Below are 55,575 nucleotides of genomic sequence, written 5' to 3'. Positions count from 1 at the left end.
TTCAACCAGAACCTGTTGCCGACCGTGTGCGCCTTGCTCGAAGAGCGCCAATGGCTGGCACCGGATGCGTGGATCTACACTGAAAGCGAGACCGCGCCGTCTACCCTGGGCTTGCCGGGCGCCTGGCGCCTGCACCGGGAGCAGAAATCCGGTCGTGTGTATTACGCGCTGTGGCATCGATTGGTCGAAAGCGTCGCTTAAAATCTGTGGTGAGCAAGCCTGCTCACCACAGACAGTGAGTCAGCTCAAAACTGAGAGTGTCATGACACCGTCCTCCGACCAGTTCATCCCCGCCTTCGGCCTCGGCAACCCTCACCTGCAAACCCTGTGGGGGCCGCTGTGGCGGCCGACTACCCATATCGAACGCCAACGCGAACGCCTGTGGCTGGAAGACGGCGACTTTCTCGACCTCGACTGGCATGGCCCCCATGACGCGCAGGCGCCGTTGGTGCTGGTGCTGCACGGGCTGACCGGCTCATCCAATTCCCCCTATGTGGCCGGCCTGCAAAAAGTCCTCGGCGCCCAAGGCTGGGCCAGTGCGGCCTTGAACTGGCGCGGCTGCTCGGGCGAGCCCAACCTGCTGGCGCGCAGCTATCACTCAGGCGCCAGCGAAGACCTCGCCGCCGCGATTGCGCACCTGCGCGCCAAACGGCCGCTGGCGCCGCTGTATGCGGTGGGTTATTCGCTGGGTGGCAATGTGCTGCTTAAGCACCTGGGGGAAACCGGCGAGGCATCCGGGCTGCAAGGCGCGGCGGCGGTGTCGGTGCCGTTTCGCCTGGACCAGTGTGCGGACCGCATCGGGATAGGTTTCTCGCGGGTTTACCAAAAGCACTTCATGGGTGAAATGCTCGCGTATATCCGCGTCAAACAACGTCGTTTTTTGCAGGATGGCCGTGCGGACGGGCTGAAAACCCTGGAAGCGCTTGGCTCGCTGGAGAAGATGCGCACCTTCTGGGACTTCGACGGCCGGGTTACCGCGCCGCTGCATGGGTTCTTGAGTGCCGAGGACTATTACCGTCGCGCGTCGAGTCGCTACTACCTGGGCGCGATCCGCACGCCGACGCTGATTATCCAGGCGGCCGACGACCCGTTCGTATTCGCCCACAGCTTGCCCGAGGCCAGAGAACTGTCGGCGTGCACCGAGTTTGAGCTGACGGCCAAGGGCGGGCACGTGGGCTTCGTCGATGGCTCGCTGAAACGGCCCGGCTACTACCTGGAGCGGCGCATCCCACAATGGTTATTGGCACGACACGGTTAAACACCTGGGAGGGGCAAGCCCCTCCCACATTTGGACTGGGCTTACCGGGCCGGGAACTCAGTCACCCGTAGCGATTTTCCGCGTCGGATCGGTAATCCACTCGCTCCACGACCCCGCATACAACTTGCCCAACGGGTAACCCGCCAGGCTCAGGGCGAACAGGTTGTGGCAGGCCGTCACGCCCGAACCGCAATACGCCACCAGTTCCTCCGGCGAGCGCCCCTGCAACTGCGCGGCGAAGCGCTGCTTGAGTTGCTCGGCCGGGAGGAAACGCCCGTCACTGCCCAGGTTTTCGTTGAACGCCGCACATTGCGCACCGGGGATATGCCCGGCAATCGGATCAATGGGCTCAACTTCACCGCGAAAGCGCGGTTGGGCGCGGGCATCGATCAGGGTCAGGCCGGGTTGGCCCAGGCGTTTTTGCAGGTGTTCGGCATCCAGCAGCAGGTGATTGTCCGGCGCGCCATCGAAAGTCCCACGCTCGGTTACCGGCGCGTCCAGGCTCAACGGGAAACCCGCGGCATGCCAGGCCTTGAGGCCGCCGTCCAGGATAAACACACCGTCACGCTTGCCCAGCCAGGCCAGCAGCCACCAGGCACGAGCTGCATAGGCGCCAGGGCCGTCGTCATACAGCACGATATCGGTGTCAGCATGGATACCCCAGGCTCGCAATTGCTCGGCGAAGGTGGCCGCCGCCGGCAACGGGTGACGCCCGGTCACACCTTTGATCACCGACCCGCTGAGATGGCGCTCCAGGTCGGCATATTGCGCACCCTCGATATGCCCTTCGGCGTAGCTGCAACGCCCGTAATCCGGGTCTTCCAGGGCAAAACGGCAATCCAGGATCACCAGCCCCGCCGACGTCTGGCGCTCGGCCAATTGCTGGGGGCTGATCAGTTGGGCAAGCGGCATGACGGACTCCTGTGAACAGATTAGGGAAAGGTCCTACTTCACTTCTTCCAGTGCCTGGTTCAACGGCACGTAAAACTCTTTGAACAGTGCATCCACCGCTTCTTTTGCCTGGGGCGTGACAAAGCCCGCCTCCAACACCAGCACCTGATACACCCCGCGCTTGATGGCTTCGGCGCTCAGGTGGGCGGAGTTTTCATTGGTGGTGCACAGGAAACGCACCCAGGAGGTGAGGATGATCCAGGCATTGAGGGTCAGGGCTTCGGTTTGCACCGGGTCCATGTTCAGGATGCCCGCATCGACAAACCCCTGGTAGATGGCGCCGCCCTGGATCAGGCAACGCTGGGAAAAACGCCGATAGCCGGTGGCCAGCTCCGGGTCGCTCTCCAGCAGGTGTTCAAGGTCGCGGTGCAGAAAACGGTAGCGCCACATGCCGGCCAGTACGGCCTGGAGATAAAAGCGCTTGTCCTCCACGACCATTGCACGCCCCTGGGGCGGACGCAGGAAACTGTCCACCAACGCTTCATATTCGCGAAACAGCACGGAGATGATCGCTTGCTTGTTGGGGAAGTGGTAGTACAGGTTGCCCGGCGAAATTTCCATATGGGCGGCGATATGGTTGGTGCTGATACTGCGCTCGCCCTGCTGGTTAAAAAGCTCCAGGCTGGTTTGCACAATACGCTCGCTGGTCTTTACTCGTGGTGCCATAGGGGAATCAGCTTCTGTACACGTGATAGGGCATCTTACGGCCTATCCTTGCCAGGATAAATCTGCATGTTGCTGCAATGTCATTTGACAATTTAGAGCAATGACTCTAAAAATCCACGCAGACCAATAACAATCGGTGCTGCGCCATGTCTGCCAACGTTGCCTACCTGCAAGATGCCCAGGCGCTGGATCAACTCCAGGACCTGTTCGACGCCCAACGCCGCGCCTACGCCGCCCACCCGATGCCGCCAGCTGCACAGCGCCAACAGTGGCTGAAGGCCTTGCGGGATGTGCTCAGTGACGAGCGCCAGGCACTGATCCATGCGATCAGCCAGGATTTCAGCCAGCGCAGCGCCGACGAAACCCTGTTCGCCGAACTGATGCCCAGCCTGCATGGCATTCACTACGCCAGCAAACACCTAAAAGGCTGGATGAAACCTTCCCGCCGCGCTGTAGGCCTGGCCTTCCAACCTGCGTCAGCCAAAGTCATTTACCAACCCCTGGGCGTGGTCGGCGTGATCGTGCCGTGGAACTACCCGCTGTACCTGACCATCGGCCCACTGGTCGGTGCGTTGGCCGCAGGCAACCGGGTGATGCTCAAGCTCAGCGAATCCACGCCCGCTACCGGCGAACTGCTCAAGGCGTTACTGGCGAGGGTTTTCCCCGAGGACCTGGTGTGCGTGGTGCTCGGCGAGGCCGAGGTGGGCATGGCGTTTTCCAAGCTGCGCTTCGATCACCTGCTGTTTACCGGCGCGACCAGTATCGGCAAGCACGTGATGCGCGCCGCCGCCGAACACCTCACGCCGGTCACCCTGGAACTGGGCGGCAAGTCGCCGGCCATTGTCTCCGCCGACGTACCGCTCAAGGACGCTGCCGAACGCATCGCCTTCGGTAAAGCCTTGAACGCCGGGCAAACCTGCGTGGCCCCGGACTACGTGCTGGTGCCGGAGGACCGCGTGGAGGGTTTCGTCGAGGCCTACAGCAAGGCGGTTCGCGGGTTTTATCCGACGCTGGCCGACAACCCGGACTACACCGCCATCATCAATGAGCGTCAATTGGCCCGGCTCAATGCCTACCTCAAGGATGCCACCGACAAGGGCGCCACCCTGATCCCGCTGTACGACCAGGGCCAGGCACGACGCATGGCCCATAGCCTGCTGCTGAATGTCAGCGATGACATGACCGTGATGCAGGACGAAATCTTCGGCCCGGTGCTGCCGATCGTGCCTTATCGCGGCATCGACCAAGCCTTTGCCTACATCAACCAGCGCCCTCGCCCGCTGGCCCTGTATTACTTCGGCTACAACAAGCGCGAGCAGGACCGGGTCCTCCACGAGACCCATTCCGGCGGTGTCTGCCTGAACGACACCCTCCTGCACGTGGCCCAGGACGACATGCCCTTTGGCGGCATCGGCCCCTCGGGCATGGGCCACTACCACGGCCATGAAGGGTTCCTGACGTTCAGCAAGGCCAAGGGTGTGCTGGTGAAACAGCGCCTGAACGCGGCGAAATTGATCTACCCGCCCTACGGCAAATCGATCCAGAAACTGATCCAGAAGCTGTTTGTCCGCTGACACCGCCACCCACGGGATAACAATAACAATGAACCCTAGCCTCACGGATTCACCAGCGCTGTCGCGGCGCGGCGTCTTGAAAATCGGTCTGTGCGCCGGCGCCTTCCTGGCCACGGCCGGGCTGGGCGCCAGCCTCAGCGGCTGCTCCAGCAGCACCCCGGCCAGCGGCTTTGCCATGTTGCGCAGCAGTGACCTGCCGTTTCTGCGCGCGGTGATCCCGGTGCTGCTCGAAGGCGTGGCCAGCGCCCAGGATGTGGTCGCCGGGATTGAAGACACGTTGAAAAAACTCGACTACAGCCTGCAACACCTGTCGCCGGAGATGTTCAAGCTCACCCAACAGTTGTTCGATGTGCTCGGCATGGGTATTACACGCGGCCCGTTGACCGGCATCTGGGGCAGCTGGGAAAACGCCAGCGCGGAGCAGATCCGCAACTTCCTGCACCGCTGGGAAAACAGCGACCTGAACCTGCTGCGCATGGGCCAGGGCTCGCTGCTCAAGCTGGTGATCATGGCCTGGTACTTCCGGCCCTCCGCCTGGGCGCATTGCGGCTACCCCGGCCCGCCGAAGATCTGATTCGCATCCCTCACAATAAAAACAAGAGACGACCCTGATGCCCGTACCCGATCTGTTCCGCGACGGCCTGGCCCGCGGCTGGAAAACCCACAATGGCGCCGCCCTCGACAGCGACCTGACCCTGGAAGCCGACGTGGCCATCATCGGCAGCGGTGCCGGTGGCGGCACCACTGCCGAGATCCTCAGCGCCGCCGGCTACAAAGTGCTGCTGATCGAAGAAGGCCCGCTCAAGACCAGCAGCGACTTCAAGCTGCTGGAGGATGAGGCCTACGCCAGCCTGTATCAGGAAGGTATCGGCCGCATGAGCAAGGACGGCGCGATCACCATCCTGCAAGGCCGCGCGGTGGGCGGTACCACGCTGATCAACTGGACCTCCAGCTTCCGCACCCCGGACGCCACCCTCAGCCATTGGGCCAGCGAGTACGCGGTAAAAGGCCACAGCAGTGCAGAGATGGCACCGTGGTTCGAAAAGATGGAGCAGCGCCTGGGCATCGCGCCGTGGGCCATCCCCCCGAATGCCAACAATGATGTGATCCGCAAAGGCTGCGAAAAGCTCGGCTACAGCTGGCATGTGATCCCGCGCAACGTCCGTGGCTGCTTCAACCTGGGTTATTGCGGCATGGGCTGCCCGGTCAACGCCAAGCAGTCGATGCTGGTGACCACCATCCCGTCCACCCTGGAAAAAGGCGGCGAGCTGCTGTACCTGGCCCGCGCCGAGCAGCTCAAATACAGCGGCGACACCATCAGCAGCCTGGAATGCGTAGCGATGGACGCGCGCTGCGTGGCGCCTACCGGGCGCAAGATCACAGTGAAGGCCAAGCATTACGTGCTGTCGGGCGGCGGCATCAATAGCCCGGCGCTGCTGATGCGCTCGGATGCGCCCGACCCGCACTCGCGGCTGGGCAAGCGGACCTTTTTGCACTTGGTGAACTTCTCCGCCGCATTGTTCGACGAGGTGATAAACCCGTTCTACGGCGCGCCGCAGTCGATCTACTCCGACCATTTCCAGTGGCAGGACGGCACCACCGGCAAAATGTCCTACAAGCTTGAGGCGCCGCCCTTGCATCCAGCATTGGCCAGCACCTTGTTCGGCGGCTATGGCACGCAGAACGCCCTGGACATGGGCCAATTGCCGCATACCCACGCCATGCTCGCGCTGTTGCGTGACGGCTTTCACCCCGATAGCCAGGGCGGCAGCGTGGACTTACGCGGTGACGGTACGCCGGTGCTCGACTATCAGGTTTCGCCCTACGCCTGGGACGGCCTGCGCCGGGCCTTCCACAGCATGGCCGAAATCCAGTTCGCGGCGGGCGCCAAGTCGGTCAAGCCCATGCACCATGACGCACGGTTCGTGAACACCTTGGCCGAGGCACGCAGCGTCATTGAGGGTTTGAATCTGGAATTGCACCGGACAACCCTGGGCAGCGCCCATGTGATGGGCGGCTGTGCCATGGGCGAAGATCCCAAAAATGCGGTGGCTGACAGCCTCGGTCGCCATCACCAATTGCGCAACCTGTCGATCCACGACGGTTCGCTATTCCCCACCAGTATTGGGGCCAACCCGCAATTATCGGTGTACGGATTAACCGCTCAACTGGCGACAGCCTTGGCCGAACGTCTGAAAACAGCGTGAAAAAACACGCTATTCACGGTGTCTATACGGCTTTCTTATGCATAAGTTGACTTGGCCGACCGGGATGGCTGCGATACCATCCGGTTCCCCAACGGACTCCGCCAGGACGACGCGATGAACCGAGTGTTGTACCCAGGTACCTTCGACCCGATTACCAAAGGCCATGGCGATCTGGTCGAACGCGCCTCTCGTTTGTTCGACCATGTGATCATCGCAGTCGCGGCCAGCCCCAAGAAAAACCCGCTGTTTCCCCTGGAACAGCGCGTGGAGCTGGCGCGTGAGGTCACCAAGCACCTGCCTAACGTGGAAGTGGTGGGCTTTTCCACGTTGCTCGCGCATTTCGCCAAAGAGCAGAACGCCAATGTATTCCTGCGTGGCCTGCGCGCGGTGTCGGACTTCGAATACGAATTCCAGCTGGCCAACATGAACCGCCAACTGGCGCCGGACGTGGAAAGCCTGTTCCTCACGCCGTCGGAGCGTTATTCGTTCATTTCCTCGACGTTGGTGCGTGAAATTGCCGCTTTGGGCGGGGATATCACCAAGTTCGTGCATCCGGCCGTGGCTGATGCGCTGACGCTGCGATTCAAGAAGTAATGTGGTGAGCGGGCTTGCCCCGCGTTGGGCTGCGTAGCAGCCCTAATAAAGACTCGCGTCGCCTCAGGTGAATAACCGGTCGTCTGGTTTTGGGGCCGCTTCGCTGCCCAACGCGGGGCAAGCCCGCTCACCACAGCTCGCACTGCGGGCGCCAATGCGGCACAATTGCGCGCATTAGTTTTCAGATGCCTTGGCTGACAGCCCTGGCAGGAGTTTCCATGTCCCTGATCATCACCGACGATTGCATCAATTGCGACGTCTGCGAACCCGAGTGCCCGAACGCCGCCATCTCCCAGGGCGAAGAGATCTACGTGATCGACCCCAACCTGTGCACCCAGTGCGTCGGTCACTACGACGAGCCGCAGTGCCAGCAGGTGTGCCCGGTGGATTGCATTCCGCTGGATGAAGCCCATCCGGAGACGGAAGAACAGTTGATGGAGAAGTACCGGAAGATTACCGGTAAGGCTTGAGCTTCTTTAGTGCCTGGAAAGACCTCATCGGGGGCTTGCCCCCGATAGCGATATCAACCACTACACAGCAATCAGCTCTGGCACCTGGGGCAAAACACACTCGCCCGCTGCCCCAGCACCATATTGCGCAGCTCAGTCCCGCAGACCTTGCACGCCTCGCCACCGCGGCCGTAGACGAACAACTCCTGCTGGAAATACCCCGGCTGCCCATCGCCACCGATAAAGTCCCGCAACGTGGTGCCGCCACGCTCGATTGCCGCCGCCAGAATGCGCTTGATCTCGATCGCCAGCTTCAAATAACGCCCGCGTGAAATGCCGCCGGCCGCGCGACGCGGATCAATCCCCGCCGCAAACAACGCCTCAGTCGCATAGATATTGCCCACGCCCACCACCACCGCGTTGTCCATGATGAATGGCTTCACCGCCATCGACTTGCCGCGGGACAGCTGGAACAACCGCTCACCGTCAAACAGCTCGGTCAACGGCTCCGGCCCCAGGCGAATAAGCAGTTCATGGTTGTGCGGGTCCTGGCTCCAGAGCATCGCGCCGAAACGCCGAGGGTCGGTGTAGCGCAGGGCCAGGCCCGACTCCAGCTCGATGTCCACATGTTCATGCTTGGCCGCCGGCATGCCGACTTCGACCAGGCGCAAGTTGCCCGACATGCCCAGGTGGCTGATCAAGGTGCCCACTTCGGCATTGATCAACAGGTACTTGGCCCGCCGCTCCACCAACACGATGCGCTGGCCGGACAGGCGCACATCCAGATCTTCCGGGATCGGCCAGCGCAGGCGCCGCTCACGCACCACCACGCGGCTGACCCGCTGGCCTTCCAAGTGCGGCGCAATCCCACGCCGGGTGGTTTCGACTTCTGGTAACTCGGGCATGTGTACCTCGTGAAGGGGGAATCAGTGCGCGCCCAGTTCGCGGATCGACAACTTCATGCTTTCGAAGTCGTAGTCCGACAGGCCCACGTAGTCCAGCACCAAGTGGCCGATGGCATTCCACTCATGGTCCACCGACTGGTTGCCCAGCACGCGATAGGACGAGCAGATGTGCTCGGCCATCTTCAGGATCGCCAGCAGGTTTTTCAGCTGCGGATTGCGCGACGTCTCATCGCTGAAGATCGCCAGGGCATTGTGGTGGTTGGCGATGGCGTCGGTCACATGCTCCGGCAGGCGCCAGGATTTGGCGGTGTAGTAGCCGACCACCGCATGGTTGGTGTTGAACGCATTGTTTTCGGTGTCGACCACGCGGCAGTCGGGGCCGGCGTTGGCGTAGGCCTCTTCGAGCACCGTCATGTAGTTGGGGAAACGCTTGAGCATCAGCGGCACGCCGCAGTCGTGGAACAGCCCCAGGGCATAGGCCTCGTCCAACGCCTGGGCGCCGGTGCGCTTGGCCAGGGTGAGGCAGGTCATGGCCACGTCCTGGGCGGTGTCCCAGAAGCGGTTGAGGGTGACGATGGTGTCGTCGCTCATCTCGCCCCTGATCGACAGGGCGTTGATCAGGTTGATGATCGAGCGGCTGCCCAGCAGGTTCACCGCGCGCTGGATCGAGGCGATCTTGTTGCTCAGGCCGTAATAGGACGAGTTGACGATCTTCAGCAGCGCGCCGGACAGGCCCGGGTCCTGGGAGATCAACCGCGCGATCACTTCCAGGTCCGGGTCGGGCATGTACTGCTCCATCTGCAAATCCACCATGATTTGCGGCTGGGGCGGCACGCTGATGCCTTGGAGGGCCTGCTGGATCTGTTCGGCGGAAAGCTCTTGGGGCATAAGTACACACTCTGGGCTAGGTGGGGATTCTAACCCTTATCAACCCTCGGCTGACACCTCCCCGCACATCCGGCAGCCCGGCCATTTCCTACATAACAAGGTATACTCCCGCTCTTTTTTCCGGAGCGACGTCATGTCCCTGCCAAGCCTGCGTCTCAAAGCCAACGCCGACCGTCGTTTGCGCAACGGCCACCTGTGGGTCTACAGCAACGAAATCGACGTGGCCGCCACCCCTCTGCACGGCTTCCAGGCGGGCGACCAGGCCATCCTGGAAGCGGCCGGCGGCAAGACCCTGGGCATCGTGGCCATGAGCCCGAACAACCTGATCTGCGCACGCCTGCTGTCGCGCGATATCAAGTTGCCGCTGGACAAGTCGCTGCTGGTGCACCGCCTGAACGTCGCCCTGTCCCTGCGCGATCGCCTGTTCGACAAGCCGTTCTACCGCCTGGTCTACGGCGATTCCGACCTGTTGCCGGGCCTGGTGGTCGACCGTTTCGGCGACATCCTGGTGGTGCAGATCGCTTCGGCGACCATGGAAGCCCATAAAGACGACGTGATCGCCGCCCTGACCCAAGTGCTCAAGCCGAGCGGCATCCTGTTCAAGAACGACTCCGCCGCGCGCGACGCCGAAGGCCTCAACCGCTACGTCGAAACCGTGTTCGGCCTGGTGCCGGAGTGGGTCGCGCTGGAAGAAAACGGCGTGAAATTCGAAGCCCCGGTGATCCAGGGCCAGAAAACCGGCTGGTTCTACGACCACCGCATGAACCGCGCACGCCTGGCCCCGTACGCCAAAGGCAAGCGCGTGCTCGACCTGTACAGCTACATCGGCGGCTGGGGCGTGCAGGCTGCGGCCTTCGGCGCCAGTGAAGTGTTCTGCGTCGACGCCTCGGCCTTCGCCCTCGATGGCGTGGAGCGCAACGCCGCGCTGAATGGCGTTGCCGAGAAGATGACCTGCATCGAAGGCGACGTCTTCGAAGCCCTCAAGGAATTGAAAGCCAGCGAAGAGCGCTTCGACGTGATCGTCGCCGACCCACCGGCCTTCATCAAACGCAAGAAAGACATGAAGAACGGCGAAGGCGCCTACCGCCGCCTGAACGAGCAAGCCATGCGCCTGCTCAGCAAAGACGGCATCCTGGTCAGCGCCTCGTGCTCCATGCATCTGCCGGAAGATGACCTGCAGAACATCCTGCTGACCAGCGCCCGCCATCTGGACCGCAATATCCAGATGCTGGAACGTGGCGGGCAGGGCCCGGATCATCCGGTGCATCCGGCGATTGTCGAGACGCGGTATATCAAGAGCATTACGTGCCGGTTGTTGCCCAATAGCTAAGACGTGAACCCTCTGTAGGAGCGAGCTTGCTCGCGAAAAACGCATATACAACGCGGGCTACCTGATAGCGCTGCGTTATCGTTGACGTTCTTCGCGAGCAAGCTCGCTCCTACATTGCTACGGGAAGCCTCCCACAGTAGTTTTGATTGAATTCCACTTTTCGCAGACTAGTATCGGTTTCTGGTTTTACTCCGGAAAACAAAAACAATGTCTGGGCCCACCCTCTCCCGCTTCATCCTCATCACCTGCATCTCACTGATCAGCTTTTTCCCGATCAATATCCTGCTCCCGTCGTTCCCCGCCCTGTCCGCCCGGTTCGACACGCCCAGCGCAGACATCGCACTGTCCATCAGCCTGTTCACCCTGGTCTTTTCCATCTCCCAACTGCTCGCCGGTCCGCTTTCGGATAAATGGGGGCGCAAGGAAGTCCTGCTCGGCTGTATCACGCTGTCGATCCTCGGGGCGATAGGTTGCGCCATGGCGCCGGATTACCTGACCTTCCTGCTGTTTCGCACGGTCCAGGCCATGGGCTGCGGCTTCTTCGTACTGGGCCATGCGCTGGTGGAAGACCTGTTCGACGAACAGGACCGAGCCCGGGTGCGCCTCTATTACATGACCCTGAGCGGTTCGTTTGTCGCGCTGTCGCCGCTGATCGGCTCCTGGCTGCAAACCACCTTCGACTGGCAAGGGAGCTTCTATGGGTTTGCGCTGATGGCATCGGGCATGTTGATCCATGCGCTCTGTATCCTGCCGTCGAAGTCCTCCAGCCCGCACCGCGAACCGGTATCCATCATCGGCACACTCAAGGCCGTGGCGCGCAATCGGGACTTTCTGCGCTATTGGTGGATCGCCGCCCTGGTGTTTGCCTGCTACTTCGCCTTGATCAGCGTGACGCCGCTGATTTTCATGGATGCGCTGAAGCTGTCCGAATACCAATATGCGCTGGTGCTGATGGTGTACGGCGTGGCCTACCTGCTCGGCGGCGTTGCTGCCTCGTACCTGCAAAAACGCATGGCGCTGTCCCGGCAAATCAATATCGGTCTTGGACTATTGCTCGTCGCGGGTGTGTTGCTGACGTTGATCATTATTTTTGAAGCCATTACCACCTTGACTCTGCTGATCCCGATACTGATCAGCGCCCTGGCCGTCACCCTGGTTCGTCCGGCGGCGATTTCGGAGGCGATGCGGCTGTTCTCAAGGAGCGCGGGCACCGCTGCATCGGCCGGGAACAGCATCATGTTCCTCACGGCCGCCATCAGCAGTGCGGCCTTGGCACAAACCGGAACGCATCTGCTGCTGACCGTCGCGGTCAGCTTCATCGTGTTCAGCCTCTGGGGCTGGTTGGCTAATTTACGGGGCGGGCACTCACGCTTTCCCCTGTAGGAGCGAGCTTGCTCGCGAAAAACTCATACACGATGCGGGCTACCTGATAGCGCTGCGTTATCGTTGACGTTCTTCGCGAGCAAGCTCGCTCCTACAAGTGAAGGTGCGTCATATCCAGATAGCATCCCATAGCGGGTACTGACCAATGTGCTCGACCAAACCAGCACGCAAAGGATTCGCTACGATATAGCGGGCCATTGCTTTCAAGTCCTCCTCACGACGCAGTGCCCGATCGAAATAGCCTTTTTGCCAAAGCGTCCCGTAGGAACCCCTCGCACTGTTTATCGCGCGGGCACTTCGCGACTTGGTTATTCGCATCAACCTTGGCAAGTCGCCATTGTGCAGTTCGACCAGCCAATGAAAATGGTCAGGCATCACGACCCAGGCCAGCGAGGTAGCCTCACCGTCTTCCTGAGCTTTCCTGAATTCGCTGACGAGCAGGCGACCCGTGCGCCAGTCGTGAAAAATTGATTGTCGTTGGTAGGTAACAGCCGTGATCAGGTACACGCGGCCCGATTCTGAATAGCGCCCGATGCGTAGCCGATAGGCATTTTGCTGCGTGGACATTCCGTCGTCCTCTTCTGTGATTGGAAGAGAAACGGTAGGAGGCACAACATCCAAAGGCCTTCAAACAGTGGTTCTGAATATGTCTTGCCCGTGTAGTAGCGAGGGGGACGCCTACAGGAAGACGGTGTAGAATCGGCCCTATTCATCGCCAGTCATCCCCCGGCGGGTTTATGAGCTCAAGGCCAATGCGCACGGCGATCCCGTCACGTTTGCGGCAACTTCCGGACACCAGTGCCACTTTTCGGGTGTTCCAGACGTCAATAGAAGCTCACTCCCCTTTGATACCGATTAGCCGCCCGGAGTGCTCCAATGCCTGATTACCGCTCGAAAACATCCACCCACGGCCGCAACATGGCCGGCGCCCGCGCACTGTGGCGTGCCACGGGGATGAAAGATGACGACTTCAAGAAGCCGATCATCGCCATTGCCAACTCCTTTACACAGTTCGTACCGGGCCACGTGCACCTCAAGGACCTGGGCCAACTGGTCGCCCGCGAGATCGAGCGCGCCGGCGGTGTAGCCAAGGAATTCAACACCATCGCCGTGGACGACGGCATCGCCATGGGCCATGACGGCATGCTGTACTCGCTGCCGAGCCGCGAGATCATCGCCGACTCCGTGGAGTACATGGTCAACGCCCACTGCGCCGACGCCATCGTGTGCATCTCGAACTGCGACAAGATCACCCCCGGCATGCTGATGGCCGCCCTGCGCCTGAACATCCCGGTGATCTTCGTCTCCGGCGGCCCGATGGAAGCCGGCAAGACCAAACTCGCCTCCCATGGCCTGGACCTGGTCGACGCCATGGTCATCGCCGCCGATTCCAGCGCTTCTGACGAGAAGGTCGCGGAATACGAGCGCAGTGCCTGCCCGACCTGCGGGTCGTGCTCCGGCATGTTCACCGCCAACTCGATGAACTGCCTGGTCGAAGCCCTCGGCCTGGCATTACCGGGCAACGGTTCGACCCTGGCCACCCACAGCGACCGTGAGCAACTGTTCCTGCAGGCCGGCCGCACCATCGTCGAGCTGTGCAAGCGCTACTACGGCGAGAACGATGAGTCGGTGTTGCCGCGCAATATCGCCAACTTCAAGGCGTTCGAAAACGCCATGACCCTGGACATCGCCATGGGCGGTTCCACCAACACCATCCTGCACTTGCTGGCCGCGGCCCAGGAAGCCGAGATCGATTTCGACCTGCGCGACATCGACCGCCTGTCCCGCCATGTGCCGCAACTGTGCAAGGTCGCGCCGAACATCCAGAAGTACCACATGGAAGACGTGCACCGCGCCGGCGGGATCTTCTCGATCCTAGGCTCCCTGGCCCGTGGCGGCCTGCTGCACACCGACCTGCCGACCGTGCACAGCAAATCCCTGGCCGAAGGCATCGCCAAGTGGGACATCACCCTGACTGACGACGAAGCCGTGCACACCTTCTTCAAGGCTGGCCCGGCCGGTATCCCGACCCAGACCGCGTTCAGCCAGTCGACCCGTTGGGACACCCTGGACGCCGACCGTGAAAACGGCTGCATCCGCAGTGTCGAGCACGCCTACTCCAAGGAAGGCGGCCTGGCCGTGCTGTACGGCAACATCGCCCTTGACGGCTGCGTGGTGAAAACCGCCGGCGTGGATGAATCCATCCACGTCTTCGAAGGCCGCGCCAAGATCTACGAAAGCCAGGACAGCTCGGTACGCGGCATCCTCGCCGACGAAGTGAAAGAAGGCGACATCGTGATCATCCGCTACGAAGGCCCGAAAGGCGGCCCGGGTATGCAAGAGATGCTCTACCCGACGTCGTACCTGAAGTCCAAGGGCCTGGGCAAAGCCTGCGCCCTGCTGACCGACGGCCGTTTCTCCGGCGGCACCTCGGGCCTGTCCATCGGCCACGCGTCACCTGAAGCCGCTGCCGGCGGTGCGATTGGCCTGGTGCAGGATGGCGACAAGGTCCTGATCGACATTCCGAACCGCTCGATCAACCTGTTGATCAGCGATGAAGAGCTGGCAGCGCGCCGGGTCGAGCAGGACAAGAAAGGTTGGAAGCCGGTGGAGAAGCGTCCGCGCAAAGTCACTACTGCACTGAAAGCCTATGCCCTGTTGGCCACCAGCGCCGACAAAGGTGCTGTGCGTAACAAGGCGATGCTCGACGGCCTGTAAGCCTCGCGCATAAAAAAGCCCCGCCTGGTGCGGGGCATTTTTTTGCCTGTCCGTTCAACCGGTTTTTGCCTTTTACCCTGGGCGCGATAAAGTGCGCGCCAGAATTCTCATGGATGGTTCCCGCATGGACGCACGTTTGACCTTTCTATACCCGACCGCAGGGTGTGCTTCGTTACTGACCCTCATCCTGACCGGTTGCAGTACCCCTCCGACCTCTCAAGCACCTCAAGTGCATCCGGCCTTGGCACTGTTTAATGAGGCACTGACGCTACCGGCGATGGACCACTCCATCGTGCGCGAAGGTGATCGGATCACCTACATGGTCGAGTTGAAACAAAGCCCGGCAATTGTTCGGTTCGACGCATCGTGCACCCAAGGTCCAGGAAGAATGTCCTACCCGACTCGGACCAGTTTCAGACCATTTGCCAACTTGGATGGGACGGGCACCGATTTACCTGCCCCGCAAGCTCAGCAGTTGCAGCACAGTGCGCAACTGCAGAACGTCTGCAAAGCACGGCCCGCACCCGATTGGCGGGCGTTGACGGCAGCGGTTGATCAGGATTGGTTGCTTCTGGACCGCAATAGCCTGGAGCAAAACGGAGGGCTCTTGTACGTATGGGCCGCGCACCGTTATCAGCACTACCAGATCATCAAGAACTCGTTGTTGGTGGCGCAAAACCAAGAGCGACTGGCCCTTGATTGCACAAAGCAAACGATCACACGCCTGAGCCAATTCAATCTCGACGACGTTCGGCAGGTCGCCAACGGCAGTGTCCAGGTCCAGCTCGATCCAACGCCGCTGAAGCAGGCTTCTGCCGACCACCAAGAGGTATTCAAGGCTGCTTGCCAATCGCCCGCAGCGCTGGGCCGGCTGCCTGAGGCCAAGCCGCGCCAGCCACTGGCGCCGGTCATCAGCACACCGGTTGCCAACCCGGCAGTGTTAGCGGCCATCCGAGCCCTGGAACTGCCGGTGCCTCCAAGCAGCCTGGGCCGATTGGACTACGACTATGAGGCCGTGCTCTTCAACGGCGCGCGCATCGGTGATCAGACAAAACAGACGCTCATCAGTACTGATGCCGCGTCCGCTCAGACCCTCGTGCAAACCGAGGACTCCGCACTTGGGTTTTCTCTAGACTTGACGTTCAGAGGCCTGTTTGAGTTGGCAAGCCACAAGATCGACCGCAAAACCGCTGAGAAAAAGACAGAATCACGTGCCTTGGTGGCGTTGAGCTTTCAAGGCGACTGGCGCAACTTGCCCCTCGACAGCCACGTCAGTTACACACGAACCTGGTCAAAATCCGTCAACCCGGACGGCAGCCCTTCGCTCGAAACCAGCGAGCCAAGGACGGTGACCTGCCGCGTTGTCCGTGAGCAACCCGCAAGCAGCTTGAATCCAGCCTTACACGGTTCGGCCAGAATGCTGGAGTGCATCACAATGAAAATGCCCAAGCAGGATTGGACCTTCAAATCATGGTACCTGGCCGACTATGGGCTGTTCGCCCAGGTGCAGGAGAACACAATGCTTGGCGTGTGGAACTGGGATCTGAAATCGGCGCAATGATATCTATATTTAGGCGGGGCTTTGTGGTGCTCTCAAGGCCGCCATCGAGGCAAGCCTCCTCCCACATTTCGAGTTGTGAACACCTTGAAATGCGGGAGCTGGCCAGCCTGGGATGCAGGCGCCTCGGTGTTACTGAATCTCGTCAGGCTTGACGATCACCCAGTTCTTGTCCGCCGTCACCGGCAAGCCTTCCTTGGCTTGCGCCGCGGCATGCTTGGCGATCATGCCGTTGAGTTGGGTCATGTATTTGTCCTTGCGGTTGATCCACAGGTGGATACCGCCCTTGGCCACGTCCACATCGTGGAACAGCATGTAGCCATCGCTGGTCGGCGTATCGCCGCCGACGATCACCGGTTTTTTCCATTCATCGATGTAGGTCAGGATCGCCGCGTGCTTGCCGGCCATCCAAGTTGCGGGAGTCCACAGGTAGGGGGTCAGTTCCAGGCCGAGGTTGGCCTTTTCGTCGTATTTGCCGGCGGCGATCTGTTTACGTGCGGTGGTCAGTTCGCCGGTCTTGCGGTCCTTGAGCAGGGTGGTCACGCCGATCACGTTCTCGGGTTTGACGTTGTAGCCGTACTTCGGATCGGCGGCGACCATGCGCACCAGTTCTTCCGACGCGGCGGTCATCACGTACACCTCGATGCCGTTTTCCATCAGCTTGTTGTAGAGCTCGGCCTGGCCGGTGAAGACCTTCGGCGGCTGTACCTCGGACTGCTTGACCACGTCGCCTTCGAAATAGCTGACCGGCACCGGTTTGCCGGAGGCCATCAGTTCATCCACCTGGACCTTGAGTTCCTTGAGGGTAAAGCCGGAAAACACCTGCGCAACCCACGGGTAGCACACCATGTCGTCGACTTCGCAAAGGCGGTAGTAGTAGCTGAACAGACTTTCCTTATGGTCGGCGGTGTCTTTGAACGGCATAAGCTTGAGCGACGGGTCGAGGCTGTCGCGGGTGATCAGGCCCTTGTTTTCCATGTAGGGCAGCAGAGACTCTTCGAGGTCGTAGCGGTAGCTGGTGTTGTCCATATCGAACACCGCGAAGTTACCCTTGTTGGCGTTAGCGGCGATCATCTCGTTCAGTTGTTTGGCGGCGGGTGCCGGCCAGTGTTTCAACTCGGTGGCGGCGAACGCCTGGCTGGCGAGTCCGAGGCAGAATGCGGCGGCTAGTAATTTCGGCGCGAGCTTCATAGGCGTTGTCTCCCTGAGTGAAAGACATGGACGCTAACAAATCCCTGTGACAGTTCCCAACGCGAGCACGACGGTGTGCGTCCTGATTCCGTCACGGGCATACGCCGGAGCGTCAGCAGCTTATTCCAAAAACGACAGTCGCCATTCCATATTGGTATTAAATCAATATATTTCAAGCTGTTAGCATTTCCGGTTCGCAATCGCAGGCTCACGCGATTGGCTGCCTTCTCAACGGAGCTTCAATGAATCTGCCCCTGATTCTCAACTTGCTGGTGTTCGTGGCCCTGTTGCTGGGCCTGGCACAAACCCGCCGCACAAACTGGAGCCTCGCCAAGAAGGTCCTGTTCGCCCTGGTGCTTGGCGTGGTGTTTGGTGCGGCGTTGCACGCTATTTATGGCGACGGTAACCCGGTCCTCAAGGCTTCCATCGCCTGGTTCGACCTGGTCGGCAACGGCTACGTGCAATTGCTGCAAATGATCGTGATCCCGCTGGTATTCGCCTCGATCCTCAGTGCCGTGGCGCGCCTGCATAACGCCTCGTCCCTGGGCAAGATCAGCTTCCTGACCATTGGTACGCTGCTGTTCACCACCGCGATTGCAGCGCTGATCGGTATCGGCCTGACCAACCTGTTCGGCCTCACCGCCGAAGGCCTGGTGGCCGGCACCCAGGAAATGGCACGCCTGCAAGTGATCCAGAGCGATTACGCCGGCAAGGTCGCCGACCTGAATATCCCGCAGTTGCTGCTCTCGTTCGTGCCGGCCAACCCGTTCGCCGACCTGGCCCGGGCCAAGCCGACGTCGATCATCAGCGTGGTGATTTTCGCCGCCTTCCTCGGGGTTGCCGCGCTGCAACTGCTCAAGGATGACGTGGAAAAAGGCCAGAAAGTCATCAACGCCATCGACACCCTGCAAGCCTGGGTGATGCGCCTGGTGCGCCTGGTGATGAAGCTGACGCCGTACGGTGTGCTGGCGCTGATGACCAAGGTGGTCGCCGGTTCCAACCTGCAGGACATCATCAAGCTCGGCAGTTTTGTGGTGGTGTCGTACCTGGCCTTGGGCCTGATGTTCGTGGTGCATGGCCTGCTGCTGTCGTTGGCCGGGATCAACCCGCTGCGTTTCTTCCGCAAGGTCTGGCCGGTACTGACCTTTGCCTTCACCAGCCGCTCCAGCGCGGCGGCCATCCCGCTGAGCATTGAGGCGCAGACCCGTCGCCTGGGCATCCCGCACTCCATCGCCGGCTTCGCCGCCTCGTTTGGCGCGACCATCGGCCAGAACGGTTGCGCCGGCCTCTACCCTGCCATGTTGGCGGTGATGGTGGCGCCGACCGTGGGCATCAACCCGCTGGACCCGCTGTGGATCGCGACCCTGGTAGCGATTGTGACCCTGAGTTCGGCCGGTGTGGCGGGCGTGGGCGGCGGCGCGACCTTTGCCGCACTCATCGTGCTCCCGGCCATGGGCTTGCCGGTGTCACTGGTGGCGCTGCTGATTTCCGTGGAGCCGCTGATCGACATGGGCCGTACGGCGCTGAACGTGAATGGTTCGATGACGGCGGGGGCCATTACCAGCCAGATCATGGGGCAGACGGATAAAGCGTTGTTGGATACAGATGAGCATGGGGCGTTGGCGCAGGCCTGACGGAATAAGCTAGCAGGGACCTCACTCCCTGCTAGCTCAAACGATCAGCAGCCTTTCGGTAAACCTCATCACGCTCACGCTTATCGACAGCCACGACAAACACCGTGATCTCCTGATCAATGACTTGATACACCAACCGATAACCGGTGCTGCGTAGCTTGATTTTGTAGCAATCGGGCAAGCCGTGCAGACGGCTGGCTTCAATACGTGGATTGATCAGGATCTCGACCAGCTTCTTTTTAAACTGTTGACGAACGGTATCGCCCAGTTTGTGCCATTCCTTCAAAGCCCGTGCATCGAAACCCAGTTCATAGGTCATCCAGTGAGACCTTCACCCGCTGGGGCGCAGCCAGCCGTTCCCGAACGGTTGCCAACAATGCCTCATCATCTTCAGTCATGAGGACAGGCTTGAAAGGTAACTGACCGCGCTCTGCCACGTACTGCAAGGCTTGACGCATTAATTCCGATGGGGTGACGCCAAGCTTTTCCAGCTCGTGATAAGCACGAGCCTTAAGATCGTCGTCGATACGTACGTTGATAGAAGCCATGGGGCAGCCCTCACTGTAAAGACATTGGTCATTACGGTGGCGCATAAAGGTTTGTTTTGCAAGTCTGACTAATCGGGTGCCAGTCAGGCCTTTTCCCAAACCTCAAAGCTGTACGCCGGCTTGTCCCCTTCCGCCGGATTCTCGACGTTCGACACCAACTTCCACTGGCTCGCATCAAACGCCGGAAACCACGCATCCCCTTCCGGACTCAGCGCCACGCGCGTCAGGTACAGGCGATCCGCCTGTTCCAGCCCCTGCGCATACAACTGCGCACCGCCGATGAGCATCAGCTCATCCGCGCCCTGCTCCAGCGCCCAGGCTTCGGCCCGCGCCACGGCGGCATCGAGTGACGGAAAAACTTCCGCACCTTCCAGCGCCAGGTCGGTCTGACGGCTGACCACCAGGTTCAAGCGCCCCGGCAGCGGTCGGCCCAGGGAGTCCCAAGTCTTGCGCCCCATGATGATCGGCTTGCCGAGCGTGGTGGCCTTGAAATATTTGAAATCCCCCGGCAAATGCCAGGGCATGCTGTTGTCGACGCCGATCACGCGGTTTTCACCGAGGGCTGCGATCAGGCTTAAAGGGAGAGTTTTTTTCATGGCGACGAGAATACCAGAGCCACGAACCAGCGGTTATGCTCCAAGCTCACTTGCACGACAGGAAGACGCGTGACCGCACTGAACCCCCTGCAAAAACTCTGGCTGACGGAAACCGTGCGCCTGCGTGAAGAACACGCCGGCCCCCTGGAAGACCAAGAAGCCAATCGCCTCGCCCGCACGGCGGGCGGCGATCTGCCGACGCGCATTCAACAGCGCGCCCTGCACCTGGCCGGGCGCGATGGCCTGACCGCCGCCCTCACGCGCTGGCTGCAAGGCGCACGCCTGGCGCTGGTGCTGCTGGCGGTGGTGGCCGTCATCAGCGGCGCGGGACTGGCCTTTGCTGCGCTGGGCAACGGCTTGACCCCGGTGAATGTGTTCTGGGCCCTGGGCAGCCTGCTCGGCCTGAACCTGATCCTGCTGTCGAGCTGGGCGTTGGGGCTGCTGTTTGCCGGCGAGCACGGCGCCAGTCTCGGGCGGCTGTGGCTGTGGCTCAGTGAAAAGCTTGCGCGCGACGCCAAGGCTGCCCAGTTGGCCCCGGCGTTGCTGCTGTTGCTGCAACGACAGAAACTCAATCGCTGGGCGGTAGGGGTGCTGGTCAACAGCCTGTGGTTGCTGGCGCTGCTCAGCGCGCTGGTGATTCTGCTGACGCTGCTCGCCACCCGCCGTTACGGCTTTGTGTGGGAAACCACCATCCTCGGCGCCGACACCTTCGTCGCCGTGACCCAGGCCCTCGGCACCCTGCCCGCCCTGCTGGGCTTCAATGTGCCGACCGTCGAGATGATCCGCGCCAGCGGCGACTCCGCACTGAATATCGAAAGCGCCCGCCAGGCGTGGGCCGCCTGGCTGGTCGGGGTATTGCTGGTCTACGGCCTGCTGCCCCGCTTGATCCTCGCCCTGCTGTGCCTGTGGCGCTGGAAACGCGGGCGCGCCGCCCTGCACCTGGACCTCAACCTGCCCGGCTACAGCCCACTGCGCGAACGCCTGATGCCCAGCAGCGAGCGCCTTGGCGTCAACGACGCCGCGCCGGAACAACTGCACCCCGTCACCGGCGGCGTCAGTGCGCTGGAAAGCGATGGCGCCTTGCTCGTCGCCATCGAACTGGACGATCAACATCCCTGGCCGCCCAAGTTGCCGGCGAAGGTTAAGAACGCCGGCATCCTCGACAGCCGCGAATCGCGCAACAAGCTCCTGGAGCAACTCAGCCGCTTCCCGCCCGCGCGCCTGGCCATCGCCTGCGACCCGCGCCGCTCGCCGGACCGCGGCAGCCTGGCGCTGATCGCCGAACTCGCACGCAGCGCCGCCGCCACTCGCGTATGGCTGTTGCAAGCCCCGCCCGGCCAGGCGCTGGATGCCGAGCGCCTGGGCGACTGGCACAGCGCGCTGCAACAACTGGAGCTGCCGTTCGCCGATTGCGCGCCGTTGAACTGGCTGGAGACCGGTCATGACTAAGCCACTGAAACTCGCCGTGGTCGGCCACACCAACGTCGGCAAGACCTCGTTGCTGCGTACCCTCACCCGTGACGTCGGGTTCGGTGAAGTCTCCCATCGCCCCAGCACCACGCGGCATGTCGAAGGCGCGCGCTTGTCGGTCGACGGCGAAGCCTTGCTCGATCTCTATGACACCCCCGGCCTGGAAGATGCCATCGCCCTGCTCGACTACCTGGAGCGCCTGGATCGCCCCGGCGAACGCTTGGACGGCCCAGCCCGCCTGGCGCGGTTCCTGGAAGGCAGCGAAGCCCGCCAGCGTTTCGAACAGGAAGCCAAGGTGCTGCGCCAACTGCTGGCCTCGGACGCCGGCCTGTATGTGATCGACGCTCGCGAACCGGTGCTGGCCAAGTACCGTGATGAGCTGCAAGTGCTGGCCAGTTGTGGCAAACCGTTGCTGCCGGTGCTCAACTTCGTCAGCAGCAGCGACCACCGCGAGCCGGACTGGCGCGAAGCGCTGGCACGCCTGGGCCTGCATGCGCTGGTGCGTTTCGACAGCGTCGCACCGCCGGAAGACGGCGAACGCCGACTGTATGAAAGCCTCGCCCTGCTGCTGGAAAACGCCCGGCCGCAGTTGCAGCGCCTGATCCTCGACCAGGAAGCCCAACGCCAGGCCCGTCAACAGAGTGCCGCGCGGTTGATTGCCGAATTGCTGATCGACTGCGCCGCGTGCCGACGCAGCGTGGTGACTGAAGATGAGCAACAAGCCATCAGCGATTTGCGCAAGGCGGTGCGTCAGCGCGAACAAAAATGCGTGGAGGCCCTGCTCAAGCTGTTCGGCTTCCGCCCGCAGGACGCCGCCGCCAGCGACTTGCCGTTGCTCGACGGCCGCTGGGGGGATGACCTGTTCAACCCGGAAACCCTCAAGCAACTCGGCGTGCGCGTCGGCGGAGGCATCGCCGCAGGCGCAGCGGCCGGAGCCGGGGTGGATCTGCTGGTCGGCGGGCTGACCCTCGGCGCCGCCGCCCTGGCGGGCGCCATCGCCGGTGGCGCGTTGCAGACCGCACGCAGCTACGGCAGCCGCCTGCTGGGCAAGATCAAGGGCCAACGCGAGCTGACCGTGGATGACAGCGTGCTGCGCCTGCTCGCCCTGCGCCAGCGCCAGTTGCTCAAGGCCTTGAACCTGCGCGGTCATGCGGCGATGCACAGCATCAAGGTCGATACGCCCCAGGACAAGACCTGGCGCGAAGGCAAATTGCCGGACGCGTTACACAAGGCCCGCGCCCACCCGCAATGGTCGTCCCTCAACCCCCAGGCCAGACTGAGCCAGGCCGAACGCCAGGAACAGGTCGAAGCCCTGGCCCAGCGCCTCGACGAGACTTAAGCCGACAGCAGCTGCCGGGCCTTGGCCTTGAGTACGCTCAGGTCGAGCACCGGCACGTGCATTTGCTTGGCCTGTTCGTCCCAGTGGCGCAGACGCAGGCTGACCTGGTACAGCGGGTCTTGTTCAAAGGCGCAGGCCTCCTCGGCCGTCATCACGCCGCCCTGGTAACCCAGGGTGCGGCGGCTGGCTTCGCTCAAGCGTGCGTAGTAGTCCGGCTGGCTGAACGTCAGGTAGCGCTTGGCCTGGACGTGGTACTCCACCAGCCTGGCCAGGCGCTCACTGAAGCCTGCGCGACGCAAATAATCCGCGCCCAACCGTTCATGGCTGGCCACGCCATAACCGCCCATGTTTTCGCCACCCTGGCCGCACAGATGGCCAATATCGTGGAAAAACGCCGCCAGCACCACTTCATCATCGAAGCCTTCGGCCATGGCCAACTGCGCGGCCTGGGACATGTGCTCGATCTGCGACACCGGCTCGCCGATGTAATCCGCCGTGCCGTGCTGCTCGTACAAAGCGAAGACTGCGGCAATCGCCTGTTCCGGGTTCATCAAGCTTGCCCCCACAGTGTTGTGATATTGCGCTCGGCCATCGCCGGCCCCACGCTCATGCCCACGCCGGTGTGCATCAAGGCGGCGCTCACGCCAGGTGCGGCCTGCACAAATGAATACGGCGCCGGGCCCCTGGCGCCGTAGACGCCCTGCCAGCGTTCCATTACCTGGATCTTGCAACCCAAGGTCTGTTCGGCCAACTCGATCATCCAGTCATCCACCTGCTCGGCATTGAACGGCGAGGCATCGCTGCCGTAGTCGTGGGAGTCGCCGATGATCAGTTCGCCATGGGGCGTCGGGCTGATCAGCAGGTGAATCCCGTGTGCATGCAGGTGTGGCGCCTCGCGCAGGATTTGTGCCTGTACCGGCGCGGCTTCAGGCAGGTCGGCAAAAGCGCCGTAGTGCACGCAACTGAGGCCGGTGAGCAAGGCGTGTTGCAGGTTGAGGTTGAGTGCAGGCCGGGCGCGCAGCATTTGCAGGCGGCAGATCTGCGGGTTGAGTTCAGCGATCGCCTCGGCCAACAGGGTTTGATAATCGTGGCCGGAACAGACGATGACCTGCTCGCCACGAAAACTGCCTGCCGTGCTGTGCACCTGGCCCGGTTCGACATCGCGCACCAGGGTGGAGAAGTAAAATTCCACACCCAGTTGCTGGCTCAGGTAGTGGATCAGCGCCGGTATCGCCTCGCGCGAATACAGTTGCTGGTCGTCCTTGCCATGCAGCGCGGCGCGGTGATGGCGGAACTGGCCGCCATACAGATCCTTCAACGCCGCGCCTTGCAACAGGTCGACGTTATAGCCGTGTTCACGCGCGCGGCCGGCGCAGAAGGCTTCCAGCAGATGCTCTTCGGCTTCGGTACGGGCGAACAGGTACGAGCCGTTGCGCTTGAGCTGCAGGCCGGCAACCCGAGCCCATTGCCCCCAGATATCACGGCTTTGCCGTGCCAGCTCAAGCATCGGCCCCGGCGGCTGCCCGGTGACCAGGGCCTGGCCGAAGTTGCGTACCGAGGCGCCCAGGGGCGTGGCGCTGCGCTCGAACACCTTGACCTTGAGCCCACGCCTGGCGGCGGCGTAGGCGTGGGACAGGCCGAGGATGCCGGCGCCGATGATCAGTAAATCTGTCATGGAATATGCAACCCTCTGTAGGAGCGAGCTTGCTCGCGAAGAACGTCAACGATAAGGCAGCGCTTCAGGTTATCCGCGCCGTCTATTCGTTCTTCGCGAGCAAGCTCGCTCCTACAGGTAGAGGTGAAAATTATTGTTTTTCCGACTTGCCGTCATAGCGCTTACGCCATTCGGTCAAAATGCTGTCGCGATTCTTCGACGCCCAGCCGAAGTCGTTCTTGATCAAACGCTGCTCGTAGTCGGCCGGCAATTCGGTCTGCGGCTTGGCGATCCCCGGCTGGGCGAGCACGGCGAAGTTGTCCTTGTACAGGTCCATCGCCGCTGTACTGGCGGAGAAGTCGGCGAGCTTTCTGGCGGCGTCCGCATGGGCGGTGCCCTTGATCACGGCAGTGGCTTCGATGTCCCAGCCCAGGCCTTCCTTCGGCAGGATGATGTCCAGCGGCGCGCCCTGGCGCTTCAGCTGCACGGCCGGATACTCAAAGGAAATACCAATCGGGAACTCACCGGAAGCCGCCAGCTTGCACGGCTTGGAACCGGAGTGAACGTACTGGCCGATGTTCTGGTGCAAGTCGTCCATGTACTGCCAGCCCTGCTTCTCGCCGAAGGTTTGCAGCCAGGCGCTCACATCCAGGAAGCCGGTGCCGGACGAGGCCGGGTTGGGCATCACGATCTTGCCCTTGTACTCGGGCTTGGTCAGGTCTTGCCAGCTCACCGGCTTGGTCAGGCCCTGCTTTTCGGCTTCGACCGTGTTGAAGCAAATGGTTGCCGCCCACACATCCATGCCGACCCAGGCCGGTGGGTTGGCGGCGTCACGGTAATTCTTGCCGATCTTGTCCAGGTCCTTCGGCGCGTAGTTATCGAGCATGCCTTGCTGATCGAGGATCGCCAGGCTCGACGCGGCCAGGCCCCAGACCACATCGGCCTGCGGGCGGTCTTTTTCGGCCAGCAGCTTGGCGGTAATGATGCCGGTGGAGTCGCGGACCCATTTGATCTCGACGTCAGGGTTGGCCTGTTCGAAGGCTTTTTTGTAGGTCTTCAACTGCTCGGCTTCAAGGGCCGTGTACACGGTCAACTCGGTCTTGGCGAAGGCATTCAGGCTGAATGCAGTGAGTACGGCAGCGACCAGCGCCAGGGGCTTGAACATGGAGCACCTCCTTCAGGGATGGTTATTGGCCGGGCGCGGTCTGGCGCCAGGCTTGGGAGCGGCGCAAGGCGCCACGTGAAGCCCACGCCAGCAGCAGCGAAACGCTGCCTGAGGTGAACAGGATCAGGGTCGACATGGCGGCCGCGCCGCCCACATTGCCGGCGTCGTCCATGTTCAACACGGCGACGGCGGCGAGGATGGTGTCGGGGCTGTAGAGGAAGATCGCGGCGGACACGGTGGTCATCGCCGACACAAACAGGTAGCGCACGATGTCCAGCAGCGCCGGCAGGCAGATCGGTACCGTGACTTTCAAGTAATGGCGATACAGCGGCGCCTTGAGCGACAGCGCCGCCGCTTCGAACTCGGCGTCCAGCTGGCGCAACGCGGTGGTGGCGGTCATCTGTGCGGTGGTCAGGTAGTGAGCAATGGTGCACACCACCAGCAGGGTCATGGTGCCGTAGAACACATGCAGCGGGTTGCCGCTCAGGTTGAAAAAGAACACGTAGCCCAGGCCCAGCACCAACCCCGGCACGGCCATCGGCACAAAGCTGAGCATGCGCAGCGCCAGGTTCAGGCCCTTCTGGCCCTTGGTCTTTTCCATCAGGTAGGCGCCGGTGAAGATCAATACGCTGCCGATCAATGCCGTGCACAACGCCAGGGTCAAGCTGTTGCGATAGGCCAGCCAACCGCCGCCGGCCGTGTCTTCGAACTGGTAGTGGCTGAGCGACAGCGACAGGTTGTACGGCCAGAACTTCACCAGCGAGGAGTACACCGCCATGCCGAACACCAGCAGCAACACGGCACTGATGAGCAGCACGATAAGCAGATAGGCGCTATCCCTCAGGCGTGACGGCGCCGGCTGGAAGACCTGGGCGCGGCCACTCATGGCCTCGCCATGGCGACGGCGCAACCAGGCGTCGACGCCAAAGCTGAACAGCGCCGGCAGCAGCAACACCATGCCGATCAACGCACCGCGACCGAACTGTTGCTGTCCGACCACCGCCTTGTAGGCTTCCAGCGCCAGCACCTGGTAATCCCCGCCCACCACCACGGGCACGCCGAAATCCGTGATGGTCAGGGTGAACACCAGGCAGAACGCGGCAAACACCGCCTGGCGCGTGGCCGGCCAGGTGATGCTGCGGAACGCCCGCGCAGGGCTGGCGCCCATGCTCGACGCGGCGTCGAACAACCGCGCATCGGCCAGGGACAGCGCCGACAGCAAAATCATCAGGGCATGGGGGAAGGTATAGATCACTTCACCGAGGACAATGCCCCAGAAGCCGTAGATGTTGTCCGAGAACAGCCCGCGCAACAGGCCCTGGTTACCGAACAGGTAGACCAGTGCAATCCCCGGCAGCATCGACGGCGCCATCAACGGCAGCAGCGACATACCGCGCCAGAGGGCCTTGCCGGGTATCAACGTGCGTTGCAGGGCGTAGGCAAACAGGTAGGCCAGCGGTACGACGATGGCCGCCACGCTGAGGGAGACTTTCAGGCTATTGCCCAGCAGCCAGTGGAAGTTGGCGCTGGTGAGCAACGCCCGTGCGGCCACCAGGCCACCGCCCTGCCCGGCCTCGCTGCTGAAACCGCGCCAGAAGATCGCCAGCAGTGGCAGCAATACGGCGATGCCCAGCAGCACCAGCCAGAGCAGTTTGCCGCCGACCACGAAAATACGGTCGCCGGTTTCGGCGCGTGACGCTTGACGCGCCAGAGTCATGACCGCGGCCATCTCAGGCAAACACCTGCAGGCTGCGCGGCGGCAAGGCCACCCAGATATCCTGGGCGCCCAGGCGCGGCATGGCTTCCGGTGCCAGCTCGGCAAGCAGCGGATGGCCGGGCAGCTGCTCCAGCTCAAAGCTCATGCGGCAGCGGTTGCCGAGGAAGGTGATCTCGCGGACCTTGGCCGGGAACAGGTTCTCCTCATGCACCGCCGGGTTGACGCTGATCGCTTCCGGGCGGCAGAACAGCCGGCCGGACCTGGCCACGCCGGCATCCTCGGCCAGGCGCATGTTCATCCCGCCGACCTGGGCATGGCTGGCACTGTTGCGACTGAACGGCAGCCAGTTGCCCTGACCGACAAACTCCGCCACAAACGGCGTGGCCGGGCGGTCGTAGATTTCCTGGGGCGTGGCGTATTGCTCGACCTTGCCGTTGTTCATCACGGCAATGCGGTCGGCCATCAACATGGCTTCGTCCTGGTTGTGGGTGACCATCAGGGTGGTAATACCCAGGCGCCGTTGCAACTGGCGCAGCTCGGTGCACAGATGCTCGCGCACGCGGGCGTCGAGGGCCGACATCGGCTCATCCAGCAACAGCAATGACGGCGCCGGTGCCAGGGCACGGGCCAGAGCGACCCGCTGCTGTTGGCCGCCGGAGAGTTGGCCGGGGTACTTCTTTTCACTGCCAAGCAGCCCCACCAGTTCAAGCATCTGTGCGACACGCTGGCGCACTTCATCGCGACCGCTGCCGGTGAGGCCGTAGCCAATGTTCGCTTCGACGGTGAGATTGGGAAACAGCGCGTAGGACTGGAACAGAATGCCGTAGTCGCGAGCCTGGGGTGGCAGCAGGGAAACATCGCGATCACCCAGGTAAAGTTCGCCGCTGTCCTGGCGTTCCAGGCCGGCAATGCAGCGCAGCAACGTGGTCTTGCCGCAGCCGGAAGGGCCGAGCAGGCACACCAGCTCGCCAGCAGCCACGTCCAGTGACACGTTGTCCAACGCCGTAAAGGCGCCGAAGCGTTTCTGGATACCGCGCACTTGCATCGGCGCGCCGGGTTGGGTCAGGGCTGTGTTCATGGTGGCACCTCATCAAACTGATGAAGGCCATGCTAGGCAGGCAATGCGTCGCTCTTATGGCAGGAAGGCAAAAGGCGGCGATAGTGGTATTCGCAGATTTGTGTAGGACGCTTAGCGGTGGGCTGCCTGGTCTACCGCAAGGCTTTAGATCGGCGACATTTCCTGCGCCAACCCCAGAAACGCCGCCGGCAGACGAGCGCCTTTTCTTTCCTTGAGGCAGTACAGGTACTCGGGAATCTGCGGCGCATGCTCGATGGTCAGCACCCGCAACTGTGGGTCATGGGGCACTTCCTGGCGGGCGATGATGCTGATGCCGATATTGCGCAGCACCGCTTCGCGGATCGATTCACGGCTGCCGATTTCCAGCAGCGGCCCGTAACTGACGCCCGCACCTTGCAGCATCTCTTCCGTAAGCCGTCGCGTGGTGGAGCCCGCTTCACGCATCAACAACGTATGCCCGGCCAAGGCACTGAGGGGCACATGGTCGAGCTTGGCCAGTGGATGGTTGCGGTGTACCGCCAGCACCAACGGGTCGGTGCCCAGTACACGACGGATCAGGCGCGGGTCTTCGAGCAACTGTGAGGACGCAGCGACATCGACGCGGTAGTCATCCAAGGCTTCAAGCACCTGCTGGGAGTTGCCGATTTCCACCGACACCTCCACCTGCGGCAGGCGTTCGCGAAAGGCTTTGACCAGGTCGAGGATGTAGTACGGCGCCGTGGCGGCAATCCTCAGCGCACCCTGGACCTGGCCGCTGTTGCGCAGGAAAAACTCGATGTCCGCTTCCTGCTGCAGCAGCGTCTTGACCATCGGCAGCAGGCGCGCGCCTTCGTCGCTGACGGTGAGGCGGCGCCCGCCACGGTAGAACAACTCAACGCCGTACTGGCTTTCCAGGTTGCGAATCTGGGTGGTAACGGTGGGCTGGCTCAGGCCGAGTTTTTTCGCCGCCTGGGTGATGCTGCCCAGGCGGGCAACCATAAAAAACGCCTTCAGCTCGGCACTCAGCACACCACCCTCTCATCCTCTATTTGCGCAACAGGCGCAGGCCATTGAACACCACCAGCAGGGCCACGCCCATGTCGGCGAACACAGCCATCCACATGGTCGCCATGCCCAGGAACGTGACCACCAGGAAGATCGCCTTGATCACCAGGGCCAGGGTGATGTTCTGCTTGAGGATACTCGACGTTTGCCGCGACAAACGAATGAATGCCGGAATCTTGCGCAAATCATCGTCCATCAAGGCCACGTCGGCCGTCTCGATAGCGGTGTCGGTGCCTGCCGCGGCCATGGCAAAGCCAATCTCGGCGCGGGCCAGGGCCGGGGCGTCGTTGATGCCATCGCCGACCATGCCCACCCGGTGGCCTTGGCCGTAGAGGGTTTCGATGGCGTGCAGCTTGTCGGTGGGCAACAGGTCGCCCTGGGCCTGGTCGATGCCGACCTGGGCCGCAATCGCCTGGGCGGTGTGGGTGTTGTCGCCGGTGAGCATCAAGGTCTTGATGCCCAGCTCATGCAGTTGCTGGATGGCTTCGCGGCTGCTGTCCTTGACCGTATCGGCCACGGCGAACAGCGCCAGCGGGCCGGACTTGTCGAGCAACAGCACCACGGACTTGCCCTGTTTTTCCAGGGCGAACAGTTTCTCCTCCAGCTCTGGCGAGCATAAGCCCAAGTCTTCCACCAGGCGGTGGTTGCCCAAGTGGTAGGTCTGGCCATTGATATCGCCGCGCACGCCGCGCCCGGCCAGGGCTTCGAAGTTATCCACAACGTGCACCGGCAGGTTTTTATCCACAGCCGCGTTGGCAATCGCCAGGGACACCGGGTGGTCGGAACGCCCGGCCAAACTGGCGGCCAGGGCCGGGGCGCTGTCTTCGACAGTGGGGAACAGCGCCAGGTAATCGGTTTGCACCGGCTTGCCGTGGGTGATGGTGCCGGTCTTGTCGAGGGCCAGGTAGTCAAGCTTATAGCCACCCTCCAGGTACACACCTCCCTTGATCAGGATGCCTTTGCGCGCCGCAGCCGCCAGGCCGCTGACAATGGTTACCGGGGTAGAGATCACCAGGGCGCACGGGCACGCCACTACCAGCAGCACCAGGGCGCGGTAGATCCAGTCGAACCAGGCGCCGGCCATGAACAGCGGCGGGATCAGCGCCACACCCAGGGCGAACAGGAATACGGCCGGGGTGTAGATTTTCGAGAAGCTGTCGACAAAACGCTGGGTCGGTGCCCGCGCGCCCTGGGCCTGCTCCACCGCGTGGATGATGCGGGCCAGGGTGGAGTTGTTGGCAGCCGCCGTGACCTTGTACTCCAGGGAACCGGCCTGGTTGATGGTGCCAGCGAAGACCTTATCGCCGACGGCCTTTTCAATCGGCAGGCTTTCACCGGTGATCGGCGCCTGGTCGATGGTGGACTGGCCGGCGGTGACTTCACCGTCAAGGCCGATACGCTCGCCGGGTTTTACCCGCACGATTGCGTCCAGCTCAATGCTTTTAACCTCCATTTCAACCCAGCTTCCATCAGCCTGCCGAACCGTGGCCTGTTCCGGTGTCATCTGCATCAAGCCACTGATGGCATTGCGCGCACGGTCCAGGGACTTGGCTTCGATCAGCTCGGCCACGGTAAACAGAAACATCACCATGGCCGCTTCCGGCCACTGGCCGATCAGGACCGCGCCAGTGACCGCGATGCTCATCAAGGCGTTGATGTTCAGGTTGAGGTTTTTCAGGGCGATCCAGCCCTTCTTGTAGGTGGTGAGGCCGCCGCTGAGGATCGACACCAGCGCTACCAGCGCAATCACCCAAGTGGGCGCGGCATTGGTGAAGTGCAGTACTTCGGCGCACAACGCGCCCACACCGGACAACGCCAGCGGCCACCAATGCTTCTTGGCGGGCGGCTCGGCGGCCGGGGTGCCCTCCACGATCGGATCGGCCTGCATACCCAGGGATTTGATCGCATCGATGATCGGCGCGGTACTCGGCAGGTCATGGGTAACGCCGAGGATGCGGTTGATCAGGTTGAATTCCAGCTGCTGCACACCGGCCAGCTTGCCCAGTTTGTTCTGGATCAGCGTCTGCTCGGTGGGGCAGTCCATGGCTTCGATGCGGAAGGTACTCAGGCGCGAGCCGGCGGTGGGCGCCTCGCTCAACTGCACCAGCGCAGGCGCGGGCGTGCTGGAACAGCAGGAACCGCCATGGCCGTGATCGTGCACGGGGGTGAGTTTCTTCGGCCCATGATCATGGTCGTGGTCGTGTTTATGCGGGGTGTGAATGGAGTCGCTCATCAGGTCGCGTCCGTAAGGTGCCTGTTGCCAAGTAAAGACCCTGTAGCCACTATAGGGTCAAGCACCCATTTGGAGATTGCTGTAATGAAGATCGGCGAACTGGCCAAACTGACCGATTGTCCGGTGGAAACCATCCGTTATTACGAGAAGGAAGGCCTGCTGCCACCCCCGGCACGCACCGAAGCCAACTACCGCGTGTACACCCAGGCGCACACCGAGCGGCTGATCTTTATCCGCAACTGCCGCAGCCTCGACATGACCCTGGAAGAGATCCGCAGCCTGCTCGGGCTACGGGACAGCCCCCAGGACCAGTGTGAAAACGTGAATGCGTTGATCGACGAGCATATCCACCATGTAAAAGCGCGGATTGACGGGCTGCTGGCGTTGCAGGAGCAGTTGCTGGACCTGCGCCAACGCTGTGGCGGTGGGGACCACTGCGGGATTTTGCAGCGACTGGAGGTCAACGGCGGTGTGGCCGCCAGCGAGGCCGAGCCCTCACACGTAGGCAGAAGCCACGGGCATTAATTCAATGCGAACACGGTTCAAATGTGGGAGGGGGCTTGCCCCCGATGGCGGCGTGTCAGTCATTCTTCACTTAACTGATCCACCGCTATCGGGGGCAAGCCCCCTCCCGCATTTTGACCGAGACAGTCCTTTTAAATGGCGACGTCGGCTTTAATGCTTGGATCGGCGTCATAACCCACGATTTCAAAGTCTTCGAACTTGTAATCGTAGATCGACGCCGGCTTACGCTTGATCACCAGTTCCGGCAGCTTCTTCGGCGTACGCGCCAGCTGGGTGCGGATCTGCTCCATGTGGTTGCTGTAGGCGTGGGTGTCGCCGGTGGTGACGATGATCTCGTGGGGGATCAGGTCGCACTGCTGGGCCAGCATATGGGTCAGCAGCGCCAGGGCGGCGGTATTGTACGGCAGGCCGAGGAATACGTCGGAGCTGCGGATGTACAACTGCATCGACAGATGGCCGTCATGCACGAACGCCTGGTACAGCAGGTGGCACGGTGGCAGGGCTTGCTTGCCGTTGCGCGCGTTTTCCTGGGGGCTTTTGGTTTCGTCCGGCAGGTATTCGACGTTCCAGCCGTGGAACAGGATGCGACGGCTGTTGGGGTTGGTCTTAAGCGTGTGCACCATGTAGTCGATCTGGTTGATCGTGCCGCCATCCTTGGTCGGCCAGGCAGTCCACTGCTCGCCATACACCGGGCCCAGGTCACCGTCTTCGGTGGCCCACTCGTCCCAGATTTTCACACCGTTTTCGTTCAGCCACTTGATGTTGGTGTTGCCGCTCAACATCCAGATCAGCTCATTGGCGATGCTTTTGAAGTGAAGCTTCTTGGTGGTCAGCAGCGGGAAGCCGTCGGCCAAATTATGCCGATACTGACGGGCGAACACGGCCTTGGTGCCGGTGCCGGTACGGTCGCCTTTGGTCAGGCCATTGGTCACGACATCGTTCAGTAGTTCGAGATATTGCTTCATGTCATTACCCGTATCGTTGAAGCCGAGACCTCGCGGGCCTCGGCATTCGAATTTAAAGCGCGGTGTGCTTCAGCGGTTGCGGGCGATTGTACGCCCACCACAGCAGGCCCAGGCCGACCAGGATCATCGGAAGGCTGAGCACTTGTCCCATGGTCAGCCAGCCCCACGCCAGGTACCCCAGTTGGGCATCCGGCACGCGCACGAACTCGACGATGAAACGGAAGATCCCGTAGAACAGCGCGAACATGCCGGAAACGGCCATGGTCGGGCGCGGTTTGCGCGAAAAGAGGTACAGGATAAGGAACAGTGCCACGCCTTCCAACGCGAACTGGTACAACTGCGACGGATGGCGCGGCAGTTGCGCCGGGTCGCTGAACGGCGGGAACACCATGGCCCACGGCACGTCGGTCGGCTTGCCCCACAACTCGGCGTTGATGAAGTTGCCGATGCGCCCGGCGCCCAGGCCGATCGGTACCAGCGGCGCGACGAAGTCCATCAGTTGGAAGAACGACTTGCCGTTGCGCCGGCCAAACCACCAGGCCGCGATCATTACGCCGATAAAGCCACCGTGGAATGCCATGCCGCCTTTCCACACTTCGAAGATCAGCGTCGGGTTGGCGATGTAGGCCGAGAGATCGTAAAACAGCACATACCCCAGGCGCCCGCCGACGATCACCCCCATCGATAACCAGAACACCATGTCGGAGAGCTTCTCCTTGGTCCAGGTCGGGTCGAAACGGTTCAGGCGCCGGGAGGCCAGCAGCCATGCACCGCCGATGCCGATCAGGTACATCAACCCGTACCAGTGGATTTTCAGCGGACCGATGGCCAGAGCCACCGGGTCGATCTGCGGGTAAGGCAGCATTGCGACTCCTCGTTAAATCATTCGTTATGGCGACCGGACCATGCCCGGGCGCGATTAAGCCTGCGTTACAGCAAAAAATTCAAACCGACACAAAACAGCAAGCCGGCGAACAACCGCTTGAGCAAGCGCGGCGACAACCGGTGCGCCAGGCGTGCGCCGAAACGGGCAAACACCATGCTGGTCAGGGCAATGCCCAGCAGCGCCGGCAAATACACGAACCCTAGACTATGAGCGGGCAACAGCGGGTCATGCCAGCCCAGAATCATGAAACTTAACGCACTGGCCAGGGCAATCGGCAAGCCACAGGCGGACGAGGTGGCCACCGCCTGTTGCATCGGCACGCTGCGCCAGGTCAAAAACGGCACGGTCAGCGAGCCGCCGCCGATGCCGAAAATCGCCGAAGCCCAGCCGATCACGGTACCGGCCAACGTCAGGCCGAGCTTGCCCGGCACCGTGCGACTGGCCTTGGGCTTGACCTCCAGGGCCAGTTGCACGGCGATGATCAGGGCGAATACGCCGATGATCTTCTGCAAGTGGGGGCCGGAAATCGCCTCGGCGGTCAGTGCACCAAAGCCGGCGCCGAGCAGGATGCCCACGGTCATCCAGACAAAGATCGGCCAACGCACCGCGCCACGTCGGTGGTGCTCACGCACGGCATTGACCGAGGTAAAGATGATCGTCGCCAGGGAGGTGCCCACGGCCAGGTGGGTCAGCACCTGCGGGTCGAAGCCCTGCAGGGTGAAGCTGAACACCAGCACCGGCACGATGATGATCCCGCCGCCCACGCCAAACAGCCCGGCGAGCACGCCCGCGCACGCGCCCAGCAGCAAATACAGCAGAAATTCCATGGGAGCCCCCAAACCAGGTCCGGCATGTTAACGGATGGAAGGCATGCGACCCAACTGGATACGATGGAACGCCGCTGCCGGTGTGGGTAGAGTGGCAAAAAACACAAACGGGAATCGCCTGATGTGCCTGATTGTTTTTGCCTGGCGGCCGGGCCATGCCCAGCCGCTGATCGTCGCGGCCAACCGTGATGAGTTCTACGCCCGCCCCAGCCTGCCGCTGGCCCAGTGGCCGGATGCGCCCGAAGTCTACGCCGGCCGCGATCAGGAAGCGGGCGGCACCTGGCTGGGCGTGAATGCCGATGGGCGGTTTGCGGCCCTGACCAATATCCGTGATCCGCACCAGCCGCCGGCACGCAAGTCCCGCGGGGAACTGGTGGCACGGTTTCTCAGTGGTTCGCTGCCGGTTGACCAGTATTTGGCCGACGTTAACGGCCGTTCGATTGAATATGCCGGGTTTAACCTGCTGGTGGGGACGCGGGAAGAGTTGTGGCATTACAACGCCAATCACACCGAGCCGACGCAGTTGAAAGCGGGCGTGTATGGGTTATCCAATGCAGGGCTGGATACACCTTGGCCGAAACTGCTTAAGGCCAAAGCCGCGCTGAGTGAGTTGCTGAACGATCCCCAGCCCGAAGCGCTACTGGAGATTCTGAGCGATCCGCAGACTGCACCGTTTGCCGAGCTGCCGGATACCGGCGTGGGGTTGGCGACGGAGAGTTTGCTGTCGAGTGTGTTTATCGCCAGCCCCAGTTATGGGACACGGGCGAGCACGGCGTTGATTGTGAATGCCGACGGCACGCGGCGGATGGTGGAGCGCAGCTTTGGACCGCATGGTGGGCGGCTCGGAGAGGTAGAACTCAAGTTCTGACGCTGATGCCGTCTTACCCAGCAGCGCGCCCTACGCAGCCTCGCTTGCGCTCGACAGCTGCTACGGGCGGGGCTGCGTATCGCCATTAAAGGGTCTTGGCAGACGCCGGGTTGATCATCCGCGTCAGCCCCAGGTTCTTCAGCGCCAATTGCAGCGAGCTGTGGATAACCTGCGGGTTGTCGATGGTCATCAACTCCGCCAGCAGGTCCTTGGCCATGCTCAGTTCAATCTGGCGCAGCATCCACTTCACCTTCGGCAGGTTGGTGGCGTTCATCGACAGGCTGTCAAAGCCCATCGCCATCAACAGCACCGCCGCCGCGGGGTCACCGGCCATTTCACCGCAGATGCTCACCGGCTTGCCTTCGGCATGGGCGTCGCGCACCACGTGTTGCAGGGCTTGCAGCACCGCCGGGTGGAGGTAGTCGTAGAGGTCGGCCACCCGTGGGTTGTTACGGTCCACGGCCAGCAGGTACTGGGTCAGGTCGTTGGAGCCCACGGACAGGAAGTCCACCTGCCGCGCCAGTTCCTTGGCCTGGTACACCGCCGCCGGGATTTCGATCATCACGCCAATCGGCGGCATCGGTACGTCGGCGCCTTCGTCGCGCACTTCGCCCCAGGCGCGGTGGATCAGGTGCAAGGCTTCTTCCAGCTCATGGGTGCCGGAGATCATCGGCAGCAGGATGCGCAGGTTGTTCAGGCCTTCGCTGGCCTTGAGCATGGCACGGGTCTGCACCAGGAAGATTTCAGGGTGGTCGAGGGTGACGCGAATACCACGCCAGCCGAGGAAGGGGTTGTCTTCCTTGATCGGGAAATACGACAGTGACTTGTCGCCGCCGATGTCCAGGCTGCGCATGGTCACCGGTAACGGGTGGAAGGCGGACAGTTGCTCGCGATAAATCGCCAGTTGCTCCTTCTCACTCGGGAACCGCTGGTTGATCATGAACGGCACTTCGGTGCGGTACAGCCCCACGCCTTCGGCGCCGCGCTGTTGCGCGCGGGCCACATCGGCCAGCAGGCCGGTGTTGACCAGCAGCGGTACACGGTGACCGTCGAGGGTCACGCACGGCAGTTCGCGCAAGGAATCGAGCCCGAGCGCCAGTTGCTTCTCTTCTTCCACCACCTCGGCGTATTGCTTGCGCAGGACTTCGCTGGGGTTGGTAAACACCTCGCCGCGATGCCCATCGACGATCATGTCGATGCCATCGACCTTGGAGTACGGCAGGTCCACCAGGCCCATCACCGTCGGAATGCCCATGGCCCGGGCCAGGATCGCGACGTGGGAGTTACCCGAACCGAGGACCGAGACCAGGCCCACCAACTTGCCTTCGGGCACTTCGCCGAGCATGGTGGCGGTCAGTTCTTCACTGATCAGGATGGTGTTGTCGGGGTAGACCAGGTTGGTGGTGCGGTCTTCCTGCAGATAGGCCAGCAGACGGCGACCGAGGTCACGAACATCCGAGGCCCGTTCGCGCAGGTAGGCGTCGTCCATCAATTCGAAACGGTTGACGTGATCGGTGACCACCTGGCGCAGCGCGCCCTGGGCCCACTGGCCGGTCTTGATCACGGTCTTGACTTCGTTCCCGAGGGACGCGTCGTCGAGCATCATCTGGTACACGTCGAACAACGCGCGCTCTTCGGGGCGCAGCTGGGTGGCCAGCTTGGTCGACAGGTTGCGCATGTCGGCGCGCACGCCTTCCAGGGCCGTCTTGAACAGTTTGATTTCAGCGTCGATGTCATCGACGTGCTTGTCCGGCACCACATCGAGGTCGGCCGGCGGCAACATGACCACGGCAGTACCGACCGCCGCCCCCGGTGAACCCGGTACGCCGACGAACTTGGCTTCCTGGATCCCCTTGCCCTGGCGCCCCAGGCCGCGAATCGAGCCGGTGGCTTCGGCGTGGGCGATAACCCCGGCGAGCTGCGCGCTCATGGTCACGAGGAAGGCTTCTTCGCCCTCGTCGAACTGGCGACGTTCTTTTTGCTGGATGACCAATACGCCGACGACGCGGCGATGGTGAATGATTGGTGCGCCGAGGAACGAGGCGTAGCGCTCTTCGCCGGTTTCGGCAAAGTAGCGATAACGCGGGTGATCGGCCGCGTTTTCAAGGTTCAGGGGTTCTTCACGCGTCCCCACCAAGCCCACCAGACCTTCATTGGGCGCCATGCTGACCTTGCCGATGGAGCGCTTGTTCAAGCCCTCGGTGGCCATCAGCACAAAACGGTTGGTCTCTGGGTCCAGCAGGTAAACCGAGCAGACCTGGCTGCCCATGGCTTCCTTGACGCGCAACACAATAATCCCCAACGCCGCCTTGAGATCCTTGGCGGAGTTAACTTCCTGGACGATCTTGCGCAGCGTATTGAGCATGGCTCGGGGTCGAACTCCGTCGTCAGTCGCGCGCTAAAAGGCGCGGGGCAAGCTCTTTGAGAGCGCGACGATAAACCTCGCGCTTGAATGTCACCACCTGGCCCAGCGGGTACCAATAACTGACCCAACGCCAGCCATCGAACTCCGGTTTACCGGTCAAATCCATCCGCACCCGCTGCTCGTTGGAGATCAGGCGCAGGAGAAACCATTTCTGCTTCTGGCCGATGCACAGCGGTTGGCTGTGGGTACGCACCAGGCGTTGCGGCAAACGATAGCGCAACCAGCCCCGGGTACAGGCCAAAATCTGCACATCTTCACGCTCAAGGCCGACTTCTTCGTTCAACTCACGGTACAAGGCGTCTTCAGGGGTTTCGTCGGGGTTGATTCCGCCTTGAGGAAACTGCCAGGCATCTTGGTTGATTCGGCGAGCCCATAGCACCTGTCCGGCATCATTCGTAAGAATAATCCCGACATTAGGACGGAAACCATCGGGGTCGATCACGGCAACAACCTCGCAAACGCATGTCGCCGCATTGTTCCACAAAGGTTGTTCCAGCGGCAACGAGGCTTCTTACCTTATGTGCACTCTTGTGAAAAGACCGTATTCTGGACGCCTTTTTACAGACTTTTCAGCGAGTAACTGCAATGCGCCTGGCTTTATTCGACTTGGACAACACCCTTCTCGGCGGTGACAGCGACCACGCCTGGGGCGATTACCTCTGCGAGCGGGGGATTCTCGACGCGGTCGCCTACAAAGCCCGCAACGACGAGTTCTACCAGGACTACCTGGCCGGCAAGCTGGACAACGCCGCCTACCTGAACTTCTGCCTGGAAATCCTCGGCCGCACCGAGATGGCCCAGTTGGACGAATGGCATAACGACTATATGCGCGACTGCATCGAGCCGATCATGCTGCCCCTGGCTGCTGAACTGCTGGCCAAGCACCGCGCCGCTGGCGACAAGCTGGTGATCATCACCGCCACCAACCGTTTCGTCACCGCGCCAATTGCCGCACGCCTGGGCGTCGATACGCTGATCGCCACCGAGTGCGAGATGGAAAATGGCCGCTACACCGGGCGCAGCACTGATGTGCCGTGCTTCCGTGAAGGCAAGGTGACGCGCTTGAATCGGTGGTTGGAAGAGACGGGGTACAGCCTGGAAGACAGTTACTTCTACAGCGACTCGATGAATGACCTGCCGCTGTTGGAGCAGGTGACGCATCCGGTGGCGGTGGATCCGGATCCGAATCTGCGCGCTGAAGCCGAGAAGCGGGGTTGGCCGGTGATTACCCTGCGTAGCGAGTAACCGTGGTGAGCGGGCTTGCCCCGCGCTGGGCTGCGAAGCAGCCCCAAAACCTGCCAACCGGTCTCATCAGGAAAAATGCGGGCCTTTGTCGGGGCTGCTTCGCAGCCCAGCGCGGGGCAAGCCCGCTCACCACAGAAGCCCTCACCGCATTAAACCGGCTTGGCGCCCATGAGCCCGGCAATCGCCACAAACCCCACCAGGCTTACCACGGCCAGCACCAGGGTGAAATTCAGGCTGCCACCCTCGCCTTTGCGCAGCCGGTTAAGCCGTGCCACCAGCCAGAACCAGGCCAGCGCGGCCACGGTGTAGAGGATGCTGGAACCCAGGATCCAGGCCTGCCCCAGCGGCCAGCCGACCAGGTGCACCAGCCACCAGCCGGTAAACGGCATGCTGACCATGCAAACGCCCATCAGTAACCACACGAACGCCCACGGGCGCTGCACGGTCACGGCCGGGCCGGCGCTGCGCTTGCGCCAGGCCAGCAGCGCCAGGCCGAGGCCGCTGAGCAGCAGCAACACCGTGGCGGCTACGTGGATAACTTTGAGGGTGGTAAGGGTTTCCATCTGTCGTTTTCCTTAAAGGCCGCCCCAATCAGCGTAGTCGCTCAACCGAGAAACAGTTTGTAGGCCGGGTTATCGCTTTCATCCCAATACGGGTAGCCAATGGCTTCCAGGGCCGCCGGGACCAGATGGCGCTCGTTCGCCGGCACTTGCAGGCCGGCGACCACACGGCCGTCAGCGGCACCGTGGTTGCGATAGTGGAACATCGAGATGTTCCAGCGTCCGCCCAATTTGTTAAGAAAGTTGAACAGCGCCCCCGGACGTTCCGGGAATTCGAAACGGAACACCACTTCATCACTGACCTGGGCCGCATGCCCGCCGACCATATGGCGGATGTGCAACTTGGCCAGTTCGTTCTCGGTCAGGTCCAGCACCGGGAAACCCTGGCCGGTGAGGCTGGCGATCAGCGCACTGCGCGGGTCGTTTTCCGGGTGGGTCTGCACGCCGACAAAGATGTGCGCTTCGCTGCCGGAGTGGTAGCGGTAGTTGAACTCGGTGATCTGGCGCTTGCCCACCGCCTCGCAGAACGCCTTGAAGCTGCCCGGTTTCTCAGGGATGGTCACGGCAATAATGGCTTCGCGGCCTTCACCCAGCTCGGCGCGCTCGGCCACATGGCGCAGGCGGTCGAAGTTGACGTTGGCGCCGGAGTCGATGGCCACCAGGGTTTGCCCGCTGATGCCACGGGTCTCCACGTATTTCTTGATGCCTGCTACGCCGAGCGCGCCGGCCGGCTCGGTGATGGAGCGGGTGTCGTCGTAGATGTCCTTGATCGCCGCACAGATTTCATCGGTGCTGACGGTGATCACTTCATCCACATAGTGTTTGCAGATGTCGAAGGTGTGCTGGCCGATCTGCGCCACCGCCACGCCATCGGCAAAAATGCCCACGGTGGGCAGCACCACACGCTCGCCGGCGGCCATGGCGGCTTGCAGGCAGTTGGAGTCGTCCGGTTCGACGCCGATGATCCTGATCTCCGGGCGCAGGTATTTCACGTACGCCGCAATGCCCGCGATCAGCCCGCCGCCGCCCACCGGTACGAAAATCGCGTCCAGGGGCCCCGGGTGCTGGCGCAGGATCTCCATCGCCACGGTGCCCTGCCCGGCAATGGTGTGCGGATCATCGTAGGGGTGAATGTAGACGTAGCCTTTTTCGTCGACCAGCTTGAGCGAGTAGGCCAGGGCTTCCGGGAAGGAATCGCCGTGCAGCACCACTTTACCGCCACGGGAGCGCACGCCTTCGACCTTGATCTCCGGGGTGGTCTTGGGCATCACGATCGTGGCCTTGACCCCCAGCACCTTGGCCGCCAGGGCCAGGCCCTGGGCATGGTTGCCCGCCGAGGCCGTGACCACGCCGCGCGCGCGCTCTTCAGCCGTCAATTGAGTCAGCTTGTTGTACGCGCCGCGAATCTTGAACGAGAACACCGGCTGCAAGTCTTCACGCTTGAGCCAGACCTTGTTGCCCAGCCGCTCGGAGAGCTGGCGGGCGGTCTGCAGCGGGGTTTCTACGGCAACGTCATAGACGCGCGAGGTGAGGATCTTTTTGACGTACTGTTCAAGCATCGGCGGAAATCACTGGGCGGGTTGGGCAGGGCCAAGGAGTCTAACCCAGCGTTTGGCCGGGCGACCACACGAATCCGGAGGTTTTGTTGGGTTATACTCGCGCCCCTCTTTACTCCCCGCCCGTTCCGGAGCCCGCATGACCCAGGATCAACTCAAACAGGCAGTGGCCCAGGCCGCCGTCGATTTAATCCTTCCCAAACTCGACGACAAGAGCATCGTCGGTGTCGGCACCGGCTCCACCGCCAACTGCTTTATCGATGCGCTGGCCCGGCACAAAGGCGCGTTCGACGGCGCCGTTGCCAGTTCCGAAGCCACCGCCGCGCGCCTCAAGGGCCATGGCATTCCGGTGTACGAGCTCAACACCGTGAGCGACCTGGAGTTCTACGTCGACGGCGCCGATGAAAGCGACGAACACCTGAACCTGATCAAGGGCGGCGGTGCAGCCCTGACCCGCGAGAAAATCGTCGCGGCGGTGGCCAAGACCTTTATCTGCATCGCCGACGCCAGCAAGCTGGTACCGGTGCTCGGCGCGTTTCCGCTGCCGGTGGAAGTCATCCCGATGGCCCGCAGCCACGTGGCTCGCGAGCTGGTGAAGCTGGGTGGCGATCCGGTGTACCGCGAAGGCGTGTTGACCGACAACGGCAACATCATCCTCGACGTGTTCAATATGCAGATCACCAACCCGGTGGAGCTTGAGACCCAGATCAACGCCATCGTCGGCGTGGTCACCAACGGCCTGTTCGCGGCGCGTCCGGCGGATGTGCTGCTGCTGGGCACTTCCGAAGGCGTGAAAACCCTTAAAGCCTGATGCAAAACCAAATGTGTCTCAGGGATTGGGTTTCTTGAACACGTAGAACAGGTTCGGCTCGCTGACCAGGTACAACGTACCCTCGTCATCCATGGCGATTCCTTCGGCCTGGGGCACCCGTTTTTTCAGGCCATGGCGCCCATTGAGCAGAGACAGGCTGCTCAATGGACGACCGTCGATGTCCAGCTCCAACACCAGGAACGACTCATCCGACAGCGCCAGCAGATGGCCGCTGCGCTCGTCGTATTGCAGGCTCGACAGGTCGCGCACAAACAACCCGGCATCGCGCTTGGGATTGTTGATCACGTGCACCGAGTAGGTTTTTTCCGGTTTGAAATGGGGAAAGCCGTGGACCTCGTAGATCAGCATCGGGTCGCGTTCCTTGGCCACGAACAGGCGCTTGCCCACCGAGTCATAGGCCAACCCCTCAAACCCCTTGTTGCCCCCGACATGCAGGCCCAGGGTCATCTGTTCCGCATCGGCGGCGTCGAGGAATTGGGTATCGTCGTCCACATGCACCTTGATCAGCCGCTGCTGGCGCTCGTCGGTGATGACATAGATGTTGTCGCTGATAAATTCCACCGCCTCGGCATCACCAAACCCCACCAACGGGATGCGTCGCAGGATCTTGCCCTCAAGGGACAGTTCGATCAGCTCGGCATTTTTATTGGTGACGGTAAACAGGCTCTTGCGTACCGGATCGTAGGTGAGGGCTGAGACATCGTCGTCGAGCCCTTCGATAACCTGGGCCTCAAGGGTCACTCGGTAATCCGCCAGGCCGATGGAGCGCTCGTCCGCCGGCTGACGCCAGGCCTGCCAGTTGAACCAGGCGCGCTCGAACAGGCGAAAGTGCTGCGCAACAGCCCCGGCGCTGACCAGGGCGATCAACGCGAGCATCAAGAGAATGGGTTTGGGGCGGGCAAATCGACGCATCAGGCGGTGCTCAAAGTCAAAAGTGGCGAATGAATATCACGCCTGTCTGAATTTAAACTTAAACGCACCCTGGTGTCTGGCGAATGCCGCTAATAGAGAAATATCCGACGTGATTCGTCTGTTATTTCTGCTTTTCGAAACGATAGAACAGGTTTGGCTCACTGACCATGTAGAGCGTGCCGTCCTCATCCATCGTTACCCCCTCCGCACGGGGGATGGTGCTCTTGAGGCCGTTGAAGCCACCAAGCAGGGTCATGAAGCTGACTTGTTCACCCTTCTCGTCCAACTCCAGCAACAAGTGGGAGTCGGCCGATAACACCAGCAGATGGCCGGTGCGCGGGTCGATGGCCAGGGCCGAAAGGTTGCGCATGTCCAGCTCTTTGCTGGCCAGTTTCTGTTTATCGCCGACCAGGGTCTGGCTGCCGTCGCTTTTCCAGGTGAACAACGCCGGTGGCCGCTCTTCACCCAGCACAAATTGCTGATTGCGCTTGTCCCAGGTGAGTCCTTCGAACGCTTTGTTCTGGTCCTTGGACGGGCCCAGGTCATAGCTCGGGAAATCGGCCTTGTTCAATTGCTGGGTGGTGGCATCGACCTTGACGATGGTCAGGTTGTGCTGGCGTTCGTCGACCACGGCCATCAGGCCATTTTCCATCACGGTCACGCCTTCCGGGTTGTCCCAGCCATTGAGCGGCATCTTGCGCAATACGTCGCCTTGCAGGCTCAGCTCGACCAGGAACGGGTTTTTACCCATGACGGAAAACAGGGTTTTGGTCTGCGGGTTATAGGAGACGTCCGAGGCTTCGTCTTTCTCCATGCCCGGCAAAACCTTGGCGTCGATGACAACGTGATAGTCAGGCAACCACACACTTTCGCTGCGTTCGGCGGGCGTTTCAAAGCCCTCCAACAGCCACAGCACGCCGCGATCGTCCCAATGCATGGCCCAGGAAATGCCATACACGATGGCACCCGCCAGAAATAGCCAGGAATACCAGCGCAAGGCAAAGCGAGAGCGCGGCTTGGGTGTGGCGGAAGGCAGGGACACGGCCATGGGGTGCTTTTCCGGAAAGTCAGCGGTAGGTGATAGCACAGGATCAATGGACCCGCGCGCAGGAGGCTGAGGATTATCCGGATGGGGTGTGAAAAAAATGCAAAAGCCGATGCACGAGATGGACTCGGACCCAATGTGGAAGGGGGCAAGCCCCCTCACACATCAGGTGCTTATCGAACGCTGCTTTCGAAACGATTCACGCCGGTCAATTCCAACACCAGGTCATCACCCACATTCAACGGGCCCACGCCGGCTGGGGTGCCGGTGAGGATCACATCGCCAGCCTGCAGCGAGAAGCAGCCGGCCATGTACTGGATCATCGGCACGATCGGGTTGAGCATGCTCGCGCTGTTGCCGTCCTGGCGCACTTCGCCATTGATGGTCAGGCGAATGCCAATATCGGTCACGTCCGCGAAGGTGCTGCCGACCACGAACGGCGCAATCACCGCCGCGCCGTCGAAGGACTTGGCGATTTCCCACGGCAGGCCCTTGGCTTTCAGCTCGGATTGCTTGTCGCGCAGGGTCAGATCCAGGGCCGGGGCGAAGCCGGAGATAGCGTCCAGCACTTCTTCACGGCTGGGCTTGTTCGACAGCGGCTTGCCGATCAGCACCGCGATTTCCGCCTCGTAGTGCACCGAACCGCGCTCGGTCGGAATGCTGAAACCGCCTTCCAGCGGGACGACGCAACTGCCCGGCTTGATGAACAGCAACGGCTCGGTCGGCACCGGGTTATCCAGTTCCTTGGCATGTTCGGCGTAGTTACGCCCAATACACACCACTTTACCGACAGGAAAGTGGATATTGGTGCCGTCGACATACTTGTGCTGGTAGCTCATGAAACGACTCCTTCGGGGGCGGTTAAACAGCGAAGATCTTGCCAGGGTTCATGATCCCGTTCGGGTCGAACACTGCCTTCACTGCTTTCATGTATTCGATCTCGGCCGGCGAGCGGCTGTAGGTCAGGTAATCACGCTTGGTCATGCCCACGCCGTGTTCGGCGGAGATCGAACCGTTGTACTTCTGAACAGTTTCGAACACCCACTTGTTCACCGTGGCGCACTTGGCGAAGAACTCATCCTTGCTCAGGTTTTCCGGCTTGAGGATGTTCAGGTGCAGGTTGCCGTCGCCGATATGGCCAAACCAGACGATTTCGAAGTCCGGGTAGTGTTCGCCGACGATCGCATCAATTTCCTTCAAGAACCCTGGCACTTTGGAGACGGTGACCGAAATATCGTTTTTGTACGGCGTCCAGTGCGAAATGGTCTCGGAGATGTACTCGCGCAGTTTCCACAGGTTGTGCAACTGGGTTTCGCTCTGGCTCATCACGCCGTCCAGCACCCAACCCTGCTCGACGCAGTGCTCGAAGGTTTCCAGCGCGTGGTTGGCGACTTCTTCGGTGGTGGCTTCGAATTCCAGCAGCGCGTAGAACGGGCACTCGGTTTCGAACGGCGCCGGCACATCACCACGGCCGAGGACTTTGGCCAGGGCCTTGTCGGAGAAGAACTCGAAGGCGGTCAGGTCCAGCTTGCCCTGGAAGGCGTGCAGCACCGGCATGATCGAGTCGAAATCGGTAGTGCCGAGCACCATCGCGGTGAGGTTTTTCGGCGCACGGTCCAGGCGCATGGTGGCTTCGACCACAAAGCCCAGGGTGCCTTCGGCGCCGATAAACAGTTGGCGCATGTCATAGCCGGTGGCGTTCTTGATCAGGTCGCGGTTCAGCTCCAGCACATCGCCCTTGCCGGTGACGACTTTCATGCCGGCCACCCAGTTGCGAGTCATACCGTAGCGAATGACCTTGATCCCGCCGGCATTGGTGCCGATATTGCCGCCGATCTGGCTGGAACCGGACGATGCGAAGTCCACCGGGTAGTACAGGCCATTTTCTTCGGCGACGTTCTGCAATTGCTTGGTCACCACGCCCGGCTGGCACACCGCAGTGCGGTCGGTGAGGTTCACGTCGAGGATCTGGTTCATATAGTCGAACGAGACGACCACTTCGCCATTGGCCGCCACGGCAGCAGCCGACAGGCCGGTACGACCACCGGATGGCACCAGCGCCACCTTGTGCGCATTGGCCCAACGGACAATGGCCTGCACCTGCTCGGTGGTCTTGGGGAACACGATGGCGGTCGGCGCGGGCGCGAAGTGCTTGGTCCAATCCTTGCCGTAAGCCTCCAGGGAGTCGGCGTCGGTCAGCACTTTGCCGGGCTCAACCAGGGTCTTTAGCTCATCAATCAGGGCAGGATGGGTCATCGACAGAACTCTCGAACAATTCATGGTCATCCTGAGAACGCTTCACGTCGCAGGAATAGGTGTTTAGCGGGGCGCGTATGCTAGCATACCGCCCCCGCAGGACAGAGCCCAAGGGCGTTTCTGCGGTGACGGCTTTCCTGCCGTCCGGGTCAGCTTAAGCGATCCGATTCCCTGCCATTTTTCTCCGGGATACAGGTTTACGCAGATGAGCAAGACTTCTCTCGATAAGAGCAAGATCAAGTTCCTTCTTCTGGAAGGCGTCCACCCATCGGCCGTCGACGTACTGAAGGCCGCCGGGTACTCCAGCATTGAGTACATCACCAGTTCTCTGCCGGAAGCCCAGCTCAAGGAAAAGATCGCCGACGCGCACTTTATCGGCATTCGCTCCCGTACTCAGCTGACCGAAGAGATCTTCGATCACGCCAAGAAACTCGTGGCGGTCGGCTGTTTCTGCATCGGCACCAACCAGGTCGACCTCGACGCCGCGCGCGAGCGCGGCATTGCAGTGTTCAACGCCCCGTACTCCAACACCCGTTCCGTGGCGGAGCTGGTGCTGGCCGAGGCCATCCTGCTGCTGCGCGGTATCCCTGAGAAGAACGCTTCCTGCCACCGTGGCGGCTGGATCAAGAGCGCGGCCAACTCCTTCGAAATCCGGGGCAAGAAGCTGGGTATCGTCGGTTACGGCTCGATCGGCACGCAACTGTCGGTACTGGCCGAAGGCCTCGGCATGCAGGTGTTCTTCTACGACACCCTGACCAAGCTGCCATTGGGCAACGCCACCCAGGTGTCGAGCCTGACCGAACTGCTGGGCATGTCCGACATCGTCACCCTGCACGTTCCGGAAACCGCCGAGACCCAGTGGATGATCGGCGAGAAGGAAATCCGCGCCATCAAAAAAGGCGGCATCCTGATCAACGCTGCACGGGGCACCGTGGTCGAGCTGGACGCCCTGGCCGACGCGATCAAGGACAAGCACCTGATCGGCGCCGCAATCGACGTGTTCCCGGTGGAGCCTCGCTCCAACGACGACATCTTCGAAAGCCCGCTGCGTGGCCTGGACAACGTGATTCTGACCCCGCACATCGGCGGCTCCACCGCTGAAGCCCAGGCCAACATCGGCCTGGAAGTGTCGGAGAAGCTGGTCAAGTACAGCGACAACGGTACCTCGGTCTCGTCCGTCAACTTCCCGGAAGTGGCCCTGCCGGCTCACCCTGGCAAGCACCGCCTGCTGCACATCCACCAGAACATCCCGGGCGTGATGATGGAGATCAACAAGGTCTTCGCGGAAAACGGCATCAACATCTCCGGTCAGTTCCTGCAGACCAACGAGAAGGTCGGCTACGTGGTGATCGACGTCGACGCCGAGTACTCGGACCTGGCGCAAGAGAAGCTGCAGCACATCAACGGCACTATCCGTAGCCGCGTGTTGTTCTAACGCTGCAAACGCTGCAAAAAAAATGGGAGACCCGCAGGGGCCTCCCATTTTTTTGTCTGAACACATCTTACTTGACGTTAACCGTGATCACTTTCGAGGCGACAGTGGGCTCGAATTGGCGATGCACGTTGTCGCCTGCGACCAGTTGCAGGGTGTGCTTGCCTGGAGCCAGGGTCAGTTCGGTTTCAGTCTGCGCCTTACCGAAGTGAATCGACGTGGCGGTGGCTGGGATGGCCTCATCAGCCTTCAGCGACTGTACATCCTGGTCTACCAGCAGATGATGGTGGCCGGCGTTTGGTACTTGCTTGTCGATCGGCTCAAGGTCCAGGCCCTTGACGCCGAATTTGACGGTGAAGGTTTTGTCGACGGTCGCGCCATCCTTGGGCGAGACGATAAACACCTCAGCTCCCTTGGGCGCGGGGGTACGCGGAACATCGGCGGCATTCGCCAACATCGAGGCACCCAGCAACAGGCTGGCAATGGTTGCACGGGACAATAGGGCTTTCATTCGCTTCTCCAGTTTTTCCATGAAATCTGTAGGGTTCTGACAACTTCGCGACAAATTGCTGTCCAAGGCACTCACCACCATAGCAAAGCGATGCTGAACGGCGCCTCGCACATTCGAATTCTTTAGGAGTGACCATGCGCTTTTCGCCTGGCCTGTTACTGTTGCTGCCCCTTCTGAGCCCTCTGGCTCATGCCGAACTGATCGACGATGTAAACGATCGCGGCGAACTCCGCATCGCCCTTGAAGCCAACACACCACCGTACAATTTCAAGGAAGGCGACAAACTCACCGGCTTTGAAGTCGAGCTGGGTGAATTGCTGGCCAAGGAAATGGACGTGCGCCCTTCGTTTATCACCACCGACGACGCCGACATGCTGCCGGGGGTCTCAACCGGCAAATACGATGTGGCCATCAACCATGTCGCTATGACTGCCGAGCTTAAGGATCAGTTCGATTTCAGCGAGGCTTATCACGACAAGCCTGAGCTGGCGATCCCGTTCCAGAAAGGCAACCCGGCCTTCAAGACCAGCCTGGACGGGGCGCTGAAGCGGGTGAAGGACGATGGCCGTTTAAAGGCGCTGTCCCATAAGTGGTTCGAGGACCAGGCCCCTACAGACGCGCCAACGCCTGTGCCGCCGCAGGCAACTCCAGCTCACTGAACACCTGCACGCCATGGCGCTTGAGCAGCGCCGCCGTTACGCCTTCGCCACTGACCTTGACACCGGTGAAAGTGCCGTCATAGGTCAGCAGGTTGCCGCAGGACGGGCTATTGGCCTTGAGAATGGCGATGCGGATGTGATGGCGCTGCACCAACGCCAAGGCTTGCCGGGCGCCGTCGAGGAAGGCGGCGCTGAAGTCTTCGCCCTCGGCCGTCAGCACCCGGGCGCGGCCTTCCCAGACATCGATGCCCTGCCCACCTGGAATCTCGGCGGAGGGCCTGGGCGTCGGCAGACCGCCCGACACTTCCGGGCAGATCGCAACCACGCGCCCTTCAGCCTGCCACGCCGCCAGTTGATCGAACGGCCCGCTGGCCCCACCGTCGTAGCGCACCTTGTGGCCAAGCAGGCAGCGGCTGATCAGAATCTTTTGCATGGTTAGAACGGCTCGTTACCGCGCCGACGAAACCAGCCGGTGAGGGACAGGCGCTCGCGCGTAGCCGGCATGACTTCGTGGGGCACTTCACCCGACAGGAACACCACCAGGCATCCACCGCTGGGTACCACGTCGTATTCGACGCCGTCCTTGAGGTACATGCGCAGCTGGCCACCGTGCTCGGGCAACCAGGCGTCGTTCAAGTAGATCACCGCCGAAACCATGCGCCGATCATCGTCGCGGAACCGGTCCAGGTGCCGGAGGTAAAACGCGCCGGGGGGATACATCGCGAAGTGGCTTTCGAAATCCTCAAGGCCGAGGAACAAACCACGGTTCATCGCCAGGCGCAGCGTGTCCATCAACGCCATATAGCTGTCGCAGACCGCCGCGTCGCCCTCTTCCAGCCACTGGATATGGTCGCCGCGAATACCCTCGCGAATCTCCTGAGCCGGCCCGCGCCCCACTGCTGCCGGGGCCAGTTCACCCTCGGCCGCACGTTTACGGCACTCAGCCGCCAGTTCCAGGGTCAGAGCCTGGGGCAGGAAGCCGTTCTGCTGCGACCAGCCTTTTTCGGCCAGGTCATCGACGATGCGTTGCAGCAGGGGGTGATCGAGGGGTATTTGCATGGCGCGCATAGTATCCATACGCCTGTGAATCCGACAGAGCCGCCGAGCGTCTGAATACACTTTAGTCAGCTGACTGATAGGACTTCTCGACAAATCCTACGCCCGACACGGACAATAGTGGCCGACTGACAGGAGTCCATATGCGTCGTTTGTTTTTTTCCTTGCTGATGTTCTGCGTTTTGCCCGCCTGGGCAGACGGCCATGACCAGTTGTACAAGGTCGCCGGCTGGGCCGAACAACGTGCGCATTTCAATGACGCCCTCAGTGCTGCCCAGCAACGCTACCGTAACAGCCTGCCGCCGGCGGTGTACCAGGCGCTGGTGGACAACAGCAACAAGCGCTTTGCCGCCCAGGCCATGGACCAGCGCGCCGAAGCCCAGCTACGCAAGCACCTGGCGGACCCTGCGCCGGCCCTGGCGTTTTTCCAATCGCCCCTGGGCCGCAAGGTCGTTGCAGCCGAGTTACTGGCCACGCGCCGCGACCAGTTGGCAAAAAACGCCCAAGGCCTGCCGCACATCGAGGCTGACGCCACCCGCAGCCTGATCATCGGCCACCTGGCCCAGGCCCTGCCCGCCCGCGAAGCCGGGGCGGAGGTCAGCCTGGCGATCGCCGGCGTGGCCGCCGACAGCTTGAGCCAGATGATCCCCGGCCTGCTGGGTGGCGGCCAGGCCCAAGGCATGTTGAATGGCCAGCGTGAGCGGCTGATGCAACAGATTGGCAATGACCTGAACAACACTCTGCTGTACGTCTATCGGGATCTGTCCGACCCGGAGCTGGAAGAGTTCGCGACGTTTGCGGAGTCGCCGCAGGGTAAGGCGTATTACCAGGCGGCGTTGGCGGCGATTCGTGCGGGGCTGGCGGTCGGCCAAAGCACTTCAAGCCTGACGCAGTAGAAAATGTGGGAGGGGGCTTGCCCCCGATGGCAGTGGGTCAGCTACAGATAAGCTGACTGATGCACCGCTATCGGGGGCAAGCCCCCTCCCACATTTGGACTGCGTTATTTCAGATGGTCCGTCAAATACCGGAAGTACTCTTCGCGAATCTCAGGAGTCTCATTCGCCAAGTGATGCCGGCCGCGCGACAGCATCAACACCTCGGGCTGGTCGAACTTGCCCCGCAGCACCTGCAAGTTGTGCTGCCAATCCACCGTCATGTCTTCCTCACCCTGCACAATCACCGGCCGCCGAGGGCTGCGTGGCGCGGCTTCGATGCGTTTGATCCAGCGCGCCAGGGCGCCTACCCAGGCGGTGGGCAGTTGGCGGGGTTGCAGCGGGTCGGCTTCCAGAAACGGCTTGAACGCCGGGTCGTGAGTGTTCTCGCTGAAACGCCGGGCGATACCTTTGACGAACGGGCGCAGCAGGTAATAGCTGACCTGCGACCATCCCCACGCACGCGGCCGCACCAGCGGTGAGAGCAGGAAGGTCTTGCCTTGCGCCGGACTGGTAGCGCCATGGTTGAGCAAGTGATCCACCACCACCGCGCCGCCGGTGCTTTGCCCGAACAAGTGCCAGGGCTGCGGCAATTGCAGCGCTTGGGCCTGGGCGAACAGTGCCTGCACCACATCCTGGTACACGGCAAAATCATCGATGCTGGCGCGCGCGCCGCTGGACAAGCCATGGCCCGGCAAATCGCAGGCGATTACCACAAAGCCCTGGTCCAGGGCCCAGCCCACCACGTGGCGATACAGGCCCATATGGTCGTAGAAGCCGTGGAACATAAACATCGTCGCCACCGGCACGGGCGGCCACCACACCTGGGCGACCACCTCGAACCCAGCCACCTCGAAACGCCCCAGCCGACTCACCGCCGGCACGTTGCGTGCACTCAGGTCCAGCCCATAGAAACGCTGGTAGACCCGCGCTTCGGCTGAAAGCGGTTGCGCATCCACCAGGGGCCGCAGGCTTTCGCGAAGGTGATCAGGGTCAAAGGTCACAGGCATAAAGGGTTCCAGACTTGCGGCGAAGATGAATATCGAGCTGCGATATTCATCTGTCAGGACAAGCATGGCAAGCTACGCGACCTGCGAGGATAGATCCGAATGCGACAGCCTTACCGTAACGCCCTGTTCGCCAGCCTGATCCTGATCATCTGCGCCGGTGTGCTGTGGGCGGCGTATGACTGGTTCCAGGGCCGCTACCTGCGTGCCTTCAGCGAACACACCGCGGTATTCTCCGGCGACCCTCTGCGCCTGCCCGCCGAACTCAGCGGCCCCGGGCCGATCCGCCTGGTGCATTTCTGGGATCCGGCGTGCCCGTGCAACGTCGGCAACCAGCAGCACCTGGGCGAGTTGATCGAGCAATACGCGCCCCAGGGCGTCGAGTTCTATGCCCTGCAAAAAGCCGGCAGCCACGGCCAGTTGCCCGATAACCTGCGCAAGATGAAAACCCTCACCGCCCTGCCCGGCGCCGACCAGGTGCCGGCCAGCCCGGCCGTGGGCATCTGGGACCGCACCGGCAAGCTCGCGTATTTCGGGCCCTACAGCGAAGGGCTGACGTGCAACGCCAGTAACAGTTTTATCGAGCCGATCCTGAAAGCCCTGGAAGCCGGCCGAGATGTGAACGCCACGCACACCCTGGCGGTGGGCTGCTATTGTTCGTGGTCGAAAGATGAGTAGCCCGCCACCCCACTCTTGGTAAGGAATGTTCATGAAGCGCGTCCTGCAGGTTCTTGCGGTTCTGCTGGTACTGATCGGCCTCGGTGCGGGCTGGTACGTCTACAGCAAGCAACCCACCCGCCAGGGCACGGTTGAACTGGCCAACCTGCAAGGCTCGGTCACCGTGCGCTACGACGACCGTGGCGTGCCGCATATTCGCGCCGAGAACGAGACCGACCTGTATCGCGCCCTGGGCTACGTGCATGCCCAGGACCGCCTCTTCCAGATGGAGATCATGCGCCGCCTGGCCCGTGGCGAACTGGCCGAGGTGCTCGGGCCGAAGCTGCTGGAGACCGACAAGCTGTTCCGCAGCCTGCGCATTCGTGACCGCGCCGCCACCTACGTGGCCCAGCAGGACCATGAGTCGGCGCACTGGAAGGCCCTGCAAGCCTATCTGGACGGGATCAACCAGTATCAGGACAGCCACGCCCGCCCGATGGAGTTCGACGTGCTGGGCATCCCCAGGCGCGCGTTTACCGCCGAGGACACCATCAGCGTCGCCGGGTACATGGCCTACAGTTTTGCCGCTGCGTTTCGTACCGAGCCCTTACTGACTTACGTCCGCGACCAACTGGGCAGCGACTACCTGAACGTCTTCGACCTCGACTGGCAACCCAAGGGCGCCCTCAACCTGGCCGACAGTGACTGGAAAACCCTCGGCGCCCTCGCCGCGCTGAGTGAGCAGGCCCTGGCCGACAACGGCTTGCCGCAGTTCGAGGGCAGCAACGCCTGGGCCATCAGTGGCAGTCGCACCAAGAGCGGCAAACCGCTGCTGGCGGGTGACCCGCATATTCGCTTCTCGGTGCCGTCGGTGTGGTACGAGGCGCAGCTGTCGGCGCCGGGCTTCGAGCTGTATGGCTATCACAACGCGCTGGTACCCATAGCGTTCCTGGGGCACAACCTGGATTTCGGCTGGAGCCTGACCATGTTCCAGAACGACGACCTCGACCTGATCGCCGAGAAGGTCAACCCGGACAACCCCAACCAGGTCTGGTACCACGGCCAGTGGGTCGACATGACCCGCAGCGAGCAACAGATCGCCGTCAAAGGCCAGGCACCGGTCAGCCTCACCCTGCGCCAATCGCCCCACGGCCCGATCATCAATGACGTGCTCGGCGACAGCGGCGGCAAGACGCCGATTGCCATGTGGTGGGCGTTCCTCGACACTCAGAACCCGATCCTCGAAGGTTTCTACCAGCTCAACCGCGCCGACACGTTGGCCAAGGCCCGTACGGCGGCGTCAAAGGTGTCCGCACCGGGGCTGAATATCGTGTGGGCCAATGCCAGGGGCGATATCGGCTGGTGGGCGGCGGCCCAGTTGCCGATTCGCCCGGCAGGTGCCAACCCAGGGTTTATCCTCGACGGCAGCACCGCCGAGGCCGACAAGCTGGGCTTCTACCCCTTCAGCGCCAACCCCCAGGAAGAAAACCCGGCGCGGGGCTATGTGGTGTCGGCCAATGCCCAGCCGGTGTCGCCCACCGGCATGCAAATCCCCGGCTATTACAACCTCGCCGACCGGGGCCAGCAGTTGAACGCGCAGTTGAGCGACAAGAGCGTGAAGTGGGATGTGACCAACAGCCAGGCCCTGCAACTGGGCACCACCACCGCCTTCGGCCCGCGCCTGCTCGCGCCGCTGTTGCCGGTACTGCGTGAGGTGGTCACGGACCCGGCGCAGTTGAAGCTGGTAGAACAACTTGCCAGCTGGAAGGGTGACTACCCGCTGGATTCCACCAGCGCCACGCTGTTCAACCAGTTCCTGTTCAACCTCGCCGACGCGGCCTTCCACCCGAAGCTGGGTGACGGGATGTTCAAGACCCTGCTCACCACCCGCGTGATCGACGCCGCCCTGCCCCGCCTGGCTGCCGACCCGGCCTCGCCCTGGTGGGACGGCAAGCGCACCGACACCGTCAAGCGGGCCTGGGACAACAGCCTCGCGCACCTCAAGGCCACCTTCGGCGATGACCCAACGCAATGGCAGTGGGGCAAGGCCCATACCCTGACCCACGGCCATCCGCTGGGCTCTCAGAAACCCTTGGACCTGATTGTCAACGTCGGCCCATTCCCGGCCCCCGGCACCCACGAAGTGCCGAACAACCAGTCGGCCGTCATCGGCCCCGCGCCCTGGCCGGTGACCTACGGCCCGTCCACCCGGCGCCTGATCGACTTTGCCGACGTGGCCCACGCCCTCACCATCAACCCGGTGGGGCAA

54 protein-coding genes (2 of these 54 running past the window's edge) are annotated in these 55,575 nt (G+C 61.9%); 23 read left to right on the top strand and 31 right to left on the bottom strand.

Annotation, left to right across the window (positions count from 1 at the left end; all coding sequences use genetic code 11):
- Together rsmD and AC07OP_RS11365 are read left to right on the top strand one after the other, a co-directional pair.
- Nucleotides 1–201, top strand: partial view of a 16S rRNA (guanine(966)-N(2))-methyltransferase RsmD gene (gene rsmD / locus AC07OP_RS11370; RefSeq protein ID WP_027606107.1) — the 3' portion only. 417 nt of this gene lie to the left of the window's left edge; 201 of the gene's 618 nt are visible here — the last part of the coding sequence; the start codon falls outside the window, past its left edge; the stop codon is at nt 199–201.
- Nucleotides 202–262: 61 nt separating this feature from the next.
- Nucleotides 263–1,258, top strand: coding sequence for a hydrolase (locus tag AC07OP_RS11365; protein ID WP_495100896.1), 996 nt, complete (start codon nt 263–265; stop codon nt 1,256–1,258).
- Nucleotides 1,259–1,315: 57 nt separating this feature from the next.
- Here the strand turns inward: AC07OP_RS11365 and AC07OP_RS11360 are convergent, their stop codons facing one another.
- Nucleotides 1,316–2,170 (bottom strand): sulfurtransferase, encoded by an 855-nt coding sequence (locus AC07OP_RS11360; RefSeq protein ID WP_495100895.1) that lies wholly within the window; start codon nt 2,168–2,170, stop codon nt 1,316–1,318.
- A 33-nt stretch (nt 2,171–2,203) separates the two neighbouring features.
- On the bottom strand, nt 2,204–2,875 hold the full coding sequence (locus AC07OP_RS11355; RefSeq protein ID WP_115485567.1) for a TetR/AcrR family transcriptional regulator: 672 nt from the start codon (nt 2,873–2,875) through the stop codon (nt 2,204–2,206).
- 146 nt (nt 2,876–3,021) lie between these two features.
- On the opposite strand from AC07OP_RS11355, the gene AC07OP_RS11350 reads away from it, so the two are divergent.
- From AC07OP_RS11350 to AC07OP_RS11330, 5 genes are all read left to right on the top strand, one after another.
- Complete coding sequence (locus AC07OP_RS11350; protein WP_495100894.1) at nt 3,022–4,449, top strand: coniferyl aldehyde dehydrogenase; 1,428 nt, start codon at nt 3,022–3,024, stop codon at nt 4,447–4,449.
- 28 nt (nt 4,450–4,477) lie between these two features.
- Nucleotides 4,478–5,023 (top strand): twin-arginine translocation pathway signal protein, encoded by a 546-nt coding sequence (locus AC07OP_RS11345; protein ID WP_495100893.1) that lies wholly within the window; start codon nt 4,478–4,480, stop codon nt 5,021–5,023.
- A gap of 37 nt (nt 5,024–5,060) precedes the next feature.
- Nucleotides 5,061–6,656: a GMC family oxidoreductase gene (locus AC07OP_RS11340; protein ID WP_065938102.1), complete on the top strand. Its 1,596-nt coding sequence runs from the start codon at nt 5,061–5,063 to the stop codon at nt 6,654–6,656.
- Nucleotides 6,657–6,770: 114 nt separating this feature from the next.
- Nucleotides 6,771–7,250 carry a pantetheine-phosphate adenylyltransferase gene (gene coaD, locus AC07OP_RS11335; RefSeq protein ID WP_003176711.1) on the top strand — a complete coding sequence of 160 codons (480 nt, stop codon included), beginning with the start codon at nt 6,771–6,773 and terminating at the stop codon, nt 7,248–7,250.
- Between the two features lie 218 nt (nt 7,251–7,468).
- Nucleotides 7,469–7,720 carry a YfhL family 4Fe-4S dicluster ferredoxin gene (locus AC07OP_RS11330; RefSeq protein WP_003195146.1) on the top strand — a complete coding sequence of 84 codons (252 nt, stop codon included), beginning with the start codon at nt 7,469–7,471 and terminating at the stop codon, nt 7,718–7,720.
- Between the two features lie 71 nt (nt 7,721–7,791).
- Here the strand turns inward: AC07OP_RS11330 and mutM are convergent, their stop codons facing one another.
- Both mutM and AC07OP_RS11320 read right to left on the bottom strand, forming a co-directional pair.
- On the bottom strand, nt 7,792–8,604 hold the full coding sequence (gene mutM, locus AC07OP_RS11325) for a bifunctional DNA-formamidopyrimidine glycosylase/DNA-(apurinic or apyrimidinic site) lyase (RefSeq protein WP_098480778.1): 813 nt from the start codon (nt 8,602–8,604) through the stop codon (nt 7,792–7,794).
- A 21-nt stretch (nt 8,605–8,625) separates the two neighbouring features.
- Nucleotides 8,626–9,438, bottom strand: a complete 813-nt coding sequence (locus AC07OP_RS11320; protein WP_495100903.1) for an HDOD domain-containing protein — start codon at nt 9,436–9,438, stop codon at nt 8,626–8,628.
- A gap of 187 nt (nt 9,439–9,625) precedes the next feature.
- On the opposite strand from AC07OP_RS11320, the gene AC07OP_RS11315 reads away from it, so the two are divergent.
- Nucleotides 9,626–10,822: a class I SAM-dependent rRNA methyltransferase gene (locus tag AC07OP_RS11315; RefSeq protein WP_015373227.1), complete on the top strand. Its 1,197-nt coding sequence runs from the start codon at nt 9,626–9,628 to the stop codon at nt 10,820–10,822.
- A 207-nt stretch (nt 10,823–11,029) separates the two neighbouring features.
- Entirely contained in the window at nt 11,030–12,205 is a 1,176-nt protein-coding gene (locus AC07OP_RS11310) for an MFS transporter (protein ID WP_495100892.1), read from the top strand.
- A gap of 108 nt (nt 12,206–12,313) precedes the next feature.
- Here the strand turns inward: AC07OP_RS11310 and AC07OP_RS11305 are convergent, their stop codons facing one another.
- On the bottom strand, nt 12,314–12,772 hold the full coding sequence (locus AC07OP_RS11305; protein ID WP_495100891.1) for an REP-associated tyrosine transposase: 459 nt from the start codon (nt 12,770–12,772) through the stop codon (nt 12,314–12,316).
- A 309-nt stretch (nt 12,773–13,081) separates the two neighbouring features.
- On the opposite strand from AC07OP_RS11305, the gene ilvD reads away from it, so the two are divergent.
- Together ilvD and AC07OP_RS11295 are read left to right on the top strand one after the other, a co-directional pair.
- Nucleotides 13,082–14,923 carry a dihydroxy-acid dehydratase gene (ilvD, locus tag AC07OP_RS11300; RefSeq protein WP_027606118.1) on the top strand — a complete coding sequence of 614 codons (1,842 nt, stop codon included), beginning with the start codon at nt 13,082–13,084 and terminating at the stop codon, nt 14,921–14,923.
- Between the two features lie 124 nt (nt 14,924–15,047).
- Nucleotides 15,048–16,484, top strand: coding sequence for a hypothetical protein (locus AC07OP_RS11295; RefSeq protein WP_495100890.1), 1,437 nt, complete (start codon nt 15,048–15,050; stop codon nt 16,482–16,484).
- Nucleotides 16,485–16,613: 129 nt separating this feature from the next.
- Here AC07OP_RS11295 and AC07OP_RS11290 read toward each other — a convergent pair whose 3' ends face one another.
- Nucleotides 16,614–17,672 carry an HAD family hydrolase gene (locus AC07OP_RS11290; RefSeq protein ID WP_281113460.1) on the bottom strand — a complete coding sequence of 353 codons (1,059 nt, stop codon included), beginning with the start codon at nt 17,670–17,672 and terminating at the stop codon, nt 16,614–16,616.
- 242 nt (nt 17,673–17,914) lie between these two features.
- Between AC07OP_RS11290 and AC07OP_RS11285 the strand changes: the two genes are divergently transcribed.
- A complete protein-coding gene (locus AC07OP_RS11285; protein WP_495100889.1) occupies nt 17,915–19,306 on the top strand; it encodes an L-cystine transporter in 1,392 nt (463 codons plus the stop codon).
- A gap of 31 nt (nt 19,307–19,337) precedes the next feature.
- On the opposite strand, the gene AC07OP_RS11280 is transcribed toward AC07OP_RS11285, so the two are convergent.
- The 3 genes from AC07OP_RS11280 to AC07OP_RS11270 all read right to left on the bottom strand — a co-directional run bounded on the left by AC07OP_RS11280 (nt 19,338) and on the right by AC07OP_RS11270 (nt 20,450).
- The gene (locus tag AC07OP_RS11280; RefSeq protein ID WP_495100888.1) at nt 19,338–19,625 is read right to left on the bottom strand and encodes a type II toxin-antitoxin system RelE family toxin; all 288 of its coding nucleotides are present in this window, start codon (nt 19,623–19,625) and stop codon (nt 19,338–19,340) included.
- Nucleotides 19,615–19,854 carry a type II toxin-antitoxin system RelB/DinJ family antitoxin gene (locus AC07OP_RS11275; RefSeq protein WP_033897026.1) on the bottom strand — a complete coding sequence of 80 codons (240 nt, stop codon included), beginning with the start codon at nt 19,852–19,854 and terminating at the stop codon, nt 19,615–19,617. The genes AC07OP_RS11280 and AC07OP_RS11275 overlap by 11 nt, the downstream gene beginning before the upstream one ends.
- 83 nt (nt 19,855–19,937) lie before the next feature.
- Nucleotides 19,938–20,450, bottom strand: a complete 513-nt coding sequence (locus AC07OP_RS11270; protein ID WP_495100887.1) for a dihydrofolate reductase — start codon at nt 20,448–20,450, stop codon at nt 19,938–19,940.
- Nucleotides 20,451–20,519: 69 nt separating this feature from the next.
- Here AC07OP_RS11270 and AC07OP_RS11265 point away from each other — a divergent pair, with 69 nt between their 5' ends.
- On the top strand, nt 20,520–21,899 hold the full coding sequence (locus AC07OP_RS11265; RefSeq protein WP_495100886.1) for a DUF2868 domain-containing protein: 1,380 nt from the start codon (nt 20,520–20,522) through the stop codon (nt 21,897–21,899).
- On the top strand, nt 21,892–23,259 hold the full coding sequence (locus AC07OP_RS11260; RefSeq protein WP_027606126.1) for a DUF3482 domain-containing protein: 1,368 nt from the start codon (nt 21,892–21,894) through the stop codon (nt 23,257–23,259). Before AC07OP_RS11265 ends, AC07OP_RS11260 begins: the two co-directional genes overlap by 8 nt.
- Here the strand turns inward: AC07OP_RS11260 and AC07OP_RS11255 are convergent.
- From AC07OP_RS11255 to AC07OP_RS11225, 7 genes are all read right to left on the bottom strand, one after another.
- Nucleotides 23,256–23,810 (bottom strand): phosphonate degradation HD-domain oxygenase, encoded by a 555-nt coding sequence (locus tag AC07OP_RS11255; protein ID WP_495100885.1) that lies wholly within the window; start codon nt 23,808–23,810, stop codon nt 23,256–23,258. The genes AC07OP_RS11260 and AC07OP_RS11255 overlap by 4 nt on opposite strands.
- A complete protein-coding gene (locus tag AC07OP_RS11250) occupies nt 23,810–24,934 on the bottom strand; it encodes a TIGR03364 family FAD-dependent oxidoreductase (RefSeq protein WP_495100884.1) in 1,125 nt (374 codons plus the stop codon). Before AC07OP_RS11250 ends, AC07OP_RS11255 begins: the two co-directional genes overlap by 1 nt.
- Before the next feature lie 130 nt (nt 24,935–25,064).
- Nucleotides 25,065–26,078: a putative 2-aminoethylphosphonate ABC transporter substrate-binding protein gene (locus tag AC07OP_RS11245; RefSeq protein ID WP_495100883.1), complete on the bottom strand. Its 1,014-nt coding sequence runs from the start codon at nt 26,076–26,078 to the stop codon at nt 25,065–25,067.
- 22 nt (nt 26,079–26,100) lie between these two features.
- On the bottom strand, nt 26,101–27,807 hold the full coding sequence (locus tag AC07OP_RS11240) for a putative 2-aminoethylphosphonate ABC transporter permease subunit (RefSeq protein ID WP_495100882.1): 1,707 nt from the start codon (nt 27,805–27,807) through the stop codon (nt 26,101–26,103).
- 1 nt (nt 27,808) lies between these two features.
- Nucleotides 27,809–28,873: a putative 2-aminoethylphosphonate ABC transporter ATP-binding protein gene (locus tag AC07OP_RS11235; RefSeq protein ID WP_141607544.1), complete on the bottom strand. Its 1,065-nt coding sequence runs from the start codon at nt 28,871–28,873 to the stop codon at nt 27,809–27,811.
- Nucleotides 28,874–29,017: 144 nt separating this feature from the next.
- On the bottom strand, nt 29,018–29,881 hold the full coding sequence (locus tag AC07OP_RS11230; protein WP_495100881.1) for a LysR family transcriptional regulator: 864 nt from the start codon (nt 29,879–29,881) through the stop codon (nt 29,018–29,020).
- Nucleotides 29,882–29,897: 16 nt separating this feature from the next.
- Nucleotides 29,898–32,150 (bottom strand): heavy metal translocating P-type ATPase, encoded by a 2,253-nt coding sequence (locus AC07OP_RS11225; protein ID WP_495100880.1) that lies wholly within the window; start codon nt 32,148–32,150, stop codon nt 29,898–29,900.
- A gap of 84 nt (nt 32,151–32,234) precedes the next feature.
- On the opposite strand from AC07OP_RS11225, the gene cadR reads away from it, so the two are divergent.
- A complete protein-coding gene (gene cadR / locus AC07OP_RS11220; RefSeq protein ID WP_027606134.1) occupies nt 32,235–32,675 on the top strand; it encodes a Cd(II)/Pb(II)-responsive transcriptional regulator in 441 nt (146 codons plus the stop codon).
- A gap of 131 nt (nt 32,676–32,806) precedes the next feature.
- On the opposite strand, the gene AC07OP_RS11215 is transcribed toward cadR, so the two are convergent.
- The 3 genes from AC07OP_RS11215 to AC07OP_RS11205 all read right to left on the bottom strand — a co-directional run bounded on the left by AC07OP_RS11215 (nt 32,807) and on the right by AC07OP_RS11205 (nt 35,353).
- Nucleotides 32,807–33,640, bottom strand: a complete 834-nt coding sequence (locus tag AC07OP_RS11215; protein ID WP_015886389.1) for a thymidylate synthase — start codon at nt 33,638–33,640, stop codon at nt 32,807–32,809.
- 52 nt (nt 33,641–33,692) lie between these two features.
- A complete protein-coding gene (lgt, locus tag AC07OP_RS11210; RefSeq protein WP_027608428.1) occupies nt 33,693–34,505 on the bottom strand; it encodes a prolipoprotein diacylglyceryl transferase in 813 nt (270 codons plus the stop codon).
- A gap of 65 nt (nt 34,506–34,570) precedes the next feature.
- The gene (locus tag AC07OP_RS11205; RefSeq protein ID WP_065938085.1) at nt 34,571–35,353 is read right to left on the bottom strand and encodes a sulfite exporter TauE/SafE family protein; all 783 of its coding nucleotides are present in this window, start codon (nt 35,351–35,353) and stop codon (nt 34,571–34,573) included.
- Nucleotides 35,354–35,474: 121 nt separating this feature from the next.
- On the opposite strand from AC07OP_RS11205, the gene AC07OP_RS11200 reads away from it, so the two are divergent.
- Nucleotides 35,475–36,221, top strand: a complete 747-nt coding sequence (locus AC07OP_RS11200) for an NRDE family protein (protein WP_495100879.1) — start codon at nt 35,475–35,477, stop codon at nt 36,219–36,221.
- A gap of 85 nt (nt 36,222–36,306) precedes the next feature.
- Here AC07OP_RS11200 and ptsP read toward each other — a convergent pair whose 3' ends face one another.
- Both ptsP and AC07OP_RS11190 read right to left on the bottom strand, forming a co-directional pair.
- Complete coding sequence (ptsP, locus tag AC07OP_RS11195; RefSeq protein WP_115485549.1) at nt 36,307–38,586, bottom strand: phosphoenolpyruvate--protein phosphotransferase; 2,280 nt, start codon at nt 38,584–38,586, stop codon at nt 36,307–36,309.
- 22 nt (nt 38,587–38,608) lie between these two features.
- The gene (locus tag AC07OP_RS11190; RefSeq protein ID WP_003176750.1) at nt 38,609–39,088 is read right to left on the bottom strand and encodes an RNA pyrophosphohydrolase; all 480 of its coding nucleotides are present in this window, start codon (nt 39,086–39,088) and stop codon (nt 38,609–38,611) included.
- A 143-nt stretch (nt 39,089–39,231) separates the two neighbouring features.
- Between AC07OP_RS11190 and AC07OP_RS11185 the strand changes: the two genes are divergently transcribed.
- Entirely contained in the window at nt 39,232–39,891 is a 660-nt protein-coding gene (locus tag AC07OP_RS11185) for a histidinol-phosphatase (protein ID WP_253492517.1), read from the top strand.
- Nucleotides 39,892–40,040: 149 nt separating this feature from the next.
- Here AC07OP_RS11185 and AC07OP_RS11180 read toward each other — a convergent pair whose 3' ends face one another.
- Nucleotides 40,041–40,454 (bottom strand): DUF2269 family protein, encoded by a 414-nt coding sequence (locus AC07OP_RS11180; RefSeq protein ID WP_108573408.1) that lies wholly within the window; start codon nt 40,452–40,454, stop codon nt 40,041–40,043.
- A 41-nt stretch (nt 40,455–40,495) separates the two neighbouring features.
- Nucleotides 40,496–42,010 carry a threonine ammonia-lyase, biosynthetic gene (ilvA, locus tag AC07OP_RS11175; protein WP_495100878.1) on the bottom strand — a complete coding sequence of 505 codons (1,515 nt, stop codon included), beginning with the start codon at nt 42,008–42,010 and terminating at the stop codon, nt 40,496–40,498.
- A gap of 136 nt (nt 42,011–42,146) precedes the next feature.
- On the opposite strand from ilvA, the gene rpiA reads away from it, so the two are divergent.
- Nucleotides 42,147–42,818, top strand: a complete 672-nt coding sequence (gene rpiA, locus AC07OP_RS11170) for a ribose-5-phosphate isomerase RpiA (RefSeq protein ID WP_027608421.1) — start codon at nt 42,147–42,149, stop codon at nt 42,816–42,818.
- A gap of 18 nt (nt 42,819–42,836) precedes the next feature.
- Here the strand turns inward: rpiA and AC07OP_RS11165 are convergent, their stop codons facing one another.
- The 4 genes from AC07OP_RS11165 to AC07OP_RS11150 all read right to left on the bottom strand — a co-directional run bounded on the left by AC07OP_RS11165 (nt 42,837) and on the right by AC07OP_RS11150 (nt 47,052).
- Nucleotides 42,837–43,751, bottom strand: a complete 915-nt coding sequence (locus tag AC07OP_RS11165) for an SdiA-regulated domain-containing protein (protein ID WP_065938079.1) — start codon at nt 43,749–43,751, stop codon at nt 42,837–42,839.
- A gap of 121 nt (nt 43,752–43,872) precedes the next feature.
- Nucleotides 43,873–44,799, bottom strand: a complete 927-nt coding sequence (locus AC07OP_RS11160; RefSeq protein WP_495100877.1) for an SdiA-regulated domain-containing protein — start codon at nt 44,797–44,799, stop codon at nt 43,873–43,875.
- A 170-nt stretch (nt 44,800–44,969) separates the two neighbouring features.
- Nucleotides 44,970–45,635 (bottom strand): fumarylacetoacetate hydrolase family protein, encoded by a 666-nt coding sequence (locus AC07OP_RS11155; RefSeq protein ID WP_027608418.1) that lies wholly within the window; start codon nt 45,633–45,635, stop codon nt 44,970–44,972.
- A gap of 22 nt (nt 45,636–45,657) precedes the next feature.
- Nucleotides 45,658–47,052, bottom strand: coding sequence for an FAD-binding oxidoreductase (locus AC07OP_RS11150; RefSeq protein ID WP_495100876.1), 1,395 nt, complete (start codon nt 47,050–47,052; stop codon nt 45,658–45,660).
- A gap of 205 nt (nt 47,053–47,257) precedes the next feature.
- On the opposite strand from AC07OP_RS11150, the gene serA reads away from it, so the two are divergent.
- Nucleotides 47,258–48,487, top strand: a complete 1,230-nt coding sequence (gene serA, locus AC07OP_RS11145) for a phosphoglycerate dehydrogenase (RefSeq protein WP_027608416.1) — start codon at nt 47,258–47,260, stop codon at nt 48,485–48,487.
- Nucleotides 48,488–48,554: 67 nt separating this feature from the next.
- Here serA and AC07OP_RS11140 read toward each other — a convergent pair whose 3' ends face one another.
- Entirely contained in the window at nt 48,555–48,995 is a 441-nt protein-coding gene (locus AC07OP_RS11140; protein ID WP_027608415.1) for a DUF4399 domain-containing protein, read from the bottom strand.
- Nucleotides 48,996–49,129: 134 nt separating this feature from the next.
- Here AC07OP_RS11140 and AC07OP_RS11135 point away from each other — a divergent pair, with 134 nt between their 5' ends.
- Complete coding sequence (locus AC07OP_RS11135) at nt 49,130–49,654, top strand: transporter substrate-binding domain-containing protein (protein ID WP_495100875.1); 525 nt, start codon at nt 49,130–49,132, stop codon at nt 49,652–49,654.
- Here AC07OP_RS11135 and AC07OP_RS11130 read toward each other — a convergent pair.
- Nucleotides 49,605–50,087 carry a 2-thiouracil desulfurase family protein gene (locus AC07OP_RS11130; protein WP_495100874.1) on the bottom strand — a complete coding sequence of 161 codons (483 nt, stop codon included), beginning with the start codon at nt 50,085–50,087 and terminating at the stop codon, nt 49,605–49,607. The genes AC07OP_RS11135 and AC07OP_RS11130 overlap by 50 nt on opposite strands.
- A 2-nt stretch (nt 50,088–50,089) precedes the next feature.
- Nucleotides 50,090–50,722 (bottom strand): 2OG-Fe(II) oxygenase, encoded by a 633-nt coding sequence (locus AC07OP_RS11125; protein WP_065924356.1) that lies wholly within the window; start codon nt 50,720–50,722, stop codon nt 50,090–50,092.
- Nucleotides 50,723–50,853: 131 nt separating this feature from the next.
- On the opposite strand from AC07OP_RS11125, the gene AC07OP_RS11120 reads away from it, so the two are divergent.
- Nucleotides 50,854–51,606, top strand: a complete 753-nt coding sequence (locus AC07OP_RS11120; RefSeq protein WP_495100873.1) for a DUF2059 domain-containing protein — start codon at nt 50,854–50,856, stop codon at nt 51,604–51,606.
- Nucleotides 51,607–51,710: 104 nt separating this feature from the next.
- Here AC07OP_RS11120 and bipL read toward each other — a convergent pair whose 3' ends face one another.
- Nucleotides 51,711–52,652, bottom strand: a complete 942-nt coding sequence (bipL, locus tag AC07OP_RS11115; RefSeq protein WP_495100872.1) for a phospholipase BipL — start codon at nt 52,650–52,652, stop codon at nt 51,711–51,713.
- A gap of 99 nt (nt 52,653–52,751) precedes the next feature.
- Between bipL and AC07OP_RS11110 the strand changes: the two genes are divergently transcribed.
- Both AC07OP_RS11110 and AC07OP_RS11105 read left to right on the top strand, forming a co-directional pair.
- Nucleotides 52,752–53,327 carry a DUF6436 domain-containing protein gene (locus AC07OP_RS11110; RefSeq protein ID WP_092355751.1) on the top strand — a complete coding sequence of 192 codons (576 nt, stop codon included), beginning with the start codon at nt 52,752–52,754 and terminating at the stop codon, nt 53,325–53,327.
- 31 nt (nt 53,328–53,358) lie between these two features.
- A protein-coding gene (locus tag AC07OP_RS11105) for a penicillin acylase family protein (RefSeq protein WP_495100871.1) crosses the window boundary here: on the top strand, nt 53,359–55,575 show its 5' portion. It continues 138 nt past the right edge of the window; only the first 2,217 of its 2,355 coding nucleotides appear in the window; the start codon lies at nt 53,359–53,361; its stop codon lies beyond the right edge, outside the window.

The sequence above is a fragment of the Pseudomonas sp. GW821-FHT09D08 genome (genome assembly GCF_059416305.1).
This window is presented reverse-complemented; position numbering and strand designations above follow the sequence as displayed.

Excerpts from the sequence above, each read along its gene's own strand:
- AC07OP_RS11365 (WP_495100896.1), top strand. The coding sequence starts at position 263 with ATGACACCGTCCTCCGACCAGTTCATCCCCGCCTTCGGCCTCGGCAAC.
- AC07OP_RS11360 (WP_495100895.1), bottom strand. The coding sequence starts at position 2,170 with ATGCCGCTTGCCCAACTGATCAGCCCCCAGCAATTGGCCGAGCGCCAG.
- AC07OP_RS11355 (WP_115485567.1), bottom strand. The coding sequence starts at position 2,875 with ATGGCACCACGAGTAAAGACCAGCGAGCGTATTGTGCAAACCAGCCTG.
- AC07OP_RS11350 (WP_495100894.1), top strand. The coding sequence starts at position 3,022 with ATGTCTGCCAACGTTGCCTACCTGCAAGATGCCCAGGCGCTGGATCAA.
- AC07OP_RS11345 (WP_495100893.1), top strand. The coding sequence starts at position 4,478 with ATGAACCCTAGCCTCACGGATTCACCAGCGCTGTCGCGGCGCGGCGTC.
- AC07OP_RS11340 (WP_065938102.1), top strand. The coding sequence starts at position 5,061 with ATGCCCGTACCCGATCTGTTCCGCGACGGCCTGGCCCGCGGCTGGAAA.
- coaD (WP_003176711.1), top strand. The coding sequence starts at position 6,771 with ATGAACCGAGTGTTGTACCCAGGTACCTTCGACCCGATTACCAAAGGC.
- AC07OP_RS11330 (WP_003195146.1), top strand. The coding sequence starts at position 7,469 with ATGTCCCTGATCATCACCGACGATTGCATCAATTGCGACGTCTGCGAA.
- mutM (WP_098480778.1), bottom strand. The coding sequence starts at position 8,604 with ATGCCCGAGTTACCAGAAGTCGAAACCACCCGGCGTGGGATTGCGCCG.
- AC07OP_RS11315 (WP_015373227.1), top strand. The coding sequence starts at position 9,626 with ATGTCCCTGCCAAGCCTGCGTCTCAAAGCCAACGCCGACCGTCGTTTG.
- AC07OP_RS11310 (WP_495100892.1), top strand. The coding sequence starts at position 11,030 with ATGTCTGGGCCCACCCTCTCCCGCTTCATCCTCATCACCTGCATCTCA.
- AC07OP_RS11305 (WP_495100891.1), bottom strand. The coding sequence starts at position 12,772 with ATGTCCACGCAGCAAAATGCCTATCGGCTACGCATCGGGCGCTATTCA.
- ilvD (WP_027606118.1), top strand. The coding sequence starts at position 13,082 with ATGCCTGATTACCGCTCGAAAACATCCACCCACGGCCGCAACATGGCC.
- AC07OP_RS11295 (WP_495100890.1), top strand. The coding sequence starts at position 15,048 with ATGGACGCACGTTTGACCTTTCTATACCCGACCGCAGGGTGTGCTTCG.
- AC07OP_RS11290 (WP_281113460.1), bottom strand. The coding sequence starts at position 17,672 with ATGAAGCTCGCGCCGAAATTACTAGCCGCCGCATTCTGCCTCGGACTC.
- AC07OP_RS11285 (WP_495100889.1), top strand. The coding sequence starts at position 17,915 with ATGAATCTGCCCCTGATTCTCAACTTGCTGGTGTTCGTGGCCCTGTTG.
- AC07OP_RS11280 (WP_495100888.1), bottom strand. The coding sequence starts at position 19,625 with ATGACCTATGAACTGGGTTTCGATGCACGGGCTTTGAAGGAATGGCAC.
- AC07OP_RS11275 (WP_033897026.1), bottom strand. The coding sequence starts at position 19,854 with ATGGCTTCTATCAACGTACGTATCGACGACGATCTTAAGGCTCGTGCT.
- AC07OP_RS11270 (WP_495100887.1), bottom strand. The coding sequence starts at position 20,450 with ATGAAAAAAACTCTCCCTTTAAGCCTGATCGCAGCCCTCGGTGAAAAC.
- AC07OP_RS11260 (WP_027606126.1), top strand. The coding sequence starts at position 21,892 with ATGACTAAGCCACTGAAACTCGCCGTGGTCGGCCACACCAACGTCGGC.
- AC07OP_RS11255 (WP_495100885.1), bottom strand. The coding sequence starts at position 23,810 with ATGAACCCGGAACAGGCGATTGCCGCAGTCTTCGCTTTGTACGAGCAG.
- AC07OP_RS11250 (WP_495100884.1), bottom strand. The coding sequence starts at position 24,934 with ATGACAGATTTACTGATCATCGGCGCCGGCATCCTCGGCCTGTCCCAC.
- AC07OP_RS11245 (WP_495100883.1), bottom strand. The coding sequence starts at position 26,078 with ATGTTCAAGCCCCTGGCGCTGGTCGCTGCCGTACTCACTGCATTCAGC.
- AC07OP_RS11240 (WP_495100882.1), bottom strand. The coding sequence starts at position 27,807 with ATGGCCGCGGTCATGACTCTGGCGCGTCAAGCGTCACGCGCCGAAACC.
- AC07OP_RS11235 (WP_141607544.1), bottom strand. The coding sequence starts at position 28,873 with ATGAACACAGCCCTGACCCAACCCGGCGCGCCGATGCAAGTGCGCGGT.
- AC07OP_RS11225 (WP_495100880.1), bottom strand. The coding sequence starts at position 32,150 with ATGAGCGACTCCATTCACACCCCGCATAAACACGACCACGACCATGAT.
- cadR (WP_027606134.1), top strand. The coding sequence starts at position 32,235 with ATGAAGATCGGCGAACTGGCCAAACTGACCGATTGTCCGGTGGAAACC.
- AC07OP_RS11215 (WP_015886389.1), bottom strand. The coding sequence starts at position 33,640 with ATGAAGCAATATCTCGAACTACTGAACGATGTCGTGACCAATGGCCTG.
- lgt (WP_027608428.1), bottom strand. The coding sequence starts at position 34,505 with ATGCTGCCTTACCCGCAGATCGACCCGGTGGCTCTGGCCATCGGTCCG.
- AC07OP_RS11205 (WP_065938085.1), bottom strand. The coding sequence starts at position 35,353 with ATGGAATTTCTGCTGTATTTGCTGCTGGGCGCGTGCGCGGGCGTGCTC.
- AC07OP_RS11200 (WP_495100879.1), top strand. The coding sequence starts at position 35,475 with ATGTGCCTGATTGTTTTTGCCTGGCGGCCGGGCCATGCCCAGCCGCTG.
- ptsP (WP_115485549.1), bottom strand. The coding sequence starts at position 38,586 with ATGCTCAATACGCTGCGCAAGATCGTCCAGGAAGTTAACTCCGCCAAG.
- AC07OP_RS11185 (WP_253492517.1), top strand. The coding sequence starts at position 39,232 with ATGCGCCTGGCTTTATTCGACTTGGACAACACCCTTCTCGGCGGTGAC.
- AC07OP_RS11180 (WP_108573408.1), bottom strand. The coding sequence starts at position 40,454 with ATGGAAACCCTTACCACCCTCAAAGTTATCCACGTAGCCGCCACGGTG.
- ilvA (WP_495100878.1), bottom strand. The coding sequence starts at position 42,010 with ATGCTTGAACAGTACGTCAAAAAGATCCTCACCTCGCGCGTCTATGAC.
- rpiA (WP_027608421.1), top strand. The coding sequence starts at position 42,147 with ATGACCCAGGATCAACTCAAACAGGCAGTGGCCCAGGCCGCCGTCGAT.
- AC07OP_RS11165 (WP_065938079.1), bottom strand. The coding sequence starts at position 43,751 with ATGCGTCGATTTGCCCGCCCCAAACCCATTCTCTTGATGCTCGCGTTG.
- AC07OP_RS11160 (WP_495100877.1), bottom strand. The coding sequence starts at position 44,799 with ATGGCCGTGTCCCTGCCTTCCGCCACACCCAAGCCGCGCTCTCGCTTT.
- AC07OP_RS11155 (WP_027608418.1), bottom strand. The coding sequence starts at position 45,635 with ATGAGCTACCAGCACAAGTATGTCGACGGCACCAATATCCACTTTCCT.
- AC07OP_RS11150 (WP_495100876.1), bottom strand. The coding sequence starts at position 47,052 with ATGACCCATCCTGCCCTGATTGATGAGCTAAAGACCCTGGTTGAGCCC.
- serA (WP_027608416.1), top strand. The coding sequence starts at position 47,258 with ATGAGCAAGACTTCTCTCGATAAGAGCAAGATCAAGTTCCTTCTTCTG.
- AC07OP_RS11140 (WP_027608415.1), bottom strand. The coding sequence starts at position 48,995 with ATGAAAGCCCTATTGTCCCGTGCAACCATTGCCAGCCTGTTGCTGGGT.
- AC07OP_RS11135 (WP_495100875.1), top strand. The coding sequence starts at position 49,130 with ATGCGCTTTTCGCCTGGCCTGTTACTGTTGCTGCCCCTTCTGAGCCCT.
- AC07OP_RS11130 (WP_495100874.1), bottom strand. The coding sequence starts at position 50,087 with ATGCAAAAGATTCTGATCAGCCGCTGCCTGCTTGGCCACAAGGTGCGC.
- AC07OP_RS11125 (WP_065924356.1), bottom strand. The coding sequence starts at position 50,722 with ATGCGCGCCATGCAAATACCCCTCGATCACCCCCTGCTGCAACGCATC.
- AC07OP_RS11120 (WP_495100873.1), top strand. The coding sequence starts at position 50,854 with ATGCGTCGTTTGTTTTTTTCCTTGCTGATGTTCTGCGTTTTGCCCGCC.
- bipL (WP_495100872.1), bottom strand. The coding sequence starts at position 52,652 with ATGCCTGTGACCTTTGACCCTGATCACCTTCGCGAAAGCCTGCGGCCC.
- AC07OP_RS11110 (WP_092355751.1), top strand. The coding sequence starts at position 52,752 with ATGCGACAGCCTTACCGTAACGCCCTGTTCGCCAGCCTGATCCTGATC.